Here is a 56,754-nt window from a genome sequence, read left to right as displayed (position 1 = left end):
GCTGCCGCTGGAATGGAAAGCCCTGTGAGCGCACTGATCCGCAGCCTTGGTTTACTCGCTTTGCTGCTGAGTGCGGGCGCCCGGGCCATCGAAGCGCCCGCGCTCGACCCGCAGCAATCCCAGGTCTTCCGCGCCTGGTTTGTGCGCATCGCCCAGGAGCAATTGAGCCAGGGCCCGAGCCCGCGCTGGTATCAACAGGACTGCGCCGGGCTGGTGCGGTTTGCCGCCAATGAAGCGCTGAAAATCCATGACGACAAATGGCTGCGCAGCAATGGCCTGTCCAATCGCTACCTGCCGCCGGAACTGCAGCTGAGCGATGCCCAGCGCCGTCTCGCCCAGCAATGGCAGCAGGGCGGCGGCAAGGTCGGGCCGTATGTCAACGCGATCAAACTGATTCAGTTCAACAGTCATCTGGTCAGTCGCGATGTGTCTCAAGCTCGTCCTGGCGACCTGATGTTTTTCGATCAGGGCGACGATCAGCACCTGATGATCTGGATGGGCCGCTACATCGCCTATCACACCGGCTCCACCACCCCCACCGACAACGGCATGCGTTCGGCAAGCCTGCAGCAACTCATGACATGGAAGGACACGCGATGGATACCCGATGCAGCCAACCCCAACTTCATCGGCGTCTATCGACTGAATTTTCTCTCCCAATGACCGGTGCCCGCATGCTGCGTTTTCTGTCTCTGCTGTTGGTGTTGATACTGCCGTTCTCGGCGGTCAATGCCGAAGACACCGTCGAGCCAAGCGGCTTCACGCCGGTGGCGGGCGAAAGTTTTTTCCTGCTGGCCGACAGCAGTTTCGCCAGCGATGAACAGGCGATGGTGCGCCTCGAGGCGCCGGGTCGTGACTACCGGCGTTATCGCATGGAACCGTACGGTGGCGCCGACATTCGGGTGTATCGCATCGACAAGCCGCTGGATTTCCTCAAGCGCCAAAAGAACCTGCACCGCGTGGTCAGTGACGGCCAGTTCAAGGGTGAAGGGTTGTCCAGCACGCTGGCGTACTTGTGGGACAACTGGTACCGCAAATCCCGTCGGGTGATGCAGCGGGCGTTTTCCTACGAGTCGCGTCAACAGGTCACCGAGGAAGTGCCGGAACTGAAGATGGGCAACGCCATGGTCGCGCCAACGCCCTACGACGCGCAGCCGCAATTTGCACTGATTCCGGGTTTGCCGGTGGTCAGCCAGTTCCGTTATCCGCTGTGGCAAGCCAAGCCGATTCAGCCGCCAGCGGGGGTAAACCTGGCGGGGTCTTCCAGTGAGTTTGTCAGTGTTGCACCGGGCAACGTTTATATCCCGTTGGGCAACCTGAAACCGGGTCTGTATCTGGTGGAAGCGCTGATCGGCAAGTACCGCGCGACCACCATGGTCTTCGTCTCAAACACCGTGGCGGTAAGCAAAATAGCCGGTGACGAATTGCTGGTGTGGGCGGCGCGCAAACACGAAGGCAGCTCGGTGCCCAAGGTCAATGTGTTGTGGACCGATGGCCTCGGCGTGATGAGCAGCGGTGCCACCGATGCCGACGGTTTGCTGCGCCTGAAACACGTCAGCCCCGAGCGCTCGTTCGTGATTGGTGAGGACGAAGAGGGTGGGGTGTTCGTCTCGGAAAACTTCTACTACGACAGTGAAATCTACGACACCAAACTCTATGCCTTCACCGACCGGCCGCTGTACCGGCCGGGGGATTGGGTGTCGCTGAAAATCGTCGGGCGCGAGTTCAAGAATGCTCGGGATTCGGTGCAGCCCACCGCTGCCGACGTCAACGTGACCGTGCTGGATGCGACGGGTACGGCACTGCAGTCTCTCGACCTGAAACTGGATTCCAAGGCTGGCACCCAGGGTCGCTTTCAGTTGCCGGACAACGCCGTGGCCGGTGGCTACGAGTTGCGTTTCAGCTACAAGGATCAGGTCTACAGCAGTGCGTTCCGTGTGGCCGAATACATCAAGCCGCACTTCGAGGTTTCCCTGAACCTGGCCAAGCCGGATTACCGCACCGGCGAGCCGGTCAAGGGCAATCTGCTGCTGTTGTACCCGGACGGCAAACCGGTGGCCAATGCCAAATTGAGCCTGAGCCTGCGCGCCCAGCAACTGTCGATGGTCGACAACGAACTGCAATACCTCGGGCAATTCCCGGTGGAGTTGACCAGCACGGAACTGACCACCGACGCCAAAGGCAACGCGACGCTCGATCTGCCGGCGGCCGAGAAACCGAGCCGCTACATGCTCACTGTTTTCGCCAGTGATGGTGCGGCGTATCGGGTCAAGACCACCAAGGAAATCCTCATCGATCGCGGTGCGGCGAATTTCCGTTTGAGCGCGCCGCAACGGTTCAGCGCGGTGGGCGACAAGGTTGGGTTCAGCTACGCCCGCGAAGGTGAGCAGGCGCAAGCGATTACACCAAGCAGTTACGGTTGGGTCCGCCTGGAAGATCAGAGCACGGGCGAAGGCAAACTGGCGGCAACCGACAAAGGCTTCACGCTGGCCTTCGAGCGTCCCGGCACTTACAACCTGACACTGCGCGATGACCATGGCCGCACGCTCGGCGCGACCGGGCATTCGGTCACGGGTGAAGGTGTCAAAGCGGTCCCCGGCACCGTGGAAATCGTCCTCGACAAACCCGAATACAAGGCCGGCGATGAAGCGCTGGCGCTGATCACATTTCCCGAGCCGATCAGTGATGCGCTGCTGTCGCTGGAGCGCGACAAGGTCGAGGCTACCGCTCTGCTGTCCAAGGGCGGGGACTGGCTGAAGATGGAAAAGCTCAGTGACACCCAATACCGCGCACGCATTCCCGTGCGGGCCGGTTTTGCGCCGAACCTGACGTTCTCGGTGCTCTACACCAAGGGCGGTCAGTACAGCTTCCAGAACGCCGGCATCAATGTGATTACGCCGCAGATCGACGTGGCCATCGCGACGGATAAAGAGACCTATCAGCCGGGCGAAACGGTCTCGGTGGACCTGACCACACTGTTCGCCGGCAAACCGATTCCGGCGCATCTGACCGTCAGCGTGGTCGACGAAATGGTCTACGCGCTGCAACCGGAAGTGGCGCCGACCATCGACCAGTTTTTCTACCATCCTCGACGCAACAACGTGCGCACCAGCGCCAGCCTGTCGTTCATCAGTTACGACGTGGCATTACCGGGCAGCCCCGGTGCGCCGGGTAAAGCCAATCGCAGCGAGCGCGGGGTGAAAGTGCTGGAGCGGCCGCGTCGCGAAGACGTCGACACCGCTGCGTGGCAACCGGAGTTGCTGACCGATGCCAATGGCAAAACCCGTTTCACCTTCAAGATGCCTGACTCGCTGACCCGCTGGCGCATCACGGCGCGGGCCATCGCCGATGACGGACAGGTCGGGCAGAAGAAACAATTCGTGCGCTCGGAAAAACCGCTGTACCTGAAGTGGAGCGGCCCGACCCGATTCCGCAGCGGTGACAAACCGGACCTCGGTGTATTCGCGTTCAGTCAGGCCGAAAAACCGGTCAAGGCCGAACTGGTGACCCGTTACGCGGGCACGGAACAGCGCCTGCCCGTCACGCTCAATAGCGGCATCAATTACATCGCCTTGCCGGCATTCCCGCTGGCCAGCGGTGAGTGGACCGCCGAGTTGCTGCTGGACGGCAAACCCGCGGATGCCTTGGCCGTGCAACTGACGGCGACCGGTGAAGGCTGGCAGGTCACGCAAAGCCAAAACCTGGACGTCGCCACCGGCGATACACCGTTGACCTTGCCGGCCGATGCAACGGACATCCGCCTGCGGCTGGACGACAGCCCGCAAGCGCTGTTCCGCTCGGCGCTGGATGATCTGCTGAGTTATCCCTACGGCGGCGTCGAGCAAACGGCCAGTCGCCTGTTGCCGCTGAGCATCGCTTACCCGACCTTGGCAGCCAATCCTCAGGTCCGCGATCGCTTGCGCCTGATCATGCAGAACAGCCGATTGCGTCTGGTGCAAATGGCCGGTCCGTCGGCCGCGTTCACCTGGTGGGGCATGGACGGCGAGCCGGATGCGTTCCTCACCGCTTACGCGTATTACGCCGACTGGCACGCCAGCCAGGTGTTGGAGCTGAGCCTGCCGCCGGAGCATTGGCAGCGTGTGTTGGAGGTGTACGCGAAACAGGCGAAGAACACGCCGTTGTTGCAGCGTGCGCTGATTCTTTCATTCGCCAAACAGATGCAATTGCCGGTCAATACGCTGCTCAGCGGTTTGATGGAAGATCTGTCGAAAGCGGGTGAGGGCACTGCCGCGAACCTGATGGAGGATGGCGAAGACAGCCTCGTCATGAGCGATCCGGACTCGGCTCTCGGTCTGGCCGCCGCACGCGCGCTGACGGCCTCCTTGGCCAAACAATCCAAGGTCGCTCTGCCAGAGACTTTCAACCGGCAACTGGCCGATGCGCAGCAACGATTGGCGGTCAGTTCCCAACCGTTTGCCGAAGCGCTGAGCCTGTCGCTGCAACCGTTCGATCAGGCTCATGCTCAAGCATTGTTGCAACGCCTGTTGCCGCAGCAATCAACTTTGGAACGTGCGCTGGCGCTTACCTGGCTGCAACGCAGTATCGAACAGGCGTCGCCTACGATCGCACTCGCGCCGGGTGACGGCTGGAAGAAGCAGCATGGCGCTTCCGGTGAAATGTATTGGACGTGGCAGGGGGCTGCGCCGGTGCCAGCCGTGTTGTCACTGACCGGGGTGCAAGAGCGTCCGCTGCGTGCCGCGTTGAGCTTCCAAAGCCAACAAGCGGTGGTCGATCCGATGGCGGTCACCATCACCCGTCGTCTGTCGCGTCTGGTGCCGGGAGATGAAGCATTCACCTTCAAACTGGAAGCGGTCGGCAGCGCGCCGCTGTCCAGCGACAGCCTGTATCTGGACGAAGTGATTGTCACCAGCAAAGCCGCCAAACCGCTGCGCTACGGCATACTCGAAGTGCCGTTGCCACCGGGCGCAGATGTTGAACGTACGACCTGGGGCATCAAGCTCATGGGCAAGGCCGGCACCGAACCGAGCGCGCTGGAAAAGGCGCGTTTCGAGCCGGGGCAAATGGCCTACGCCATTCCGCTCGATGCCTTGAGCGGTGAACTGCGTCTGCGGCATTTGGTGCGCTTCTCGCAAAAAGGCCAGTTCAACCTGCCGCCGGTGCGTTTCACTCAGGTCTATGCGCCGCAACATCAGGCCCGGGAACAGAAACCGGCCCTCGGTCAGGTCACGGTTCACTGACGTGTGGCGGCCTCTGCTCGGGTGGCTGCTGTGTTTGATTCCTGCGCTGGCAATGGCGCAGGACGAACCGCTGCGCGTGGCATTCAAGGGCGAATTGTTGTCGTTGAATCGTTCTCAAGCGATCTCTCGCGAGCCGTTGTCCGCAGATTTGCAGACGCCGCTGGGCAGTGTGTGGAAGTTGTTTGTCTATACCTGGCTGGTGGATACCGGCGCACGAGAACCGGCTTATGAATGTCGTGGGCAGACGAAGGAAGAAGTTTATTGCTGCACGCCGGGCGGCAAGATTGAACGTGATCAGGCGCTGGTGAAATCCTGTGGTTTGTATTTCGATCCGGCGCGGTTGGGCATCAAGGACGCCGATTGGCGGGTGTATTGGCAGGCGCGGCAAGCACCGGAATGGCTACTCGATTTACCTTCGCTGCAACCGGCCACGCGGGTTTCGGTGGCGGCGCTGTTGAAGGTGCTGGCGGTCATGCCGGCACAGGATCAGGCCCGGCGTGTGTTGCTCGATGTGGTACTGAATGCGGCGGATGGCAATGTCGCAGGCGAACTCGGCAGCCGCTTGCGGGTGAAAACCTGGAGCTGGTTGGGGGATCAGGATGCCGCATCACGTCAGGGCGGGTTTGCCGGCTGGACGGCAGACGCAGAGCCGATCTGGGCCGGTGGGCGCGGGACCAGCCAGCGGGTTTTGCGTGACTATGCGCCGGCGTTGGCGTCGGTCATTCCGGTTGAATGGCCGGCCGATGCGGGCCGTTGTGTTGAAGTCGGGCTGTTTTCGCGATACCCGCTGCGGCGCGTGTTGTCGGGCGAAAGCGTGGTAGCCGCTGGCGTCTTGCGGGGCGCTAATCGTGTCGAGTTCATGAACGGTAACGCGCTGGATATTCACAGCGACGGCGAACTTTTTCTGCTGAATGACAAGCTCGTGGCCCGTGTGGATCGCGAAGAATACGTCGCCCGGGTTCTGCAACGTGAAGCCAGCGCCGAACCGGTTGAAGCCGCCAAAGCCCTGGCCGTGGCCATCCGCACATACCTGCTGCAAAACGCCACGCGTCATGGCGATTGCCTGAGTATCGACGACAGCAGCAGCCGTCAGCGCGTTGCACCGCGTCCGGCCAGCGCCGAGTCGCGCAACATCGCCGCGTGGACCAGCGACCTGGTGCTGGCGGGCAGCACCGTCACCTACCATTCCGATCAACCAGGTCCGGACAAACTGTCCTGGCAGCGAGCCGTCGAGCAAGCCAGCGCCGGCCAACGTTACGACGCGATCCTGCTCCACGCTTACCCACGCGCCAGCCTCAGCCGCTGGGACAATCCGGTCGCTTCCTGCGAAGCGCTGCCCGCCGCCCAAGACTGGCTGAAAACGCAGCGCCGCACCTGGCGCCCGCGCCTGGAAAGCGAAACCGGCTACAACGAAGTCAGCAGCTTCGCCGTGTGCCGCCTGGCGTTCGGCCGGCCCTACGTTGACCGCGAACGCCAGCGCATTTATGTGCGCGGCGTGCTGTCGCTGCAAGACCGACTCGACCTGACCCACGAATACCTGCACCTGGCCTTCGAAGCGCATCCCAACGGCCAGGATGAAACCTACATCGAAGGGCTCGCCCGCCACCTCTTGCTGGAATAGTCCATGAAATTCCGTTATCCACAGCTCATGCTGTTTCTTCTGTCCCTGACGGCGTTGCCATGGGCTTCGGCAGCAGACAGCGTCAAACTCGACACGCCCGTCGGCGGCTGGCGCAGTGGTGCCCCTGACGGTGAAGGCGAAAGTTTTCGTCAGACCGTCAACTACCCGGCCTCGTCGGTGAACACCCCGGCGGGTCAGGCCAAGACCGCACGCATCAGCGGCCAGATCAAAGCCACACCCAAATCCACAGAGCCCGGTCGTTTGATCGTCAACGGCGTCAGCATGCCCCTGAAAATCGATCCCGCCGGCCGCTTCGACCGACCATTCTCATTCCCCAACGGCAGCAACAGCGTCGAGGTCCGCAGCCCCGACGGCCAACAACGGCACCGCACGCAGTTCCTCAACAGCAGCGGCGGCGCCACCCCGGCCAAACTCCGCGTATTGCTGGCGTGGGACAGCGACGGCACCGACCTGGATCTGCACCTGATTACCCCCGACGGCGCCCACATCTGGTACGGCGAGCGTGTCGTCGCCAACGGAGCGGCACTCGATGTCGACGTTACCACCGGCTACGGTCCGGAAATCTTCGCCATGCCCGCGCCGATCAAGGGGCAGTATCTGGTGTATGTGAACTACTTCGGAGGCGGGTATCGCAGCGATGAAGAAGGGCAAGCGGATGCGGTGCAACCGCTGACCACGGCGCAGGTGACGGTGATTACCGAGGAAGGCACACCGAGCGAGAAAATGGAGACATTTTTGGTGCCGATGCGGGCGGTGGGCGAACTGACGCTGGTGAAGTCGTTCAGCTATCCGTGAGGTTGAGGTACAACTTGCGCAGCGTTTGCACACGATTACGCCCGTGATGCTTGGCGCCATACAGGGCTTCATCTGCCTGTGAAAGCAGGCTCGAAAGGTCGTAGCCCGATTCGCGAGTGGTGACGACGCCGATACTGACACTGAGCATCCCCGGCTCCAGCATCGACAGCTGAGAAAATGCTTGGCGGATACGTTCGGCCACCAGAACCGCCTCCTGCTCATCGGCCTCCTGGAGCAGGCAGGCAAACTCTTCTCCACCGATACGACCGAACACATCGTGAGTGCGCAGATGACTTGTCAGAATTCGACTGAATGCGATCAGCGCCTGATCCCCCATCGGATGGCCGAAGCTGTCATTCAGACGCTTGAAGTGATCAAGGTCGCACAGCAGTAACGCTGCGGATTTTTCCTGGCGCTTGCAGTGGGCCAACAAGCGTTCGCCGTGGGACATGAAGGCGCGCCGGTTGCCGATCCCGGTCAGCGGATCACAAAACGCGGCAGCCTTGAACTTCAGTTCGGCGCGCTCCTTGACCATGGCCAGCGTCACGTAAGCGATCCCGATGACATACAGCATGGATTCGAACAGCATGAAGGAGAAAAAACGTACGCCATCGCCGATGCCTGACAGAGCCTGATCCAGAGGCAGGCTCTTATCGATCACGCTGCGAACGATATAGAAAGCCGTGTGCAACAGCGTCAGCACCAGCGCCGGCATGTACGCGACTTCAAGCTTTTTCCGGCTGCGCCAGAACTCCGCTGCCGTGAGCACGCCGTAACCGGCCGCCAGCAGTGAATACGCCACGACTCGCACGGGCATCGCGTCATAGAACGCGGGAATGAGGCACAGGATCAGCCAGGTGCCTGCTCCAGCGAAGATTCCTGCCTGCGACGGTGCACGCCCGACAAACACGCGCATGGCAGTCCAGTTCATTGCGGCACTCAGCAACAGGGCCACGTTGCCGAAAACGAGCGGGACAATATCGACCCCACAACCCCGCCAACTGACCAGCACCACACCAACAGCGGCCAGCAGCATCATTGCCCCCAGATAGGCCAAAGGCCGCTCACGGGTTTCACGACACCAGGCATGACAGGTCAACAAACCCATCAGAATGAAAACGAAGACCGAGACTACCAGCAGGGTCGGGATGTGCAGATCCATTGCGAAGGTTCCCGTTGAGCTTGAAAGCGAAATCCGACCGGCAGAGCTTTTTCCGGGTAAAGGTAGCGGTCTTTGAACGGGGTGGATTTAGCCTTGCCCCATTTGGCTTGGCAAGTGTTCTCTGGGCGCGATGATGGGTCAGTAGCATTGTTTCATGCAGACATACATTGTGAATGTTCATGCGCCGTTATCAGGAGTAATTGAAAGGGCCCTCCCACTGATATGGAAATGCCCTGACGTGAATGATCTTTCCTGCAATACCTCTCTCGATTCAGCGTTCAGCGAAATTACCCTACTGATCGTGACCGCAAGACATCGCGCCATGCAGGCGGTCAACACCGAGCTGATTGAACTGCACTGGCAAGTCGGGGCCTACATCAGTCGCAAAATTGAAGCAGCAGAGTGGGGTGATGGAGTCGTCGCCCAGTTGGCTACACACCTGTCCAATACGCAGCCCGGATTACGCGGGTTCACCCGTGCGAATCTTTTTCGCATGCGCAAGTTTTACGAGGCTTATAGGCATGACGCAAAAGTCGCAGCACTGCTGCGACAATTACCCTGGACCCAAAATCTGATCATTCTCAACCAGAGCAAACGCCCGGAAGAACGTGAGTTTTACCTGCGCATGGCAATCCAGGAAAAGTGGTCGAGCCGCGAACTGGAGCGGCAGTTCAAGGCGGCTCTGTTTGAACGTTCAGTGATCAGCCCGGCAAAAGTGTCAGCACCGCTGCGACAAATTCATCCTCAGGCCCTGGACGTGTTCAAGGATGCCTATGTGGTCGAGTTTCTGGCACTGGAACGTGGTCATGCGGAGACAGACCTGCATGGAGGTCTGCTGCACAAACTCAGGGATTTTCTGATCGAGCTGGGCAGAGACTTCTGCTTTGTGGGCTCTCAATATCCGTTGCAGGTAGGCGGGCGTGACTTTGCGCTGGATCTGTTGTTTTTCCACCGTGGGCTGAACTGCCTGGTGGCGATCGAGCTCAAGGTTGGGCGCTTTGAGCCGGAATACCTGGGGAAGATGGACTTCTACCTCGAAGCGTTGGACCGCAATGTCCGCAAGCCGCACGAAAACCCGGCGCTCGGCGTATTGTTGTGCGCGAGCAAAGAGGACGAAATCGTCGAGTACTCCCTGAACCGCTCAATGTCGCCTGCCTTGATCGCGGAGTACCACACTCAATTGCCGGACAAGAAGCTGTTGCAAGCCAAGCTGCAGGAATTTTATGCGCTGAATACTGACGGAGTGGAGTGATTTTTGTCGTTGATCACTTTTCTGAAGGCATTAAAAAGCCGGCTTGTGGCCGGCTTCTCGGGGACTGGCTTGGATCATTTTTGGTAAACCGCGCCAGCCTTCAAAACGTACACCCGGATCTTGCGTCCGGCTGTGGGACCTGGCGAGAAAATCATCTGCCGGGCCGGGGCGATCTGAACCGCGAGGCGGGTCGATGCGCAAATGTGGGGCGGAGCATACGCAAGTTTGGCGAAAATTCCCAGCAGGAAGTGCCATTCAGAGCCGTTCGGCCATTTGGGCTGATGACCGAGGGCTGTGTTCTGTCGGCTTAGAGAAACGGTACCGGTGGCCGGCGTTTGTTCAATGTGGACCACCAGAAAACCCATCCCAATACTCTGATGTTTTGTTCTTCGATTTGTGCCGCCCTGAAGATTTCATCCGGGTATTCGTCACGGTTGTGGCTGCGTAAGCGCAGCGAATTACCCGGCAGTCGGTGCAGGTATTTGATGCGCAGCATGCCGTCATGTTCGATGGCGTAGATTTCACCATCGATGATCTTGGTCAGCCCGCGGTCGATCGCCAGGGTTGAACCGTCTTCGATTCTCTCGGCCATGCTGTTGCCGCTCATGAGGGCACAGATGGCGTCGGCGTGATTGATTTCCAGCGAGTCGAGATGGCTGCGGGGCAGGCGAATCAGGTTTTCGCTATCTTCGACAACGTGGGTTTTGCCGGAGCCAGGCGCCGTTACCACTTCCTTGAAGAAGCGCAGTTCGACATCGACGGGTTCGAGCACCGTGTAGACGCCGCGGATGGCCTGGGCGTCGAAGGTGTTACCTGACTCGTCGAGCAGGCGCAGGTGTTTGGCGTCTTTCGGGCCTTCACCGGTTCTCAGCCATTCGCTGTTGACGGACAGTTTTCTGGCGACTTCTTCCATGTAGTGGGCAGGCACGCCGCGAAAGTACCAGTTATGGACTCGCTGCGGTGCGGTATCCAGGAATTCGGCAAATCCCGTGGTGGTGATGTTCGCTGCCTTGAGCAGCGCTTTAAAGCGAGGGCCGCTAGTGTTCTTTTTCATAAACACGAGTCTACTGGCGGCGGGTGGGGGTTTGAATAAACGACTCGTTCAAAATTCGAGGGAAATTTACGACGGGATGTAAGACGTCTTTGAGGAAATTTAAACAAAAACAAACCTTCTCGATTTGTCGTTACACGAAGTGTTTAAAGTGCTTTTCCAGCACCCACAAAAAACCCCGGATCACCCGGGGTTTTTCTTGCCGCTGGACGCTAATAGCGTCAGCTGCTCTTAGCCTTTGTAGGCTGCAACCGACTTGGTGATCGCGTCGCGGGCGGCATCTGCGCCGGCCCAGCCTTCGATTTTCACCCATTTGCCTTTTTCGAGATCTTTGTAGTTCGCGAAGAAGTGCTCGATCTGCTGGATCAGCAGGGGTGGCAGGTCGGTGTATTCCTTCACGTCGACGTACAGCTGGGACAGCTTGTCGTGTGGAACAGCGATAACTTTGGCATCGCCGCCGCCGTCGTCGGTCATGTTCAGGATGCCGACCGGACGGGCGCGGATCACCGAACCTGGAGCAACCGGGTAAGGGGTTACGACCAGCACGTCGAGGGGGTCACCGTCGTCAGCCAGGGTGTTCGGGATGTAACCGTAGTTGGCCGGGTAGAACATTGGGGTGGCCATGAAACGGTCAACGAACAGGCAATCGCTGTCTTTGTCGATTTCGTACTTGATCGGCGCGTGGTTGGCCGGGATCTCGATCGCGACGTAGATGTCGTTCGGCAGGTCTTTGCCAGCCGGAATCTTGCTGTAGCTCATTGGGCGTTGCCCCCGTTAGTTGACCAAAAACACTTGGCCGGATTGACCAAAAAGTGGCGGCGATTATAGGCATATTCCTACGGCGACGCCACGTACCAGAGGTCGTGTAGACCTTAGTCGTGTGCCTGATAGACCGGATCATGCGAATGAAGTTGCTTCAATCTACCGAGCGGGTCCTGGCGGTAGAAAAGCTTCAACTGCTCATAGACCTGTGGATAAGCCTCATGCAGCAAGTCCGGGGCACTGAAGAAGTATTCGCTGGTCACGGCAAAGAACTCGGCCGGATTTTCCGCGGCGTAAGGATCGATGGCGGTCTCGGCGACCGGATTGCGATCCAGTTGGCGGTCGAGGTCATCGTAGGCCGCCTGCATGATTTCGGCCCAGTCACTGACACGCATGTCGGCGTGCAGCGGTGGCAGACCATTGGCGTCGCCGTTGAGCATGTCGAGTTTGTGCGCCAGTTCGTGGATCACCAGGTTGTAACCTTCCCAACCACCGCTGGCCATTACGCCGGGCCATGCCAGGATCACCGGGCCCTGCTGCCAGGCTTCACCGCTGTGCTCGCCGTCCCATTCGTGCTCGACGCCGCTGGCGTCGCGGTGGCGCTGGGGGCTGAGGAAGTCGTCCGGGTACAGGATGATTTCGTGGAAACCCTGATACCAGTTCAAGTCGCCAAGGTTCAGCAGTGGCCATTGCGCCTGGGCGGCGAGCAGCAGGCGCTGTTCCTGATGCAGTTCCACGCCGGGCAGGGCGGTCAAGTGTTTGTCTTCCAGAAACAGCACGCATGCTTCGCGCAACCATTGGTCTTCGGCGGCGCTGATGCCGTCGAGAAACCTCAGGTGCTGACGCACCCGCTGCCATACGTCATTGGCAATCGGGTGCCTGGCCAGGATGCGCTGGCGACGCCAGGCGCTCAGGGACCACATCGAAAATCAGCGCGGGTGGGCTTTGGATGCGGCGTTGCCGAAGCGGCTGCGCACAATGCCAATGATCATCGGCACCAGCGACAGCAGGATGATGCCGACCACCAGCAGCGAAAGGTTCGACTTGATGAACGGCACGTTGCCGAAGAAGTAACCGAGGGTGACCAGGCCACCGACCCACAGGATGGTGCCAAAGATGCTGAAGGCGAAGAAACGTGGGTACGGCATTTTTGCCACGCCGGCGACGAATGGTGCGAAGGTACGGATGATCGGGAGGAAACGCGCCAACGTCACGGTCTTGCCCCCGTGCTTGTCGTAGAAGTCGTGGGTTTGTTGCAGGTAGTCGCGGCGGAATATTTTCGAGTTCGGGTTGCTGAACAGTTTTTCGCCGGCCGTTCGTCCGATCACATAATTGGTGCTGTCACCCAGAATCGCTGCAAGCATCAGCAGGCCGCCCAGCAGCACCGGGTCCATGCCGCCACCGGCCGCCACGGCGCCAGCGATAAACAGCAAGGAATCGCCAGGCAGGAAGGGCATCACCACCAGGCCGGTTTCACAGAAGATCACCATAAACAGAATGGCGTAGATCCATGTCCCGTAGTTGGTCACGAGCATGTCGAGGTACACGTCGAGATGCAGGATGAGATCGATCGGGTTGAAATCCATGGAAAGCACCTGTGGTAAGCGGGCCGAGGCTATGGCCTGTGCGGATGACTTCGCGAAAGCCTACAGACGGGTGTAGTTTTTCTTACAAGCCGGAAAAGGTCGGCATTATACGGGCCGAACGGTGAAAAGCGCGTCGAGATTGTAGCGGGGCATGTCGATAGGGAGACCGGAAGTCTGGTGACAATTAATAACTCCCGATAAGCATCTGCACGCGACGTACTAAAGATCTGGAGTTGGCTGCCAGGGGAAAATTCCATTGGCTGGATTGTCGGCTGTATGGCAGCCGAACAGGGCGGGCCTCTTTTGCGCAGAGACCCGCCCCGCTGGCACGAACTTACAGTTCGTCGCTGATCGGCAGGATATAGTTCTTGAACTCGGTATCTTCCTTGAATCCGATGGACTCATAGGTTTTCTGTGCAACTTCATTGTCGCTGCTGGTGGAAACACGCATGCGTACGGCATTGGTTTCCTTGGCCATTTTCTTCGCGGTGCGGATCAGGTTGTCGGCCACCAACTGGCGGCGGGCATCTTCTGCAACGTAGATATCGTTGAGGATCCATACGCGTTTAAGCGATAGCGAGGAGAAGCTTGGGTACAACTGACAGAAACCCATCAGTTTGTTGTCATCGGACAAGGCCAGGTAAATCACTGACTCCTTGCGGCGCAGGCGTTTTTCGAGGAATGCCCGAGACGAGTCCGGATAGGGCAGGGAACCATAAAACTCGCGATATCGGACGAACAAGGGGGTCAACAGGTCCAGGTGTTCGAGGGTCGCTTGGATAATCCGCATGATAAGTCTCGTCTGCAAGTGGCTGTCTTACGTCTTTGACGGCGACGGGAAACTCTGGCGGCCGTGAATCGATCCTGCCTCAAACCGGAATGCAAACGCAATGCAGAAACGGTTCACATCTTCGGAGGATTCAGTAGGAAATTGCTTTTCATGTCGGTGCCTGTGTCCGACTCCAGCGTGTGAACCTGTGCTTCGTCCTTCAGGTTAACCCCCGACAACTGCCGTCGGCAGGCTTCCCGCATCAAGTACAGCAAACGGTGTGCCGCCATGCCGTAACTCAGGCCTTCGAGCCGGATATTGGAGATGCAATTGCGCCACGCATCCGTCAGGCCGACCTTCGGGTTGTAAGTGAAATACAGGCCAAGGCTGTCCGGCGAACTGAGCCCGGGGCGCTCTCCGATCAGTATCACGGTCATTTTCGCGCCCAACAGTTCGCCGATTTCGTCGGCGACGGCCACGCGGCCCTGTTCTACCAGGATAACCGGGGCGACAGACCAGCCCTCGGCTGACGTCTGCTCCTCGAGACGTGCCAGAAACGGCAGGCTATGGCGATGGACGGCCAATGCCGACAGACCATCGGCGATCACGATCACAAGATCCACACCGCCAGGATGGGCCGTAGCGTATTCACGCAAGGTCTGCGCCGACGCATCACTGAGTTTTCGCCCCAAATCGGGGCGTTGCAGATAAGTGTTGCGATCAGGTGCCGCACTCTGCAGCAGCAGGCTCTCGCGGCCACGATCGGCCAGTTGCGCGCTGAGCGCCGCATGATCAAACGGCAAGTGCACCGCGTCCCTCGCCTGGGCGTGAGCGTATTGAAAATCCAGTTGAGCGCGGGTGGGGATGCTGGTGCCGGTGCGACCCAGGGCAATCCGGGCGGGCGTCAGCCGGCGCAGTTCCAGCCATGGATTGTGCGGATCGAAGGGTAGTTTATCCATGTCAACGTTCATCCCAATTGCGCCAGGGCCTGGCGGAAGGCCGGTGGCAGATTATTACCGAACAGAACCCTGCCGTCCGGCTGGGTGAAAATGCCTGTTTTCGCCAGCCACTGCTCGAACTCCGGCGCAGGCTTGAGCCCCAGCGTCTGGCGGGCGTAGAGCGCATCGTGGAACGAAGTGGTCTGGTAGTTGAGCATGATGTCGTCGGAGCCTGGGATGCCCATGATGAAGTTGATCCCGGCGACACCCAGCAGAGTCAGCAGGGTGTCCATGTCATCCTGATCGGCCTCGGCGTGGTTGGTGTAACAGATGTCGCAGCCCATCGGCACGCCCAAGAGCTTGCCGCAGAAATGGTCCTCGAGACCGGCGCGGATGATCTGTTTGCCGTTATAGAGGTATTCCGGGCCGATGAAGCCTACGACGGTGTTCACCAGAAACGGATTGAAATGCCGCGCCACCGCATAGGCCCGGGCTTCGCAGGTCTGCTGATCGACCCCGTGATGGGCGTTGGCCGACAGGGCGCTGCCCTGGCCGGTTTCGAAATACATCAGGTTCTGTCCGAGTGTGCCGCGATTGAGGCTCAACCCGGCGTCGTAACCTTCCTTGAGCACGTTCAGGTTGATGCCGAAACTGGCGTTGGCGGCCTCGGTCCCGGCGATCGACTGGAACACCAGGTCCAGTGGCACGCCACGATTCACGGCTTCAATCGACGTGGTGACATGGGTCAGCACGCAGGCCTGAGTCGGAATTTCGTAGCGCTGGATGATCGCGTCGAGCATCTCCAGCATGGCGCAGATTGAGGCGATGCTGTCGGTGGCCGGGTTGATGCCGATCATTGCATCGCCGTTACCGTGCAACAGACCGTCGAGAATGCTCGCGGCGATACCGGCCGGTTCGTCGGTCGGATGGTTGGGTTGCAGGCGAGTGGACAGGCGGCCGCGAAGGCCGAGGGTGCCGCGAAAGTGGGTGACCACGCGGATTTTTTGCGCCACCAGGACCAGGTCCTGTACACGCATGATCTTCGACACGGCGGCAGCCATTTCCGGGGTCAGGCCGGGGGCGAGTGCGCGCAGGCTCTGTTCGTCGGCGGCGTCGCTGAGCAGCCAGTCGCGGAAGTCTCCGACAGTGAGATGACTGACGACCGCGAAGGCCTGTTGGTCATGGGTGTCGATGATGAGTCGGGTGACTTCATCGGTTTCATAGGGAATCAGCGCGTCCTGCAGGAAGTGGCTCAGCGGGATGTCCGCCAGCGTCATCTGCGCGGCGACTCGTTCGCCATCATTGAGCGCCGCGATGCCGGCCAGAAAATCGCCGGAACGTGCCGGGCTGGCCTTGGCCATTACATCCTTGAGGCTGTCGAATCGGTAGGTCTGGGCGCCGACGGAATGGGCATATGTCGCCATGGGGCGGTGTCCTCCGGATCAATTTAAACGCGGTCTGCTTTTCTGTGGGAGCGGGCCTGCTCGCGATTGCCGTCTTGCACCCGCTAAATGTGCCACACCTCCATCGCGAGCAAGCTCATTCCTACAGGGGACCGCGTGCACTTCAATAATGCAGGCGCCGGGCAGCGGGCCCGACGCGGGTGCATCAGATACCTTCGAGCATAGCGTCTGCCGGTGCCTCGGAACGCTGCCTGGCGGTCAGCTGGAAATACAGGTAACCGGCCACCATGAATCCGAGGAAGACCAAACCGATCAAGGTGTTGAACCACGCCATCGCCACCAGGCACACCACCGCCAGGAACAGCGCAATACCCGGCACGATCGGATAACCCGGTGCACGGAAGGTGCGTTCCAGATTCGGTTCGGTTTTACGCAGCTTGAACAGGCTCAGCATACTGATTATGTACATCACGATGGCGCCGAATACCGACATGGTGATCATTGCCGCCGTCAGGGTCATGCCTTGCAGGTTGACCAGTCCATCGCTGTAAATCGCCGCGATACCGATGACGCCGCCGGCCAGGATCGCCCGGTGCGGGGTCTGGAAACGCGAGAGTTTGGCCAGCCCGCGGGGCAGGTAACCGGCGCGAGCCAGGGCAAAGAACTGCCGCGAATACCCGAGAATGATGCCGTGAAAACTCGCCACCAGCCCGAACAAGCCAATCCACACTAGCATGTGCATCCAGGTCGAATCGTTGCCGACCACCGCTTTCATTGCCTGGGGCAGTGGGTCGTTGATGTTGGAAAGCTGACGCCAGTCACCGACGCCGCCCGCCATGATCATTACTCCGATCGCCAGGAACACCAGGGTCAAAATGCCGCTGACGTAGGCTCTGGGAATCGTGCGTTTCGGGTCCTTGGCTTCTTCCGCCGCCATGGCTGCGCCTTCAATGGCGAGAAAGAACCAGATCGCGAAGGGAATGGCGGCGAACATGCCGGGAATCGAGCCCATCGTGAATTCGTTGGCACCTGACCAGCCATTGAGCACGAAATTACTGAAGCTGAAGCCCGGCGCGACTACGCCCATGAACACCAGCAGCTCGGCGACGGCCAGTACGGTGACCACCAATTCAAAGGTGGCCGCGATGCTGACGCCGAGAATGTTGAGGGTCATGAATATGAAGTAGGCGCCCACTGCGGCGAGCTTCGGGTCCAGTTCCGGATATTGCACATTAAGGTAGGCGCCGATGGCCATGGCGATGGCCGGTGGCGCAAAGACAAACTCGATCAACGTGGCGATGCCGGCGATCAATCCACCTTTCTCGCCAAAAGCCCGCCGGCTGTAGGCAAACGGCCCGCCAGCGTGGGGAATCGCGGTAGTCAGCTCGGTGAAGCTGAAGATGAAACAGGTGTACATCGTCGCCACCATTAATGCAGTGACGAGAAAGCCTAATGTGCCTGCGGTGCCCCAGCCGTAACTCCAGCCGAAGTATTCGCCGGAAATCACCAGGCCGACGGCAATGCCCCAGAGATGCAAGGTGCCGAGTGTGGGTTTGAGCTGTGTGGAAGAAGTAGTCATAAGTCCTCTCTTTTTTTTCGATCTTTTGGACTTTCGGGGACGACGGGATGGTGAAAATCCTGAATGACGGGTACGCAAGGCCCGTGCCAGAGCGGCCAGCCTTTGGTGTCGTGTCATTTAGGACGCCATCGCCGGCAAGCCGGCTCCTACAGGTTTACGCGATCTGTAGGAGCTGGCTTGCCAGCGATGGACTCACCTCATTTCAAGAGGGGTTAGAAGAAGCCCAGCGGGTTGATGTCATAGCTCACCAGCAGGTTTTTGGTCTGCTGATAGTGGTCGAGCATCATCTTGTGGGTTTCACGGCCGACGCCGGATTTTTTGTAGCCACCGAACGCGGCGTGCGCCGGGTACAGGTGGTAGCAGTTGGTCCACACGCGACCAGCCTTGATGGCGCGGCCCATGCGGTAGGCGCGGTTGATGTCGCGGGTCCAGAGACCGGCACCCAGGCCGAACTCGGTGTCGTTGGCGATGGCCAGGGCTTCGGCTTCGTCCTTGAAGGTGGTGATGCTCACCACCGGGCCAAAGATTTCTTCCTGGAACACACGCATTTTGTTGGTGCCCTTGAGCAGCGTCGGCTGGATGTAATACCCGCTCGCCAGATTGCCCTCGAGTTTTTCCACCTTGCCGCCGGTCAACAGCTCGGCACCTTCGCCCTTGGCGATTTCCAGGTACGAAAGGATCTTGTCGAATTGCTGCTCGGACGCCTGGGCGCCGACCATGGTGTCGGTGTCCAGCGGGTCGCCACGCTTGATTTGCAGGACCTTCTTCATCACCACTTGCATGAATTCGTCGTAGATCGATTCTTGCACCAGTGCACGGGACGGGCAGGTGCAGACTTCGCCCTGGTTGAAGAACGCCAGCACCAGCCCTTCAGCAGCTTTCTCGATGAAGCTCGGTTCGGCTTTCATGATGTCTTCGAAGAAGATGTTCGGCGATTTGCCACCCAGCTCCACGGTGGACGGAATGATGTTTTCGGCGGCGCATTTCATGATGTGCGAGCCGACCGGGGTCGAGCCGGTGAAGGCAATCTTGGCGATGCGTTTGCTGGTCGCCAGGGCTTCGCCGGCTTCTTTGCCGAAACCTTGCACGATGTTCAGTACGCCGGGTGGCAGCAGGTCGCCGATCAGTTCGATCAGCACGGTGATGCCCAGCGGAGTTTGCTCGGCAGGCTTGAGCACCACGCAGTTACCCGCGGCGAGGGCTGGGGCAAGTTTCCACGCCGCCATCAGGATCGGGAAGTTCCACGGGATGATCTGCCCGACCACGCCCAGTGGTTCATGGATGTGATAGGCCACGGTGTTGCCGTCGATTTCCGCAGCACTGCCTTCCTGGGCACGGATGCAGCCGGCGAAATAGCGGAAATGGTCGGCGGCCAGCGGGATGTCGGCGTTGAGGGTTTCGCGAACGGCTTTGCCGTTGTCCCAGGATTCGGTGATTGCCAGCAGTTCCAGGTTCTGTTCGATGCGGTCGGCGATTTTCAGCAGCACCAGCGAGCGCGCCTGGGCGGACGTGGCGCCCCAGGCATCGGCAGCGGCGTGGGCAGCGTCCAGGGCTTTGTCGATGTCTTCGGCCGTGGAGCGGGGGAATTCGGCAATCGGTTGGCCATTCACTGGCGAGGTGTTGGTGAAGTACTGACCTTTGACAGGCGCGACGAACTCGCCGCCGATGTAGTTACCGTATTTGCTCTTGAACGAAACGATAGCGCCTTCAGTACCGGGGTGAGCGTAACGCATGGTGGTTTCTCCTGGCTTTTGTGCTTATTAGGGAGGCGCGCATGTGCGCTTGATATAAGCGTAGAGCAAGGGGCGGGCCAGCGCTGTGCAGGTCAGGCAAATCAAGGCCTTGCGAGTTTTTTGTCGGACAGGCGGGTGGTGCCTGTGACGCTTTCGGTACAGCCAGGGTGACACTTTGTACCGCTTGTGGCACAGCTTGTGACCACCCGGTCTTGCAGGCATTGCAATGCGGGCCGGGCAGGAGGATGCTCGGCCGCAGGTGTCGCGTGAATAGTCTTTTTTGTGGCAAGGCCCCTCGCCACAAGGAAAATGTTTGCAGTTGCTCTCGTGGAGAATAATAAGAAATGCCCGACAACCATTTGAGTCGCCATGCCCGGCAAGTGCTGACCGTGACCCAGGGCAAAGCCCATTTGCACGGTCCCGGCAGCGATCCGTCCATCGCCCGCTCCTGGCTGCGCTGCCTTGAGGATTATCACCTCGACCCGGCCCTGACCATGGCGCCCACGGTGCTGGAACATGGCCGCGTCCTCGAAAGCCGCGAACGCTTGCAGCAAGTGCTGCACATCGCCGGCAATGAAATGACCAGCCTGCATCAACAGCTCTCCGGTGCCGGCCATGCGGTGCTGTTGACCGATGCCCGCGGTGTCATCCTCAACTGTGTGACGGCCCCGGCCGAACGCAAGATCTTCGAACGCGCCGGGCTCTGGCTCGGTGCCGACTGGAGTGAATCCTGCGAAGGCACCAACGGCATCGGCACCTGCCTGGTGGAACGCCAGTCGCTGACCATTCATCAAGATGAACATTTTCGCGGCCGCCATACGGGCCTGACCTGCTCGGCAAGCCCGGTATTCGATCCCCATGGCGAATTGCTCGCGGTGCTCGACGTGTCGTCGGCGCGGCGAGATGTCTCGCGGCAAAGTCAGTTTCACACCATGGCGCTGGTCAATCTGTCGGCGAAGATGATCGAGAGCTGCTACTTCCTGCGCTGCTTCGACAATCAATGGTTGCTGCGTTTTCATTTGCAGGCCGAGTCCGTCGGTTTGTTCAGCGAAGGGTTGCTGGCGTTCGACGGAGAAGGGCGGATCTGTGCGGTCAACCAGAGCGCGCTGAACCTGCTGGGACACATTCGCGGCGGCTTGCTGGGCAAACCCGTGGAGGCCTTTTTCGACTGTACGCTCGATGAGCTGCTGGGGCGCGCGAGCATCGATGCCAACGCCAGTTGGCCGTTGCGCACCCGTGACGGGCGCAGGCTGTTTGCGGCATTGCGCGGTCAGGCTCGCGGTACTTCGGCGCCCATTGTGCAGCGTTCGGTGGCCGTGCCGCGTGCGCCGCTGGCCGATATCTGCCTGGGCGATGCGGCGTTGCAGGAAAGTTTCCGCAAGGCCCTGCGGGTCTACGAGCGGGACGTGCCGCTGTTGGTCAACGGTGAAACCGGCTCCGGCAAGGAGGCCTTCGCCAAAGCCGTGCACCGGGCGAGTCAACGGGCGGATAACGCCTTCGTCGCGCTCAACTGCGCGGCCATCCCCGAAAGCCTGATCGAAAGTGAGTTGTTCGGTTATCGCGGCGGCAGCTTCACCGGTGCCCGCAAGGAAGGCATGCGCGGCAAGTTGCAGCAGGCCGATGGCGGAACCTTGTTCCTCGACGAAATCGGTGACATGCCCCTGGCCCTGCAGACACGGTTGTTGAGGGTGTTGGAAGATCGTCAGGTGGTGCCGATTGGCGGGGAGCCGGAATCGGTGAACGTGCGGATCATCAGCGCCACTCACCGTGATTTGCTGGAGCGGGTGCAGGACGGTGGTTTCCGTGAGGACTTGTATTACCGCCTCAATGGCTTGGAAATCGCACTGCCGGCACTGCGTGAGCGAACGGATAAATCCCAGTTACTGGACTTTTTGCTGGCCGAGGAAGCGGGTGGGGAAACCGTGCTGATTGATGAGCCGGCGCGTGAGGCCCTGCTGGGATTCGCCTGGCCGGGCAACGTGCGGCAATTGCGTAACGTCCTGCGCACGTTGGCGGCGTTGTGTGAGGGTGGGCGGATCGGGCTGGAGGATTTGCCGGCGATGATTCGTTCGGCGCGGCCGGCGGTGGTGCAGGCTATCGACGAGCCGTCCGAGCATCCGCTGGAGGATGCCGAACGGCTGGCGCTGTTGAATGCACTGGAGCATACGCGGTGGCACATGACGCATACGGCGGAGCAGTTGGGGGTTAGTCGCAATACCCTTTATCGCAAGCTGCGCAAACACGGTATCGCCCGCTAATTGGCACGATGACCTGTAGGAGCCGGCTTGCTGGCGAAGGGCGATCTTGCGATTGCTTCGCCAGCAAGCCGGCTCCTACAGGTTTTGCACTGAGCACAATCGAAACAAGAGTGCGAATTTCCCCTCCCTACGCTAACCTGCGGCCATGTTTTACGAGGTCGACTATGCACATTCATATTCTGGGTATCTGCGGGACTTTCATGGGCTCGATGGCGGTTCTGGCCAAAGAGCTGGGCCATCATGTGACGGGCTCCGACGCCAACGTCTATCCACCGATGAGCACTCAGCTGGAGGCTCAGGGGATCGAGCTGACCCAGGGTTACGACCCGGCGCAACTCGATCCGGCCCCCGATCTGGTGGTGATCGGCAACGCCATGTCCCGGGGCAACCCGGCTGTGGAATACGTGCTGAACAAAGGCCTGCCTTATGTTTCCGGCCCGCAATGGCTGGCCGATCATGTGCTGCAAGGTCGCTGGGTGCTCGCCGTTGCCGGTACACACGGCAAGACCACCACCAGCAGCATGCTCGCCTGGGTGCTGGAGCACGCGGGCATGAGTCCCGGCTTCCTGATCGGCGGCGTGCCGCAGAACTTCTCGGTGTCGGCGCGTCTGGGCGATACGCCGTTCTTCGTCATCGAAGCCGACGAGTACGACAGTGCGTTCTTCGACAAGCGTTCCAAGTTCGTTCACTACCGTCCGCGCACGGCCATCCTGAACAATCTTGAGTTCGATCATGCTGACATCTTCCCTGATCTGCCGGCGATCGAGCGGCAGTTCCATCACCTGGTGCGGACCATCCCGAGCGAAGGCCTGGTGATTCATCCGACCACCGAACCCGCGTTGCAGCGTGTCATCGAAATGGGTTGCTGGACTCCGGTGCAGACCACCGGCGTCGGCGGTCAGTGGCAGGTCAAGTTGCTCAGCGAAGATGGCTCGAAGTTCGAAGTGATGTTCGAAGGCGTCGCCCAGGGTGTGGTCGAGTGGGACATGACCGGCCAGCACAACGTCGCCAACGCACTGGCGACCCTGGCTGCCGCACGCCACGTCGGCGTGGTGCCGTCCATGGGCATCGCCGCGTTGAGCGCTTTCAAAAGCGTGAAGCGCCGGATGGAAAAGGTCGCGGAAGTCCGTGGCATCACCATTTACGACGACTTCGCTCACCATCCGACGGCCATCGCCACTACCCTTGACGGTCTGCGCAAGCGTATCGGCGACGCACCATTGATCGCGATCATCGAGCCGCGCTCCAACTCCATGAAGCTCGGCGCGCACCGTGACGGCTTACCGGAAAGCGTGGTCGATGCCGATCAGGTGATCTGGTATGCGCCGGCCAACCTCGGTTGGGACCTGGCGGGCACTGCGGCGCTGTGCACCGTGCCGTCGATTGTCAGCGATTCGCTGGAAGGCATCATCGAACGCGTGAAGAGCCAGGCTCAGCCGGGCACCCACGTGGTGATCATGAGCAACGGCGGCTTCGGCGGCTTGCACGGCAAACTCGCCGAGGCGTTGAAATGAACAACGGCCCGGACCGCATCACGCTGGCGATGACCGGCGCATCCGGCGCTCAATATGGTTTGCGTCTGCTCGACTGTCTGGTGCGGGAAGATCGCGAAGTGCACTTCCTGATCTCCAAGGCGGCGCAACTGGTGATGGCCACCGAAACCGACGTCACGCTGCCGGCCAAACCGCAGATGATGCAAGCCTTCCTCACCGAGTACACCGGCGCTGCGGCCGGGCAGATTCGTGTGTATGGCAAAGAGGACTGGATGTCGCCGGTGGCTTCGGGCTCCGGCGCTCCGGCGGCGATGGTTGTGGTGCCGTGCTCCACCGGCACCTTGTCCGCCATCGCTACTGGCGCTTGCAACAACCTGATCGAGCGGGCCGCCGACGTGACGCTCAAGGAGCGCCGTCAGTTGATTCTGGTCCCGCGTGAAGCGCCGTATTCGAGCATTCACCTTGAGCACATGCTCAAGTTGTCGAACATGGGCGTGACGATCCTGCCGGCGTCGCCGGGCTTCTATCATCAGCCGCAAACCATCGACGACTTGATCGACTTCGTCGTCGCACGGATTCTCAATCTGCTGAATATTCCCCAGGACATGCTGCCGCGTTGGGGTGAGCATCATCTGACCAGCGATGAATAAGCTGTTGGTGATGGTGCTGGCGTTGCAACTGGCCGGTTGCGCCACGGTGCGAACGCTGGATGCGGCCAAGCCGGGCGCGCCGGTGGTGTACTCAGGGACTCGCCTGGATTTGTACGCCATGAACGGTGGTTGCTGCGCCATGGACCGGTTCGGTGCCGAAGCACCGGGTTATCCCGGCGTTGACCTGCCGGCCAGCGCATTGCTCGATACGCTGTTGTTGCCACTGTCGTTGTTGACGGTGCTCGGTGTCAGCTATCAGGCCACGGGTGGGTTGTAGGGGGAGCGCTTTGTGGCGAGGGGGCTTGCCCCCGTTCGGCTGCGCAGCAGTCGTAATCCCGTGCGACGCAGCACTCCGGAATACGCGAAGAGGGCCGTTTCGCAGCCCAACGGGGGCAAGCCCCCTCGCCACAGATCCGTGGTTTACTTGCCTAACTTACGCAACTCATCCGACTCGACCACCCGCACGCCATCCTGTTCTTCCAGCGCCAGGCGCCACATTGCGCGGGCCAGTTGGCAGGCTTCGATGCCGTGGTATTTGCCGGGAATCAGCCGCGACAAAGGTCCGGCGAGTTTTTCGCCCAGGCGTGGCTCGGTGCGTTCGCCCAGCAATAGCGAAGGACGGCAAATGGTCAGCTGCGGCCAGTCCTGCGCGCGCAGTGCGTGCTCCATCTCGCCTTTGACCTTGTTGTAGAAAATCGAGGATCTGCGATCGGCGCCCAGAGCACTGATCACGATCAGGTGCCGTGCACCCATCTCCCGTGCGCGTTTGGCAAAGGCCACGACCATGTCCAGGTCCACCGCACGGAACGCCTCTTCCGAGCCTGCCTGTTTGATGGTGGTGCCCAGACAGCAATAGGCGATGTCGACACGGCCGTTCAGCTGCGGCAGAAACACCGTCGGGTCGCCGACCGGGTTTTCAAGATGGGGATGCTTGGCCAAAGGCCGGCGTGAAGGCGCCAATACCCGGGCAATCGTGGGTTCGTTAAGCAGGCGATCAAGCAGGTGCTCACCGGTCAACCCGGTGGCACCGGCAAGCAATACGTGCTGAGGCGTCAAGTACATAGTGTTTCTCCCTTGATACTGTTCAGCTTAGTTGCTGTTTGTAGCCTTGCCGTTGATCAAGACACTTTGTAATGCTTTTCGTGCCTGTTGCTTGCGTAACAGCTGCCAGTGCGAGAGGACCGTTTTCGGCGCCCAGATCTGTGGCTCAGAGGCTTCGAAGCCGTCCGCCAATTCACGCTCGGCAACGATGGCCTTGGCCCGTTTGAAGGCCTGTTCGAGGTCATCGGTCTGGTTCAATGCCTGGGCGAACAACGCGTCGCCGAAGTAGGTGAAATTGGCTTCCTCCGAACAGCCGAAGGACACCCGGTCCGCCCGGGAGGCCGTCATGATCAGGGTGCGCTCATCCTTGAGGGCGGGGATGAAACCGCCGGAGTAGCAGGACGAAATCACGATGACCTTGTCGCGGTTTTTCAGCGGGGCGAGGACGGCGGCCATTTCGTCGGCCTGCAGGTCGGCCAGTTCCATGCGTGGCTGGTCGAGTACCAGTTCGTGTTCGCTGGTGCCGTGGCTGGTCAGATAGATGAAGATCAAATCTTCCGGCCCACTGCGCTCGGCCAGGGTCAGGGCGGCGCGGCGCAGGTTTTCCCGGGTGGCCATCGGGCGGTCGCCGAGGTGGTCGCGGTGGTTGACCAGGCGGATCTGGCCGAAAGCGCCAAAACGACTGGCCAGCATGTTGGCCACATAGTCGGACTCGCGCAGGAATACGCTCTGCTTGCCATCACCGCCGAGGGTCAGTGAGTAGAGTTCGACCGTCGGGGTTGAGGCGGGCACGTTGGCCAGCGCTTCTTCGAGCAAGCGCCCCTGTGCCAGCAGGCCGAGCTCCAGCGTATCGGGCAGCAATTTCCCTGTGGAGTCGCGTACGCGCTGGCCGTTGACCCACGTGCCGCTCAGTACCGTCCCGTCCGTCAGCACCAATGTGCCGTGGCCCTGATAACTGTCGTTGTCGAATTGTCCGGTGTAGAAACTGCCGTCCGCCAGGTTCAACCGACCCTGGCCGCTGAAGCGCCAGTCGTTGAAGTGGCCGATGTAATGACTGCCATCGGAGCCGATCAACTCGCCTTTGCCATGGAGCGAGCCTTCCTTGAACTGGCCCAGCCAGACATCGCCGTCCGCGTTTTCGTAACGACCTTTGCCGTGCAGTTGATTGTTCTTGAAGCCGCCGATGTAGATGTCGCCATCGGCACTGTTGAATGTCCCGTTGCCTTCCAGTTGACCGTCGACGAAGTGCCCGGTGAACTGATTGCCGCTGGCGTCGCCGCGCTGGCCTTCGCCGTTGGGTTTGCCGTGGGTGAACTGGCCTTGATAGGAGCTGCCGTCTTCGAGCTCGAGGCGACCCAGTCCCGAATACTGGTCGGCCTTGAATTCGCCGCGATAGCTCATGCCGTTTTCTTTGAGGGTGCCTTCGCCCGAGCGTCGGCCGGCCTTGAAGCCGCCGTTGTAACTGCTGGCGCTGGTGGTCAGGGTGCCTTGGCCTTCGAACAATCCCTGATTGAATTGGCCGCGATAGACCTCGCCGTTACTGCCGTGCCATTCGCCCTGGCCATGCCACTGACCCTTGTCGAACTCGCCGGCGTACCAGCTGCCGTTCGGGTAGTCGATACGGCCCTGGCCTTGCAGCATTCCATTGACCAGATCGCCGCGATAGCGTCCGCCGTCCGGCAGGCGGGCGTCAGGAGGCAATGGCGATTCGCCGTCGCCGCAAGCGGTGAGCAGCAGGGTCAAGGCAAGGAGTGCAAGTGGGCGCATAGCGGGTTCCGGGCAATTAGGCGACCGAGTATGCCGTAGCCATGTGTCCTTATATAGAGTGAGGCGCAGCGAGACGGTGCGAAACAGCGTGAGCTGCTTCGCATCCGGGAAGGCTTACACGAAGCAGAGCGACAACGGCTCGGCGACATAGGCCGGTTTGTCCGAGCCTTCGATTTCCAGGGTGGCGGTGGCTTTGAGCAACCATTGGCCGGGTTTCTTCTCGTTGACTTCGGTCAGTTCGACCTTCAGGCGCACCCGCGAATCGACCTTGACCGGTTGAATGAAGCGCACGCTGTCCAGTCCATAGTTGACGACCATCTTCAGGCCTTCAGGCATGACGAGGATGTCTTCCATCAGTTTCGGGATCAGCGACAGCGAAAGGAAACCGTGGGCGATGGTGCTGCCAAATGGCGTTTGCGCGGCCTTGACCGGATCAACGTGGATGAACTGAAAATCCCCAGTGGCTTCGGCGAACAGGTTGATGCGGTCCTGATCGATGGTGAGCCATTCGGAACGTCCGAGTTCCTTGCCGATATAATCTTTGAGCTCTGCAACTGGAACATAGGGCATTGAGACTCTCCTTGGGTTCATCGGTTTTATAATTTTCAGGTGGGGGGATTTGAACTCCCGAAATACCACTTTAGATCATCATGGCTAATCGCTCTGGTCAACTGACCATGCTTTTGGCGAATGCCGGCCCATAGCGCAGGCGTGCTTATAATGCCCGGGCCAATGCGGGTGACGGTTTTTTCAGGAGATCAATAATGTTGTTACGGGGCCTGACATGGCTGGTGCTGTTTCAATTGCTGGGCACCGCAATCAATCATTTGTTTTTACCGGTGCTGCCGGGGCCGATCGTGGGGCTTCTGCTGTTGCTGGTGTATCTGATTTGCCGTGGCCAGGTCGGTGAGCCGCTGAACCTCGCGGCCGGCAGTCTGTTGCGTTACCTGCCGTTGCTGCTGGTACCGCCGGCTGTGGGCGTGATGGTGTACGCCGCCGATATCGCGGCCGACTTCTGGGCCATCGTCGGCGCACTGGTGCTGTCGTTGTTGTTGTCGATGGCCTTTGCCGGCGTGCTGATGCAGCGCATGGTCAAGCGCCATGCTCATCCCGAGGATGGCCAATGATCTTCGACTGGCACGGCGCCTGGACGGCGGTCATTCATCATCCCCTGTTCGGGATCGGCATCACTCTCGGCGCCTATCAACTGGTGCTGGCGGCATTCGAGAAAACCCGGTGGATCTTTTTGCAGCCGGTGCTGGTCTCCATGTTGTTGGTGATCGGTGTGTTGGTGGGCTGCGGCCTGACCTACGCCGAGTACCGCAAGAGCACCGAGATTCTCAGCATCCTGCTCGGCCCGGCGACGGTGGCCCTGGCGGTGCCGCTTTATCTGAACCTGCGACGGATTCGACAGTTGTTCTGGCCGATTTTTACTACGCTGGTGATAGGTGGCGTGGTGGCCACGGGGATGGGCGTGTTGCTGGGCTGGTGGTTCGGCGCGGAACACATGATCCTGATGACCATGGCGCCGAAGTCGGTGACCTCGCCGATTGCCATGCTGGTGGCCGAGCAAATCGGTGGCGTCGCGGCGCTGGCGGCGGTGTTTGTATTGATCACCGGCGTGATCGGGGCCATCTTCGGTCCGAGTCTGTTGACCCGGCTCGGCGTGCTCAGTCCCGAAGCGCGGGGCATGGCGTTGGGCATGACCGCCCATGCGGTCGGCACAGCGGTGGCGATGCAGGAAAGTGAAGAATGCGGCGCCTTCGCGGCGCTGGCGATGAGTCTGATGGGCGTGGCCACGGCGGTGTTCCTGCCGTTGGCGGTGTCGATGGTGGTGTGAAGGAAATGTCTATGAGTCTGCCGCTTTTCCCGCTGAACACGGTGCTGTTTCCTGGCTGCATCCTCGATTTGCAGATTTTCGAGGCGCGCTATCTGGACATGATCGGCCGCTGCATGAAGCAGGGCGGCGGCTTCGGTGTGGTGTGCATCCTCGATGGCGAAGAAGTGGGCATTGCCCCGCAGGGCTACGCCCTGGTCGGGTGCGAAGCGCTGATCACCGATTTCAAGCAACAGGACAATGGGCTGTTGGGCATTCGGGTTCAGGGTGGGCGACGGTTCCATGTGTTGCGCACCGAGGTTCAACGGGATCAGTTGACCGTCGCCGAAGTCGAGTGGCTGGAGGATGAGCCGGAACAGCCGTTGCAGGACGAAGACGCCGATTTGGTGGCCTTGCTCAAGGCTCTCGCCGAGCACCCGATGGTCGAGGCCTTGAACATGGGCACCGATGCGACCGGCCAGCAATCACTGGCCAATCAACTGGCGTACCTGTTGCCGTTCGCTGAACTGGACAAGATAGATCTGTTGCAACTCGATGATCCGCAGCAGCGACTGGATGCGATTCAAGCGCTGCTGGATGAGTTGCAGGGCGAACTGTTTGCCTGACTGAAGCAAAAAGATCGCAGCCTGCGGCAGCTCCTGATGCAGGAGCCGCCGCAGGCTGCGATCTTTTGCTGTTGTCAGTACGCGTACCGCAACATCGTATGCGGCAAATGCCTCAGCACGAAGAATCCGAACAATGCCACCAAGGCTGGCAGCACCAGCCACCAGACCTTGGGGGGCAGGGCGCTGAGCGATGTATCGCGCTGAATCAGCCACAGGCTCGCGGCGCAGACACACGCCGCCAGCATTGCGCCAGCCAATACATCCGTCGGCCAATGCGCACCGAGGTAGACCCGCGAAAGCGAAATCAGCAGCGCCGGCAGGCAGCTCACCAGTAACCAGGTCAGGCGCATGCGAGGCGGTTGTCCGCGTCCCGCCAGGACGGCGAGGGTGAGGAAGAGCGCGAAAGACCCTGACGCATGGCCGCTGGGCATGCTGTAGCTGGTGAGCGGATCGCTCAATACTTCCGGGCGCACGCGGGCGAAAAAGTGCTTGGTTCCGGTATTCGCCAGTGCCGTGAAGAGCAGCGTGCTGCCGGCGAAAATCGCGTGCCGCCATTGGCGCATGAGAAGCAGCAAACCAGTCAGCAGTACACTGAACAGCAGCATGTTGCGGAATTCGCCGATCAGCGTGAAGACCACCGCCACTTCATCCAGCATCGGTTTGCGATGTTCCTGCACCAGTGTCATCACGCCTTGATCGAGTGCGGACAGGTGCGAATAACCGATAAACAGCCCTGCCAGAATCAGCAGGCTCATTCCGGCAATGAACAGCGTTGCGCGGCGATGCCGGCGCAGGCTGCTGGTCGCGCTCAAACCGACCATCACCGCAATGCTGCCGGCAACAACCCCGGCCTGGAGCCAGAAGCCTTCAGGCAACGGCAAGCGGATTGCCGCGCCCGTGGCCCAGCCCGGCATCAGATAAGCCACCGACCAACCCGCGCCGGCCAACAGGCTGACCGCGAAGAAGCGCGGGAAAGGCATGTCGCACATCCCGGCCACCATTGGCAGCATGGGCCGCAGGGGGCCGATAAAACGCCCGACCAGCAGGCTGGCGATACCGTAGCGCTGGAAATAAGACTCGGCCCCGGCGATCCATTCCGGATGATGGCGCAAGCCCGGCAGGCGCCGGATGTTCTGGTGGAAGTGCCGCCCCAGAAAATAAGAAATGACGTCGCCCAGCACCCCGGCGACGAAACCCAGCAAAAGCGTCTCGCTGAGCGTCAGCGCGCCACTGCCTGCCAGTACCGCCACGGCGAACAGCAACACCGTGCCGGGAACGATCAGTCCGGCAATCGCCAGGCATTCCACAAAGGCCACCAGGAATACCGCTGCTGCCAGCCATTGCGGGTTGGCCGCCAACCATCCGGTCACGCTATCGAGCCATGGGCCCATAAATCCAACTCCATTTTCATTGGTTGCTCTGTACGAGCTGCCGCAGGCTGCGATCTTTTGCCTTTCAAAAATCAAAAGATCGCAGCCTGCGGCAGCTCCTACGGGATTTTATTCACAGCAGGATGTAATCGCGTCCTTCGACTTGCCCCCGTCGCAACGGGTTTCGCGTGCAATACGGCGCATAAGCCGCATCGACGAAGCGGTACATAAGGTGTTCATCGCGCCCATGGGGGATGCCCAATCGTGTGGTCTGGATGATTTGTGCCGGCGCAGGGCCGACGTCTTCCACCAGCAGCACCTCATGGTCAAAACGCTTGGCATCCCACATCGGCACCTTCAAACCCAGCGATTTGCACAACAAGGTTTGCCCGGCGCAGAGCTTTTGTGACGGGCGAGGATGGCCTTGGGCGTCGGGATTGTTCAACAGCATCTGCGCCAGGCTGGCCGGTCCGCTCAGCTCATCGACCCACGGATAGGCGGATTTGATCAAAACCGCATTGCCCGGACCTTGGGCGCTGAAGTTCAGGGAATCGCCGCCCCGGGCGTAATACATATAGATGTGGCCGCCATCCAGAAACAAAGCCTTACGCTTTTCTGTATAGCCGAGTGACGCATGGCTGCCTTTTTCGGCGCAGTAGTACGCTTCAGTCTCGATGATACGAGCGCTGAGCCACAGGTCGCCGATTCGGTGGCGGATGACCTTTCCCAGCAGATCCCGGGCGAGAACCTGGGCATCGCGGTCGAAAAATGCGTCCGGAAGGCCCGTGGGCAAGCTCGCGGCGGACACACTTACAGTCAGGTTGGACATGATATTCGGCGTTTATCAGGGCTGAATGAGTCGTGATGATAACAATTTGCGGCTTAATCCCGGCTGAACGTCGACAAATCGCGCTCCATTTCGACCATCCGCCCGTCACCGCTGTTAGTCGGAAGGCGCGACAGCTATAATCTGCCGCTTTACTCTTTACCACGACCTTAGCAAAGACCTCGCCCAGACCATGACTGAGTCCGTTCTTGACTACATGACCCGCTTGGGTCGCGCTGCCCGCGAAGCCTCCCGCGTGATCGGCCGTGCCAGCACCGCGCAGAAAAACCGCGCCCTGCAGGCTGCCGCCAACGCGCTGGACGCTGCTCGCGCCGAGCTGACCGCTGCCAATGAGCAGGATCTGGCGGCTGGTCGCGCCAATGGTCTGGAGCCAGCCTTGCTGGAACGCTTGGCGCTGACCCCTGCGCGGATCGACGGCATGATCGTCGGCCTGCGCCAGGTCGCGGCACTGCCGGACCCGGTCGGGGCGATTCGTGACATGAGCTTCCGTCCGTCGGGCATCCAGGTCGGCAAAATGCGTGTTCCGCTGGGCGTGATCGGGATCATCTACGAATCCCGGCCGAACGTGACCATCGATGCCGCCAGCCTGTGTCTGAAATCCGGCAATGCGACCATCCTGCGCGGCGGTTCCGAGGCGATTCACTCCAATCGTGCCATCGCCGCGTGCATTCAGCGTGGTCTGGCCGAAGCGGATTTGCCAGCTGCCGTGGTGCAAGTGGTCGAAACCACGGATCGTGCCGCCGTTGGCGCGCTGATCACCATGCCTGAATACGTCGACGTCATCGTGCCTCGCGGTGGTCGTGGCTTGATCGAGCGTGTCAGCCGCGATGCCCGCGTACCTGTGATCAAGCATCTGGACGGTATCTGCCACGTTTATGTGAGCGAGCACGCCGACCTGGCGAAAGCCCAGCGCATTGCGTTCAACGCCAAGACTTACCGTTATGGCATCTGCGGTGCCATGGAAACGCTGCTGGTCGATCAAACGGTTGCCAAGGATTTTCTGCCGGCGATGGCGGCCCAGTTCCGCGAAAAAGGCGTCGAACTGCGCGGCTGTGAGCGCACTCGGGCGATCATCGAAGCCGTACCGGCCAGTGAAGATGACTGGAACACCGAGTACCTGGCGGCGATTTTGTCGATCCGCGTGGTCGATGGGCTGGATCAGGCCATCGAGCACATCAACCATTACGGCTCGCACCACACCGATTCGATTGTCAGCGAACACCAGGGCGACACCCGGCGTTTCGTGGCTGAAGTCGACTCGTCGTCGGTGATGATCAACACCCCGACCTGCTTCGCCGATGGCTTTGAATACGGATTGGGTGCCGAGATCGGCATTTCTACTGATAAGCTGCACGCCCGCGGCCCGGTGGGTCTCGAAGGATTGACCTGCGAGAAGTACATCGTGGTCGGCGACGGACAGTTGCGCGGACAGGAGCCGGTCTGACTTGGGCGATCACGACCCGTCAGCCCCGTTGACCGCCAGCGAGCCAGCACCTCGGCGCATTGGCGTGCTGGGCGGAACGTTCGACCCGGTGCACATCGGCCATTTGCGCGGTGCACTGGAAGTCGCCGAAACCCTGGCGCTCGATGAGCTGCGTCTGACACCCAGTGCCAGGCCACCTCATCGGGGTACGCCGCAGGTATCGGCCGAAGACCGTCTGGCGATGGTCGAGTGCGCGGTGGCCGGTGTGGCACCGTTGGTGGTGGATGCCCGCGAATTGCAGCGGGACAAACCGTCCTACACCATTGATACCCTGGAACTGATGCGCGCCGAGCTGGCCGCGCAGGACCAGGTTTTTCTGCTTTTGGGCTGGGACGCATTTTGCGGCCTGCCCACTTGGCACCGCTGGGAAGAGTTGCTCCAGCATTGCCATATCCTGGTGTTGCAACGCCCGGATGCCGACAGCGAACCGCCGGATGCCTTGCGCAACCTGCTGGCAGCGCGCTCGGTGAGCGACCCGCTGGCCCTCAAAGGGCCGAGCGGACAGATTGCATTCGTCTGGCAGACACCGCTCGCGGTATCCGCCACCCAGATCCGTCAACTGCTGGCCAGCGGTAAGTCGGTACGTTTCCTGGTGCCCGACGCGGTCCTGGCCTACATCGATGCGCACGGACTCTACCGTGCGTCGAACTGAATAGGAGTGCCTCAAGGCACGTGGCAACAACGTGTATTGAAGCGCCCGAACAAACGAGCAAAACGAGTTTTATATGACGAACAACGACGTAAACAAAGTTAAGCGCAAAGGCACGTTCAAGAGTGCTCCGCTGCCTGAGAAGGTCCTTGCCGCCGAGCCGCCTAAAGGCGACGAACTGGTCAAGATCGCCGTCGCGGCCCTGGAAGACGTCAAGGCCCAGGACGTGTTGGTCATCGATGTCCGCGACAAGCAGAGCATCACCGACTTCATGATCATCGCCACCGGTACCTCCAACCGCCAGATCGGCGCGATGCTGGACAAGGTCCGCGAAGCGGTCAAAGCCCTGGGCATCAAGCCGCTGGGTGAAGAAGGCAAGGGCGACAGCGACTGGGTGTTGCTGGACATGGATGACGTGATCGTCCACATGATGACCTCCAACGCCCGTCAGTTCTACGACCTGGAGCGCCTGTGGAAAGGTGCCGAGCAGAGCCGTGCCGCTGATGGCAAACACCACAGCCCTGAAGTCGGTCACGAGCATTTCACCAAGCTCAACAAAGACCAGGAATAAGGAACGGCTGTGCGACTGCGACTGATCGCCGTCGGCTCCCGCATGCCCAAGTGGGTGGAAGAAGGCTGGCATGAATATGCCAAGCGTCTTCCGTCCGAGCTGGCGCTGGAACTGGTGGAAATACCGCTCAACACCCGTGGCAAGAACGCCGACGTGGCGCGCTTCATCCGTCAGGAAGGCGAAGCCATGCTGGCCAAGGTCGGGCCGAACGAGCGTGTCGTCACTCTCGAAGTCCACGGCAAGCCCTGGAGCACCGAGCAACTGGCGGTCGAGCTCGATCGCTGGCGGCTGGACTCGCGCACCGTGAACTTCATGGTCGGCGGCCCCGAAGGGCTGGCGCCGGAAGTCTGTGCCCGGGCCGATCAGCGCTGGTCGTTGTCGCCGCTGACATTGCCGCACCCGCTGGTGCGGATTCTGATCGGCGAACAGTTGTACCGTGCCTGGACCGTGCTGTCCGGTCACCCTTACCACAAGTAGTTCTGCCCTCATGTCTCAACCGATCCGCATCAAGGACCACGAAAAAGACGCCCGTCTGGTGCGTGGTCGCGTCGTGTTCGGGGCAATTGCGGTGGTGGTGCTGATCTGCGTGCTGATCGCGCGTTTGTATTTCCTGCAAGTGATTCAGTACGAGTACCACTCGACGCTGTCGGAAAACAACCGCGTCCATGTGCAGCCGATTCCGCCGACTCGCGGTTTGATCTTCGACCGTAATGGCGTGGTGATTGCCGACAACCGGCCCAGCTTCAGCCTGAGCATGACCCGCGAACGTTCCGGCGATTGGCAGAAAGTGCTCGACGTGATCGTCGAAGTGCTGGAGCTGACGCCCGATGATCGGGCGATTTTCGAGAAGCGTATGCGTCAGGGGCGTCGACCATTCGAGCCGGTGCCTATCCTGTTTGAGCTGAGCGAAGAGCAGATCGCCCGGATCGCCGTGAACCAGTTCCGCCTGCCTGGGGTGGAAGTGGTTGCGCAACTGGTGCGTCACTATCCGCAGGGTGCGCACTTCGCGCACTCGGTCGGTTACATGGGGCGGATCAACGAGAAAGAGCTCAAGACCCTCGATCCGGTCAATTACAGCGGCACCCACCACATCGGCAAAACCGGCATCGAGCGCTTCTACGAGCCTGAACTGCACGGGCAGGTGGGCTACGAAGAAGTGGAGACCAACGCTCGCGGCCGCGTATTGCGCGTGCTCAAGCGTACCGATCCGATTCCCGGCAAGGACATTGTCCTGAGCCTGGACATCAAATTGCAGGAAGCCGCCGAAGCGGCGCTGGGCGGTCGTCGTGGTGCGGTGGTTGCGCTGGACCCGAAAACCGGCGAAGTGCTGGCGATGGTCAGCCAGCCGAGTTTCGACCCGAACCTGTTTGTCACCGGCATCAGTTTCAAGGCCTATTCCGAACTGCGTGATTCCATCGACCGGCCGCTCTTCAACCGCGTATTGCGCGGCTTGTACCCGCCGGGTTCGACGATCAAACCAGCGGTGGCGATTGCCGGCCTGGACGCAGGCGTGGTGACGGCGTCGTCCCGGGTGTTCGACCCGGGTTACTACATGCTGCCCAACTACGATCACAAATACCGTAACTGGAACCGCACCGGTGACGGCTTCGTCGACCTCGATACGGCGATCATGCGTTCCAACGACACCTACTTCTATGACCTGGCCCACAAACTGGGGATCGATCGGCTGTCGGCGTACATGACCAAATTCGGCATCGGCCAGAAAGTCTCGCTGGACATGTTCGAAGAGTCGCCGGGACTGATGCCGTCCCGCGAATGGAAGCGTGCGACCCGTCGACAGGCGTGGTTCCCGGGTGAAACGCTGATTCTCGGGATCGGCCAGGGCTATATGCAGTCGACCCCGTTGCAACTGGCCCAGGCCACCGCCCTGGTCGCCAACAAAGGCGTCTGGAACCGTCCGCACCTGGCCAAGACCATCGAAGGCGTGAAACCGGTGGATGAGAATCCGGTGCCGGACATCATCCTGCGCGACCCGTCGGACTGGAACAAGGTCAACCATGGCATGCAGCAGGTGATGCACGGTGCCCGCGGTACGGCGCGCAAGGCCGCGATCGGCGCGCAATACCGGATTGCCGGCAAGTCAGGTACGGCCCAGGTGGTCGCGATCAAGCAGGGCGAGAAGTACGACCGCTCCAAGGTTCAGGAGCGTCATCGCGACCACGCCTTGTTCGTTGGGTTCGCGCCCGCCGATGACCCGAAAATCGTGGTCTCGGTAATGGTCGAGAACGGTGAGTCCGGTTCCGGGGTCGCAGCGCCAGTGGTACGGCAAATCATGGACGCCTGGCTCCTGGACCAGAACGGCCGGTTGAAGCCTGAATACGCCAGCCCTATCAGCCCTGAGGCAACAGCCCGTGAAGAATAATTTCGATCGCATGCTCTCGAGCGAGGATGTGATGCGTCGTCGTGCGACGCTGTTGCAGCGCCTGCACATCGATGGCCCATTGCTGATCCTGCTGCTGACGCTCGCGGCGGGCAGCCTGTTTGTACTGTATTCGGCCAGCGGCAAAAGCTGGGACTTGCTGGCCAAACAGGCCACGTCGTTCGGCATCGGCCTGGTGTCGATGATCGTCATCGCCCAGTTCGAACCACGCTTCATGGCCCGCTGGGTTCCGGTGGGTTATGTGCTCGGCGTTCTGTTGCTGGTAGTGGTCGACATCATGGGCCACAACGCCATGGGCGCCACGCGCTGGATCAATATTCCCGGGGTGATCCGTTTCCAGCCTTCGGAGTTCATGAAGATCCTGATGCCGGCGACCATCGCCTGGTACCTGTCCAAACGCACCTTGCCGCCGCAACTCAAACATGTGGGGGTGAGCCTGTTTCTGATCGGCCTGCCATTCATCCTGATCGTGCGTCAGCCCGACCTCGGCACTTCATTGCTGATTCTGGCGGGGGGCGCCTTCGTGCTGTTCATGGGCGGCCTGCGCTGGCGCTGGATCCTCAGCGTGCTCGCGGCCGCCGTGCCGGTGTCCGTGGCCATGTGGTATTTCGTGATGCACGATTACCAGAAGCAGCGCGTCCTGACGTTCCTCGACCCGGAAAGTGACCCGTTAGGCACGGGGTGGAACATCATCCAGTCCAAAGCCGCCATCGGTTCCGGCGGTGTGTTCGGCAAGGGCTGGCTGCTCGGCACCCAGTCGCACCTGGACTTCCTGCCCGAAAGCCACACCGACTTTATCATCGCCGTGTTGGGTGAAGAGTTCGGTCTGGTGGGCATCTGTGCGCTGCTGCTGATCTACCTGCTGCTGATCGGCCGTGGCCTGGTGATTACCGCCCAGGCCCAGACATTGTTCGGCAAATTGCTCGCGGGCGCTTTGACCATGACGTTTTTTGTTTATGTTTTCGTCAACATCGGTATGGTCAGTGGCCTGTTGCCGGTGGTGGGGGTGCCGTTGCCGTTCATTAGCTACGGAGGAACTTCGCTGGTGACGCTGCTGTCAGCGTTTGGGGTTTTGATGTCGATCCATACCCATCGCAAGTGGATCGCGCAGGTTTGAATAAGGTGAAGATTTCAATGCAAGTAATGCGTGGCTGGGCGACTCGATACGCGCCATGGGTCGGCCTGGTGAGCATCCTTGGCACAATGCAGACAGCATTGGCCGGCGATTACGAAGGTTCACCCCAGGTGGCCGAATTCGTCGGTGAAATGACCCGCGATTACGGGTTCGCCGGTGAACAACTGATGGGTGTGTTCCGTGAAGCCGAGCGCAAACAGTCGATTCTGGATGCCATTTCCAAACCTGCGGAGCGGGTCAAGCAGTGGCATGAATATCGCCCGATGTTCATTACCGACGCGCGCATTGCCCGCGGTGTGGACTTCTGGCGTCAGCACGAAGCGGTGCTGGCGCGCGCCGAGCAGGAATACGGCGTGCCGGCTCAGGTCATCGTCTCGATCATCGGCGTTGAGACCTTTTTCGGGCGCAATACCGGTAATTACCGCGTCATTGATGCCTTGTCGACCCTGGGTTTCGACTATCCTCCCCGTGCCGAATTTTTCCGCAAGGAACTGCGTGAGTTCTTGCTGCTGGCCCGTGAAGAGCAAATCGATCCGTTGACACTTAAAGGCTCTTACGCCGGTGCGATGGGGTTACCGCAATTCATGCCGAGCAGTTTCCGCGCTTATGCGGTGGATTTCGACGGCGATGGCCACATCAATATCTGGAACAATCCGGACGATGCCATTGGCAGCGTTGCCAGTTACTTCAAGCGTCACGGCTGGGTCGCCGGCGAACCGGTGGTCAGCCGCGCCGATGCACGCGGCGATCAGGTGGACGAAGGTCTGACCACGGGCATCGAGCCTGTGAAAACCGTCGGGGAGTTGCGAGTCCTGGGGTGGTCAAGTCATGATGCGCTGCGCGATGATATGCCGGTTACGGCTTTCCGGCTGGAAGGCGACAATGGCCCGGAATACTGGATGGGCCTGAAGAATTTCTACGCGATCACGCGTTATAACCGCAGCGTGATGTACGCCATGGCCGTACATCAACTGTCTGAACAACTGGTTCAAGCACGGGGCGTCAAGTAATGCGGGCATTGCCTATGAATAAACCCCTGAGGCTGATGGCATTCGCCGCACTGGGGTTGCTGGTCGCCAGTTGTTCGACCAGTCGTCCGCCGGCCCAGAAGGCTCCCGCTGCCGTGCGTACGACGCCGGGGCTGGACATCAACCGTGCCCACAAGGATGGGGCACCATGGTGGGATGTCGATGTGTCGCGCATCCCGGACGCCACACCGACCTTGCACACCGGCCCCTACAAGGCCAACCCGTACACCGTGCTGGGCAAGACCTACTTTCCGCTGCAAGAGTCCAAGACCTACGTACAGTCGGGTACGGCGTCCTGGTACGGCACCAAGTTCCACGGTCAGAACACCGCCAATGGCGAGGTGTATGACCTGTACGGCATGAGTGCCGCGCACAAGACACTGCCGCTGCCGAGTTATGTTCGGGTGACCAACCTGGACAACAACAAGAGCGTGATCCTGCGCGTCAACGACCGCGGGCCGTTCTACTCGGACCGGATCATCGATTTGTCCTACGCGGCCGCCAAGAAACTCGGTTACGCCGAAACCGGCACCGCGCGGGTCAAGGTCGAAGGCATCGATCCGCAGCAATGGTGGGCGGCCAAGGGCCGTCCGGCGCCGCTGATGCTCAACGAACCGAAAGTCGCGCAGAATAGCGCGCCAGTGATTACGGCCTCGGCCGGCACTGTCGAGCAATGGACTCCGCCGCCGCAGCAACACGCCGCCGCGGTGGTGCCTGTGCCGCTTGACGCAAAAAAAAACGCTTCTGCAGCAGCCTCTGGCCAGTATCTGCAGGTGGGCGCGTTCGCCAACCCGGACGCTGCAGAACTCCTGAGATCGAAGCTCAGCGGGATGGTGAGCGCTCCGGTGTTCATCAGCTCGGTCGTGCGCAACCAGCAGACCCTGCATCGGGTTCGCCTGGGGCCGATCGGCTCGCCGGGTGAAATCCAGCAGGTGCAGAACAGTGTGCGCCTGGCCAACCTCGGTTCGCCAAGTGTTGTGACTGAGTAATACGTTGGACTTGATTGACGGTTCGTCTGCGGTTTTGGGGGGCGGACCAGGTTGTTGACTCGTTGAAGAACAAAAGCCCGGCAAGGGTGACTGGAGTGAGCAACTGAACACGCGATAACCCGTTAGAAGGTTATTTGATTAGTTTTGCCCTAGGGCAGTTTCCATTAGCGATTTCGAGAGACGGATGAACATCACCACCTTTGCCAAACGCCTGTTCCTGTTAGTCCCGCTGCTCCTCTCACCCGCCGCCTTCGCGGTCGAGATGATGCCGTCGCCACCTCAACTGGCCGCCAAAGCCTTCGTGCTGATGGACGCCAGCAGCGGCAACGTGCTGGTCGAGAACAACGGTGACCAGCGTCTGCCGCCAGCCAGCCTGACCAAACTGATGACTGCGTACATCGCGACCCTCGAAATCCGTCGTGGCCAGATCGGTGAAAACGATCCGGTGACCGTCAGCGAAAACGCCTGGCGTACAGGCGGTTCGCGGATGTTCATCAAGGTCGGTTCGCAAGTCACCGTCAGCGACCTGTTGCACGGCATCATCATCCAGTCGGGCAACGACGCCAGTGTTGCGCTCTCCGAGCACATCGCCGGAAGCGAAGACGCGTTCGCCGACATGATGAACAAAACCGCTGGCGACCTGGGTCTGACCAATAGCCACTTCATGAACCCGACCGGTCTGCCAAACCCTGAGCACTACTCGTCGGCTCACGACATGGCCACGCTGGCTCGCGCGATCATTCACGAAGATCCGGCTCACTACGCGATCTACTCGCAGAAAGAGTTCTTCTGGAACGGTATCAAGCAACCGAACCGCAACCTGCTGCTGTGGCGTGACAAGACCGTCGACGGTCTGAAAACCGGTCACACCGACGAAGCGGGCTATTGCCTGGTGTCCTCGGCGGTACGTGATGGCATGCGCCTGATCGCCGTGGTATTCGGTACCAACAGTGACACCGCTCGTGCGGCCGAAACCCAGAAGTTGCTGACCTACGGTTTCCGCTTCTTCGAAACCCAGACCTTCTATCAGAAGGGTGCCGAACTGGCTCAGGCGCCGGTCTGGAAAGGCTCGACCAACCAGGTCAAGGCCGGCCTGGCGCAAGACCTGACCATGACCCTGCCAAAAGGCCAGCTGAAGAAGCTCGCTGCGAGCATGACCATGAACCCGCAACTGATTGCGCCAATCGCCAAGGGCGACGTGATCGGTAAAGTCGAAGTGAAACTGGACGACAAAGTGGTGCACAGCGCCGACCTGATCGCCCTGGACGCTGTCGAGGAGGGTGGTATCTTCCGCCGCATGTGGGATAGCATCCGTCTATTCTTCTACGGCTTGTTCAACTGATAGTGTGCACCTGCAAGGCCCTGCGCTGATCCGGCGCGGGGTTTTGCCGTCGCCACGGCTTACGCTTACGAGGCCGTTACGCCATGACCGATACTGAAGTAAAGGCGCCAAAAATCGAATTCCCTGCCAATGATTACCCGGTTAAGGTGATCAGCGACACCGGCGTGGGTAACAAGGACAGAATCATCGACATCGTCAGCAAGTACGCCAAGATCAATGATGAGCGTATTGACGAGCGCCAGAGCAGCAACGGCAAATACACCACGATTCAGTTGCACATCGTCGCGACCGACCAGGACCAGCTGTACAACATCAACAGCGAACTACGGGCCACCGGTTTCGTGCACATGGTGTTGTGATGTCTGGCACGCTGGGCTTTCGTGAACTCGGCCAGATGGCTTACGAGCCGGTCTGGCACGCCATGCAACGCTTCACCAACGAACGTGGCAGCGATGCCCCCGACGAAATCTGGCTGGTCGAGCACCCGCCTGTGTTTACCCAGGGTCAGGCCGGCAAGGCTGAGCATCTGTTGGTTCCCGGCGATATTCCGGTGGTGCAGGTTGATCGTGGTGGCCAGGTGACTTACCACGGCCCCGGCCAGTTGGTGGCTTATCTGCTGTTGGATGTACGCAAGCTCGGCTTTGGCGTGCGCGATCTGGTCAGCCGGATGGAGCAATGCCTGATCGAGCTGCTGGCCAGTTACGGTGTCACCGCCGCGGCCAAGCCTGACGCGCCGGGTGTCTATGTCAATGGGGCGAAAATCGCTTCCCTGGGTCTACGGATCCGCCACGGTTGTTCCTTTCATGGCCTGGCCCTGAACGTGGACATGAACCTGGAACCGTTTCGACGGATTAATCCCTGCGGCTACGCCGGGCTGGCGATGACCCAGCTGAGCGATCACGCAGGATCGATTGAATTTGCCGAGGTAAGTGCCCGGCTGCGTGCGCAGCTCGTCAAACACCTCGACTATGCTGAGCAGACGACCCTGACGGGCGGAATCGACTGATATGACTACTGATGCAGTGCAAACCATGATCCCGACGCTCGATGTCACCGAGCGCCCGGCCCCGCGTCCCAAGGTTGAAGCCGGCGTCAAGCTGCGCGGCGCCGAGAAGGTTGCACGCATCCCGGTAAAGATCATTCCTACCACCGAACTGCCGAAGAAGCCTGACTGGATTCGCGTACGCATTCCGATTTCGCCGGAAGTCGACCGTATCAAAGCACTGCTGCGCAAACACAAGTTGCACAGTGTCTGCGAAGAGGCTTCCTGCCCGAACCTGGGCGAATGCTTCTCCGGCGGCACCGCGACCTTCATGATCATGGGTGACATCTGCACCCGTCGCTGCCCGTTCTGTGACGTTGGCCACGGCCGTCCGAAGCCACTGGACGTCAACGAGCCGGAAAGCCTGGCCATCGCCATTGCCGACCTGAAACTGAAATACGTGGTGATCACCTCGGTAGACCGCGACGACCTGCGTGACGGCGGTGCCCAGCACTTCGCCGACTGCATCCGCGAAATCCGCAAATTGTCGCCAAACGTGCAGCTCGAGACCCTGGTCCCGGACTACCGTGGCCGCATGGACATCGCCCTGGAAATCACCGCTGCCGAGCCGCCGGATGTGTTCAACCACAACCTGGAAACCGTACCGCGCCTGTACAAGGCTGCGCGTCCGGGTTCGGACTACCAGTGGTCGCTGACCCTGCTGCAACGCTTCAAGCAGATGATGCCGCACATTCCGACCAAGTCCGGCCTGATGCTGGGTCTGGGCGAAACCGACGAAGAAGTCATCGAAGTCATGAAGCGCATGCGCGAGCACGACATCGACATGCTGACCCTGGGCCAGTATCTGCAACCGTCCCGCAGCCACTTGCCGGTGCAGCGTTTCGTGCACCCGGACACCTTTGCCTGGTTCGCCGAAGAAGGCTACAAGATGGGCTTCAAGAACGTCGCTTCCGGCCCGTTGGTACGTTCTTCGTACCACGCCGACGAGCAGGCGAAGCTGGTCAAGGCTGAGCTGATGTCGTCCTGATCGACTGTGAAACATAAACGCCCGCAAGGTTTCCAAACCTTGCGGGCGTTTTTTTGCCTTGCCTACGGCGATAGCCGCTTTTTCCTGCAACCTGCGGTGCGACTCAGCCTCTTCTGTTTGTCCCCGTTCCTGACTACTGTGTGCTGAAGATTACACAGGGAGATTCACGGATGACCGTACGACCGACCCATACCCTTTGTCCTCACGTTCCCGTACCGGCGTTGCCGTCGGAAGGTACGATTGGCGTGATTGCGCCCGCCGGTCCCGCGGCGCTGGACACCGATAAAGCCGTGCAATGGATGCGCGCCCGGGGTTACTCGCTGAAAGTGTTTCCCGGTGTCTACGAGAAAGACGGCTACCTGGCTGGTAGCGATGATGTACGACTCAATGACTTGCATGGCGCATTCGCCGACGATGACGTCAATGCGATCATCTGCCTGCGCGGTGGTTATGGCACGCCGCGGCTGCTTGATCGCGTCGATTTCCGGTTGTTGCGTGACAACGCCAAACCGTTCATTGGCTACAGCGACATCACCGCGCTGCATCTGGCGATCAGCCGCTACGCGGGTTTCGTGACGTTTCATGGGCCATTGCTTAATGCGGATCTGTTGGGCAACAAGCAAAAGCCCACCGAGTCCTCCTTCTTCAACATGCTCAGAGGGCAGGTGAAGGCGGGCAGTGTGCTGACGCACCCGGTGGCCTGCCCATTGAGCACAATCGAGCCAGGCATTGCCCATGGGCGCTTGCTGGGCGGAAACCTGTCGATGATTGCCGCGACCATGGGCACGCCCTACGAGATCGATGCCGAGGGCGTCATCCTGTTCATCGAAGACATCAACGAGCCGCTGTATCGCATCGACCGGTTACTGACCCATTTGCGACTGGCGGGCACGTTACACAAGTTGCGCGGTGTTTTGGTCGGGGATATCGCTGGTGTTGATGTGCCGGCGTTGGAGCGGTTGCTCAAGCAGACCTTCGCGCCGTTGCGGATACCAGTACTGTCCGGCTGGCGCAGCGGGCATTGCGACCCGAACGTGACGTTGCCGATGGGGGCGTTGGTTCGGTTGGATGCGGGGAAGCAGGAGTTGGTGTTGGAGCAGGAAGTGGTGATCAGGTAAGAACTTGAGACCGTAAAAAGATCGCAGCCTTCGGCAGCTCCTACGGGGATTTTAACGCTCGTAGGAGCTGCCGAAGGCTGCGATCTTTTGCTTTTAGCGGTTGCGTAACCCTTCGAGCAACTTGTGCGTCGGGTATCCATCCGCTGGCCAGCCAAACGACTGCTGGGCGCTGCGGATGGCCTTGCGCGTGTTGGCGCCAATGATGCCGTCGGCGGTGCCCGCGTCGTAGTTCTGGGCACTCAACAGGTTTTGCAGCTCGATCCGTTCGGTGCGGCTCAGTGGCAAGTCATCTTTAGGCCATGTACCGCTGATCAAGCCTGCACCATTGAACCGTTCGGACAACAGGCTCACCCCCAGGGCATAGGACGACGAGTTGTTGTACTTGAGAATCGCACGGAAGTTGTCGAGCACCAGGAAGGCCGGGCCGCGATAGCCGGCCGGCAGCAACAGGGCCGCGGACAATTGCTCTGTGCCGGCCGGGACCTGAGCGCCATTGGGCATCATGACGCCCAGTTGGCGCCATTCGGCGACAGTCTTGCGAATCGTGCCATCGGCCAGCACGTAGTTGAAACCGTTCGGCAGTTGGACTTCAAAGCCCCATGGCTGGCCTCTCTGCCAGCCGGAGCTTTGCAGGTAATGCGCGGTCGAGGCCAAGGCATCAGCCGAACTGCCCCAGATATCGCGGCGACCATCGCCATCGAAATCCACGGCGTGGGTGTTGTAGGTGGTCGGGATAAATTGGGTCTGGCCCATCGCACCGGCCCAGGAGCCCAGCATCTTCTCGGGTTCGATGTCGCCTTGCTGCAGGATTTGCAGGGCGGCGATCAATTGCGCATGGGCGAAGCCAGGGCGACGGCCTTCATAGGCCAGGGTTGCCAGTGAGTTGATCACCGATTTGTTGCCCTGGAACTGGCCGAAGTTGCTCTCCATGCCCCATACCGCCACCAGTGCCTGGCGATCGACGCCATAGCGCTGCTCGATGCTTTGCAGGACGTCGGCGTATTGGTTGACCAGCGCCTGACCTTTGCGCACACGCAAGGGCGACAGGGCACCGTCGAGGTATTCCCACACCGGTTTTGCGAATTCCGGTTGGCTGCGATCGGCACGGATCACACTGGGGTCGATGCTGACATTGGCGAAAGCGCGATCAAACAGATCAGCGCGGATACCCGCGGCCAGGGCATCCTTGCGGAAACCCGCCTGCCATTCGGCGAAGGTCTGGGTCGGCTGGATGTCGATGTTCTCACCGGTCGGAACCACTGGCGGAACAACCGCCGGGGCCGTGGCAACGGGCGACGTCTGGAGGGGTTGAGCGTCGGCGGCGGTCGGTTTTTCCGCGCAGGCGACAAGCAAAACAAGGCTGGAGGCAGCAATCAATTGGCGCAGGTGCCAGCGATGGGGAAGACAAAAGGGCATGCACAGGTCCAGGGAAAACGATTCAGGTACAGACCTTAACATGTAGAGGGGGTGTTCTGCTTTAAGCAGCCAGAAAGTAAGAAGCCTCCCAGCTATTAGACTGGAAGGCTTCGCGGCGGTAGCTGCCTTTGCCCTTGCCGGCGCGTTCCTGACGGCTGCGGAACAGTGGCTGGGCGACGATGGATTTGGCCTTGTTGGGGCCATGCGTTGATGGCTTTTTGCTCATGATGATTTCTCGCAAGTGAGTGGTTTTTGCGGGGCAAATCATCGGCTGAAGCAGAGGTTCTGTCTATAGGGGCGATGGATGTGGATTTTGTAGGAAATAAGATCAAAAGATCGCAGCCTTCGGCAGCTCCTACGCAGGATCGCGTGTCAATCTGTAGGAGCTGCAGAAGGCCGCGATCCCTTGATCTTACTCGGCAGGCAACGCCAATTTTTGCCCAGCCATCAACAACGTCAAACGGCTCAAGCTCATCCATGGCGAACCGGCGGCCTGACCTTTGATCTGTGCGTCAATGCGTTGCGCTTCCAGCAACAACTGCGCCCAGCGTTGCGCCGAGTAGCGTTGCAGGGCTTTGCTCATCAGTGGTTTGCGCTTGTCCCAGACAGGTGGCTTGGCCTGGCTGAAGGCTTTGTCCAGCGGCGTGCCCTGACTGTATTGCAGCGAAATGTTGGCCAGCTGGCGCAGTTCGCGGGCCAGGGCCCAGAGAATCACCGGTGGCTCGACACCCTCACCGCGCAACCCTTCAAGCATGCGCAAGGCATGGGCCGCTTCGCCATTTAGGATCGCATCGGTCAGGCCAAACACGTCGAAGCGCGCACTGTCGGCCACGGCGGCCTGCACGGTTTCAACGGTGATCTGGCCACCTTCGGCCATCAGCTTGAGTTTCTCGATTTCCTGGGCAGCGGCCAGCAGGTTGCCTTCTACCCGCGCAGCAATCAGCTCAACGGCATCCTGGTTCGCAGAAAGCCCGGCCTGGGACAGGCGCTGACGGATCCAACTCGGTAGCTGGCTGACATCCACCGGCCAGATCTGCACGAACTGGGTTTGCTGGCCTTCGACCAGTGCCTTGCCCCACTTGGTTTTCTGCGCGCTGCCATCGAGCTTCGGCAAGCTGATCAGCAACAGGGTGTCTTCTGCCGGTCGCGAGCAGTACTCGATAAGTGCTGCTGCACCTTTGTCACCGGGCTTGCCGGAAGGCAGACGCAGTTCCAGCAAACGCTTTTCGGCGAACAGCGACATGCTGGCACCGGCTTGCAGCAACGTACCCCAGTCGAAACTGGCATCGGCGGCAAACACCTGGCGCTCATCAAAGCCTTGTTGGCGAGCGGCCGAGCGAATGGCGTCGGCGGCCTCCTGACACAGCAACGGGTCATCGCCGCTGATGATGTAGACCGGCGCGAGGGCACCTTGCAGGTGTTTGGCGAGTTGGGCGGGGGCGAGTTTCATAATAGAGGGCGAACGGGGCGCCTGAGCGCCCCGTAAGTCTTACTGCTGCGGCAGTTCGATGGGCGACTGACGCGGCGTTTGCGCTTCAGCCTTTTGCGCCGCTTCCAGTGCAGCGGCTTCTGCCTTGGCCTTGGCTTCGGCAGTCTGCTCCAATTGGTCCAGCTGGGCTGGTGTCAATTGTTGCAGGCGCAACATCATGCGCTGAACCAGCTCACGACGGGTTTCCGTTTTGGCGGTTACGGCTTCCTGGTCGGAGCCCGCCAGGTTGTTACCGTCGTGGAGGAAGATTTTTTGCACTTCAAGCTTGTCGCTGATCAACGGCAGGTTGCCCTGGCCACGGATGTCGTATTTCAACACCGTGGTGATCTGGTACTCGCCCGTACGGCCAGCCCCGGCGTAGCTGAGGATGCGCTGGCTTTCCTGCTCATCGGTCAACACCAGTTTGTAGGGGGCGCCGGTGTAGACCTTGACGCCGCTGTTTGTCAGCACCTGACGCAGTTGCGTCACGGTCTCGCCGTAGGCGTTACGGGCGCTCAGGTCGAGTTCCTTGATTGCCAGTTCGTTGGTGCCGGTGCCGCGCAGCTGGAAACCGCAGGCGCTCAACAGGACCGCGAGGCCCATCACCAGCAAATTGCGTTTGATCATCTTGTTGCTCCCCTTGAAACCATGTGGGCCGATCGAGCGGCCCGAAAGGTTTTACTCGGCGCCAGGCGTACCTGGCGCCTGCTCCAATTAGCTGGCGACGATATTGACCAGTTTCCCGGGCACTACGATCACTTTACGAATGGTCAGGCCGTCGACAAAACGCAGTACGTTTTCGTTGGCGCGAGCGGCCGCTTCGACCTCTTCGCGGCTGGCGCTGGCCGGCATTTCGATGTGACCACGCAGTTTGCCGTTGACCTGGATCACCAGCTGCAAGCTGTCTTGCACCAGAGCGGTTTCGTCCACCACCGGCCAGCTCGCGTCGATCACCGGCTCGGCGTGACCCAGCTGATGCCACAGCTCATGGCTGATGTGCGGGGTGATCGGAGCCAGCAGCAGCGTGACGGCTTCCAGACCTTCGTGAACCAGCGCTCGATCCTGATCGGTGCCTTGCGCGGCTTTTTCCAGCACGTTCATCAGCGTCATCACCTGAGCGATGGCGGTGTTGAATTTGTGGTTCTGGCCGACGTCGTGGCTGGCTTGCTTGATGGCCAGGTGGATCGAGCGGCGAACGGCTTTCTGCTCGTCGTTCAGGCCGGCAACGTCCAGTTTGCCCGGCAGGCCCTGAGTGACGTGTGCTTGAGCCAGACGCCAGACGCGCTTGAGGAAACGGTGCGAACCCTCTACGCCGGAGTCGGACCATTCCGCGCTCATGTCAGGCGGCGAGGCGAACATCATGAACAGACGGCAGGTGTCTGCGCCGAACTGATCGATCATCGACTGTGGGTCGACGCCGTTGTTCTTCGACTTGGCCATCTTCTCGGTGCCGCCGATTTCCACCGGCAAGCCATCGGCGATCAGCTTGGCGCTGATGACCTTGGCCTTGCTGTCGCGCTCAAGTTCGACGTCCGCCGGGTTGAACCAGGTGAAGGCGCCGTTGGCTTCGCGACGATAATAAGTCTCGGCGATCACCATGCCTTGGGTCAGCAGGTTCTTGAACGGCTCGTTGGAGCTCACCAGGCCTTCGTCGCGCATCAGCTTGTGGAAGAAGCGCGCGTAGAGCAGGTGCAGGATCGCGTGTTCGATACCGCCGATGTACTGATCCACCGGCAACCAGTGGTCGGCCGCCGATTTTTCTACCAGGCCGCCTTCGAAGTGCGGGGAGGCGTAGCGGGCGTAGTACCACGAGGACTCGACGAAAGTGTCCATGGTGTCGGTTTCACGCTTGGCAGGCTGGCCGCATTTCGGGCAGCTGCACTCGTAGAACTCGGGCATGCGCGCCAGCGGTGAACCGGCGCCATCGGGTACGACGTCTTCCGGCAGCACGACAGGCAGTTGATCTTCCGGTACCGGTACGTCACCGCAGGTTTGGCAGTGGATGATCGGGATCGGGCAGCCCCAGTAGCGCTGGCGGCTGATGCCCCAGTCGCGCAGACGGAATTGGGTGCGCGAGGCGCCCAGTTCTTTCTTGATCAGCGCGACTTCAATGGCGTCGAACGCGCCGGCGAAGTCCAGGCCGTCGAACTCGCCGGAATTGATCAGCGTGCCGTGCTCGCCGTAGGCGTCTTGCCATGGCGTCGGGTTGGTGTCACCGGAACTGGTGCGCACCACCGATTTGACCGGCAGGTTGTACTTGTGGGCGAATTCGAAATCGCGCTCGTCGTGAGCCGGTACAGCCATGACCGCGCCGTCGCCGTAGTGGATCAATACGTAGTTGGCGACCCACACCGGCAACTTTTCACCGGTCAGCGGGTGTTCGACGAACAGGCCGGTCGGCAGGCCTTTTTTCTCCTGGGTAGCGACGTCGGCTTCAGCCACGCTGCCGCTCTTGCATTCAGCGATGAACGCTTGCAGCTCAGGATTGTTCTGCGCAGCCAGGGTGGCCAGGTGGTGCTCGGCGGCCACGGCAACGTAGGTTGCGCCCATCAGGGTGTCCGGACGGGTGGTGAAGACTTTGAGCGCGCCGGTTTCGCCGATGGAATCGACGTTGTACGGGAACTGCACTTCCATGCCGCGGGACTTGCCGATCCAGTTGCGCTGCATGGTCTTGACCTGTTCAGGCCAGCCAGTCAGTTCGTCGAGGCTCTCCAGCAGCTCATCCGCGTACGCGGTGATCTTGAAGTAGTACATCGGGATTTCGCGCTTTTCGATCAGCGCGCCGGAACGCCAGCCGCGACCGTCGATCACCTGTTCGTTGGCCAGAACGGTCTGGTCGACCGGGTCCCAGTTCACGGTGCCGCTTTTTTTGTAGATCACGCCTTTTTCGAACAGGCGGGTGAACAGCCATTGTTCCCAGCGATAGTAATCAGGCTTGCAGGTGGTCACTTCGCGCGACCAGTCCACCGCCAGGCCCAGGCTGCGCAGCTGGGACTTCATGTAGGCGATGTTTTCGTAGGTCCACTTGGCGGGCGCTACGTTGTTCTTCATCGCGGCGTTTTCCGCCGGCATGCCGAACGCGTCCCAACCCATCGGTTGCAGAACGTTTTTGCCTTGCATGCGCTGGTAGCGGGAGATCACGTCGCCGATGGTGTAGTTGCGCACGTGCCCCATGTGTAGCTTGCCGCTGGGGTAAGGGAACATCGACAGGCAGTAGTAGGTCTCCTTGCCTGGCTGTTCACTGACTTCAAAGGACTTTTGCTCGTCCCAGAATGACTGGGCGGCGGCTTCGATTTCACGGGGCTGATATTGTTCGTGCATGGCTACTTTTGAACTGAATAGGGGTGGCCTAATCCTCTTCAATGCAACGTTGGACGGTGAACACGCCTTATTGGCGTTTTCGATGCCCAGCCGAGCTGGAAGTGGAGTTACAGGAAGCGCCGTAGCATACATGACCGCGCTCTACCGAGGGAAACCCTGATTGCTGTCGCGCGGCTCGCAAAAACCGCCGCGAGGGCCGTTGGTCGCGGCGCTCAGCCGGTTTGTTCATGGAAGCTAAGCTCTAACTGGGGAGTAGGTCTTATCTTCCAATGAGGTGAGGGATGGTTGAGTCACAGCAAAAAGCTACGAAACCGGAGCTGTACGAAAGACTGATCGATCGTCTGGGCCTGGCCCTGGAAGCGGCGAAAACCGCAGGTCGGCTGCGCGACGAACGCCCACTTGAACTGGAACTGCGTGGCCTGAGCCCCGCAGAGTTTGCTTTGGTCAAGGCGTATCTGGATCGCAGTGAACGTGAGACACACGGATGCTTGTCAGCAGCGGTAAAGCAACTCGACGCACCACGTTCGGCCAAAATCATCTGGCTCAAGGACAAGGTACCTGGCAGAGACGCGGTAAAGGTCCGGTCTTTGCAGTACAAGTAGACACAGAGCCATGCTCCAGCACTTTTTGAAGCATAGTCCTTCCGTATTTATTGTCGCATTGCGCTAACCCACTTAGGCTTCGGGCATCTCAAGGAGATGCTCGATGCCTTTTCGTTATTTCGTGAAACAACTTCTCTTGCCGCCCGGCCTTCTGATGCTGCTGCTTTTGCTTGGCTGGTGGTTACGCCGCTCAAGGCCGAGGCTGGCCAGTGCGTGCTTTGCGCTGGGGCTGGGTGGTTTCTGGCTGATGAGCCTGCCGGTGGTGGTGGAATGGAGTGCCGACCTTCTTGAGCGCGAGCCGCCGCTGGCCCGCGAGGAATGGAGCACGCTGGGGCAGCGCGCCGACGCCATCGTGGTGCTGGGCTCGGGCCGCGAACACGGTGACGTGGCCTGGGGCGCTGATCAGCCAACAGGTATTGGCCTGGAACGTCAACGTTATGCGGCGCGGCTGGCCAAGGCTTCGGGCTTGCCGGTGCTGGCCAGTGGCGGGTTGCATTACGGCATACCACCGACTGAAGCGCAGATGATGGCGGAGTCCTTGCGCGACGATTTTGGCGTGACGGTGCGCTGGCAGGAGGGCAAGAGCCGTACCACCTGGGAAAACGCACAATTCACGGCGCAATTATTGTTGCCGCAAGGCGTCAAGCGTGTGGTGATCGTCACTCACGCTGCGCACATGCCGCGTGCCGTCTGGAGTTTCCGCAAGGCTGGATTCGACGTGGTGGCCGCCCCGATGGGGTTCTTAGGCGGAGACAACGCCCGACCGCTGGGCGGCTGGCTGCCGGAGTCGAAATCGATCTGGCAGAGTGGGCAATTGATGAATGAGGCGGTGGGGCAGGTCGGGTATTCGTTGTTCTACCGCTGATTAATTGTGGCGAGGGAGCTTGCTCCCGCTGGACTGCGCAGCAGTCCCATGCTTTTTGAAAGGAGAGGGCCGCTTCGCGCCCCAGCGGAAGCAAGCTCCCTCGCCACAGAGGCTCCCCAGATCACATGGGCTCGCCAGTTTCAGACAGTCTTGGCCATCCGGCTCGCCACCAACGCCCAGCCAAACAGCAGCATGCAGACGATGAGCAACGGCCATGAACGCCATTGCAGATAAGGCGTCAGGTTGTGCATCGGCACCACTTCGCCGTACAGGATGCCGCGTTCGAACTGCGGAATCTGCTCAGTGATCTGGCCGAACGGGTTGATCAGGCCGGTCACGCCGTTGTTGGTGGCGCGAATCATCCAGCGGCCCGCCTCAAGGGCGCGCATCTGCGCCATCTGCAAGTGTTGCAGCGGGCCGATGGACGTGCCGAACCAGGTGTCATTGCTGATGGTCAGCAGCAGGTCGCTGCGAGCGGCGAGGCTGGCGGCGAATTCCGGGTAGACCACTTCGTAGCAGATGAACGGCGCAATCTGATAGCCCTTGGCTTGCAGCAGCGGCTGGTCGGCCGGACCGCGGGCAAAGTCCGACATCGGCAGGTCAAAGAAGGCGATCAGCCCGCGCAAAACGTCTTGCAGCGGCACATATTCGCCAAACGGCACCAATTTCTGTTTGAGGTAAGTGCCGTCGCCTTCACCGGTCACGGTGATGCCATTGTAGAAGCGCTTCTCTTGATGAACGATCTGCCGGATCGGCACGCCGGTAATCAGTGCCGAATTCCGCTCGGCAGCGAATTTACCCATCACGTCCAGATAGCCCTGGGCAGATTCCTTGAGCACCGGCACCGCGGTTTCCGGCCAGATCAGCAGGTCGACGCGCTTGGAGCTCAAGCTCATGTCACGGTACAGCGCGAGCTGTGCATTGAGCTGCGCCGGGTCCCATTTCATGCTCTGTTCTATGTTGCCCTGGATTGCCGCGACACTCAGTGGTGCGCCTGAAGGGCTGGTCCAGGCGTGATGCTTGAGCGCCATGCCGGCTACCCATGGGCCGACCAACAAGACGATTCCCACGGCGATGAAGCCTTTGCGTCCCGTGCGAGCCAGGCGCAAGCCGTTGTAGATCAGTGCGGCGGTCAAGGCCAGGGTGAAGGAAATCAGCCACATTCCGCCAACTGGTGCGAGCCCGGACAGCGGGCCGTCGAGCTGGCTGTAGCCAGAGTAGAGCCATGGGAAACCGGTCAGGAACCAGCCGCGGAACGCTTCCTGGGCGACCCACAGCGCTGCGAAAGCCAGCGCGTCGGCCAGCGGCGCCTCGTTGCGGCGCAGCCAGCGTGCCCAGAGCCAGGCGGGCAGGGCGAAAAACCAGGCAATCGCCGCCGTGAAAATCAGCATCAGGAAGCCGGCCAGCAGCACCGAAGCGCCGCCGAAATGGTGAATGCTGTAGTAGATCCAGCTGGTACCGGCACCGAACAGGCCGAAGCCGAAGCACCAGCCACGCCCCAGCGCCTGGCGCGGGCTCAGTTCACGTAAGCCGGCATAGAACAGGCCGACGGCGAGCAGTGCCAACGGCCAGATATCGAACGGCGCCAGTGCCAGGGTGGTGATTGCACCGGCCGCCACGGCCAGCAGGTTACCGGGCCAGCCGGGGCGGGTTGTCCAGCGCATTTCAATCCTTAGCGAGCAATGGGCGTCAGGCGAAGCAAGTGAATCCGACGACTGTCGGCGTTCAGGATGCGGAAGCGGTAGGGGCCGATCTCGGTGATTTCGTTGCGCTTGGGCAAGTGCCCGAACGCGCTCATCACCAGGCCGCCGACGGTGTCGAATTCGTCGTCGGAGAATTCGCTGTCGAAGAACTCGTTGAAGTTCTCGATCGGCGTCAAGGCCTTGATCAGGAAGTCACCGCTGGGCAGCGGCTTGATGTAGCTGTCTTCTTCGACGTCGTGTTCATCTTCGATGTCGCCGACGATCTGTTCCAGCACGTCTTCAATCGTTACCAGGCCAGCCACGCCACCGTATTCGTCGATGACGATGGCCATGTGGTTGTGGTTGGCGCGGAACTCACGCAGCAACACGTTCAGGCGCTTGGACTCCGGCACGAACGTGGCGGGGCGCAGCAGATCCTTGATGTTGAAGCTGTCGCCGTTCTCCTTGAGGATCAACGGCAGCAAGTCCTTGGCCAGCAACACGCCCATCACGTCATCGTGGCTTTCGCCGATGACCGGGTAGCGGGAGTGGGCCGAGTCGACCACGGCGGGCAGGAACTCGCGAGGTGTCTGGGTCGCCTTGATGCTGACCATCTGCGAGCGCGGGACCATGATGTCCCGGACTTGCAGGTCAGCCACCTGAATGGCGCCTTCGACGATGGCCAGCGCTTCGCTGTCCAGCAACTTGTTCTGGTGTGCATCGCGCAGCAGCTCAAGCAGCTCCTGGCGGTTTTTCGGCTCGTGGGCAAAAGCCTGGGTGAGCTTACCCAACCATGACTTCTGCCCGTTGCTCGATCGATCTTCGCTCATAGCGATTACTCTGAATCCTTTGTTGTTTCGGTAGGGAATGCGTCGGTTTCGTCGTCCGCGTACGGATCGGGAAAGCCCAGTTCTGCAAGCAACGTTCGTTCCAGTGCTTCCATTTCTTCGGCTTCCTCATCCTCTATATGGTCGTAACCAAGCAGATGCAAGCAGCCGTGAATCACCAGATGGGCCCAATGGGCGTTGAGTGCCTTGCCTTGCTCGGCCGCTTCGCGTTCAACCACGGCGACGCAGATCACCAGGTCGCCCAGCAGCGGGATGTCGAGAAACTCGTCTGGCACATCGGCCGGGAACGACAAGACGTTAGTGGCGTAGTCTTTTTGCCGCCAGGTGTGGTTCAGCTCGCGACCTTCGGCCTCGTCGACCAGACGAATGGTCATTTCCGAGTCGGCGGTGCGCTGGCGCAGGGCCAGTTCGCACCATTGACGGAACTCAGCCTCGCTGGGGGCGGACGCTTCGGTGGCGATTTGCAGGTCAAGCTCAAGCATCGCGGCGGCTATCCTTGGCGGCTGCATCATCGGCCGCTTTGGTTTCGAAGCGCTCATAGGCTTCGACAATGCGCTGTACCAGCGGATGGCGCACGACGTCCTTGGGCTGGAAGTGGGTAAAGGTGATACCCGGTACATCCTTGAGCACTTCGATCACATGGTGCAGGCCGGACTTGGTGCCGCGTGGCAGGTCGACCTGGGTGATGTCGCCGGTGATGACCGCGGTAGAGCCGAAACCGATCCGGGTCAGGAACATCTTCATTTGTTCGACCGTGGTGTTCTGGCTTTCGTCGAGAATAATGAAGCTGTTGTTCAATGTACGGCCACGCATGTAGGCCAGCGGCGCGACTTCGATGACCTGGCGTTCGATCAGCTTGGCGACGTATTCGAAGCCCAGCATTTCGTAAAGCGCGTCATAGAGCGGGCGCAGGTACGGGTCGATTTTTTGCGACAGGTCGCCGGGCAGGAAGCCGAGTTTTTCACCCGCTTCGACCGCCGGACGCACCAGCAGGATGCGGCGAATCTGCTCGCGTTCCAGCGCATCCACCGCGCAGGCAACCGCCAGGTAGGTCTTGCCGGTACCGGCCGGGCCGATGCCGAAATTGATATCGTTACCGAGGATTTCCTTCACGTACCGCACTTGATTCAAGCCGCGGGGGCGAATCATGCCTTTTTTGGTGCGCAGGGCAACGGAGGCTTCGGCGGGCGAGTGGTTGTCCAGCGCTTCGACGGCAGATTCCTGCAGGAACAGGTGAACCATGTCCGGCGACAGCTCGGTACCCTTGGTTTCCCGATACAGGCGGCGCAGGAGGTTTTCCGCGGAGGTGGTGTGTTTGGGCTCGCCGATCAGTTCGAATTGGTTTCCGCGGTTGCGGATCTCGATGGTCAGGCGCTGTTCGATCAAGCGCAGGTGCTCGTCGAATTGCCCGCACAGATTGGCGAAGCGGCGAGCTTCAAAGGGCTCGAGGATGAAACGATGTGGTTCGATGGGTGCGTTCAAGGTCGTATTTAGCCGCCCTGGGGCAATAGTGATGAATGAAGGATAGCGCCAGTGGGCTGGGTGCGAAAGCTTAAATAATTAAGCATCGCACACTGCACTGTAGGAGCCGGCTTGCTGGCGATGGGGGCCCCGCGGTGTATCAGATACACCGGGTTATCGTTCATCGCCAGCAAGCCGGCTCCTACAGGGTTACTGGATCAAAGAGCCCCGCAACGAGTGCGGCTGCGCGGCATCGATATGCACATCGGCGAACTGGCCGATCAAGGTTGGATTATCGCAGCGGAAGTTGACGATACGGTTATTCTCGGTCCGGCCTTGCAACTCGCCGGGGTCCTTTTTCGAATAGTCGGTGACCAAAATACGCTGGATCGAGCCCACCATTTGTCGGCTGATCTCGAAACCTTGCTGGTTCAAGCGATGTTGCAGTGCGTTGAGGCGTTCTTTTTTCAGCTCTTCCGGCGTCTCGTCGGCGAGGTCAGCAGCGGGTGTGCCCGGACGCTGGCTGTAGACGAACGAGTAGGAAAAGTCGAAACCGACGTCCTGAATCAGCTTCATGGTTTGTTCG

Annotated in this window: 53 protein-coding genes (2 of these 53 running past the window's edge); 28 read left to right on the top strand and 25 right to left on the bottom strand. The window is 60.3% G+C overall.

Annotation, left to right across the window (positions count from 1 at the left end; genetic code table 11):
* The 5 genes in view from QYH43_RS16490 to QYH43_RS16470 are tightly spaced (at most 3 nt apart) and all read left to right on the top strand, a layout consistent with a single transcriptional unit that may run on beyond the window.
* Nucleotides 1-28 carry the end of a DUF2138 domain-containing protein gene (locus QYH43_RS16490; RefSeq protein WP_301157451.1) on the top strand. It extends 1,670 nt beyond the left edge of the window, so the window shows 28 of its 1,698 coding nt (coding positions 1,671-1,698); its start codon lies beyond the left edge, outside the window; the stop codon is at nt 26-28.
* On the top strand, nt 13-663 hold the full coding sequence (locus QYH43_RS16485; protein ID WP_095057306.1) for a DUF1175 domain-containing protein: 651 nt from the start codon (nt 13-15) through the stop codon (nt 661-663). Before QYH43_RS16490 ends, QYH43_RS16485 begins: the two co-directional genes overlap by 16 nt.
* The gene (locus tag QYH43_RS16480; RefSeq protein ID WP_301157450.1) at nt 660-5,219 is read left to right on the top strand and encodes an alpha-2-macroglobulin; all 4,560 of its coding nucleotides are present in this window, start codon (nt 660-662) and stop codon (nt 5,217-5,219) included. Before QYH43_RS16485 ends, QYH43_RS16480 begins: the two co-directional genes overlap by 4 nt.
* Before the next feature lies 1 nt (nt 5,220).
* On the top strand, nt 5,221-6,840 hold the full coding sequence (locus QYH43_RS16475; protein WP_301157448.1) for a DUF2300 domain-containing protein: 1,620 nt from the start codon (nt 5,221-5,223) through the stop codon (nt 6,838-6,840).
* 3 nt (nt 6,841-6,843) lie between these two features.
* A complete protein-coding gene (locus QYH43_RS16470) occupies nt 6,844-7,656 on the top strand; it encodes a DUF2135 domain-containing protein (RefSeq protein WP_301157447.1) in 813 nt (270 codons plus the stop codon).
* Here the strand turns inward: QYH43_RS16470 and QYH43_RS16465 are convergent.
* Nucleotides 7,643-8,818, bottom strand: coding sequence for a diguanylate cyclase (locus tag QYH43_RS16465; protein ID WP_301157445.1), 1,176 nt, complete (start codon nt 8,816-8,818; stop codon nt 7,643-7,645). The two genes, QYH43_RS16470 and QYH43_RS16465, sit on opposite strands and share 14 nt — an antisense overlap.
* 322 nt (nt 8,819-9,140) lie before the next feature.
* On the opposite strand from QYH43_RS16465, the gene QYH43_RS16460 reads away from it, so the two are divergent.
* Complete coding sequence (locus QYH43_RS16460; protein WP_301157505.1) at nt 9,141-10,070, top strand: YhcG family protein; 930 nt, start codon at nt 9,141-9,143, stop codon at nt 10,068-10,070.
* A 307-nt stretch (nt 10,071-10,377) separates the two neighbouring features.
* Here QYH43_RS16460 and QYH43_RS16455 read toward each other — a convergent pair whose 3' ends face one another.
* The 9 genes from QYH43_RS16455 to QYH43_RS16415 all read right to left on the bottom strand — a co-directional run bounded on the left by QYH43_RS16455 (nt 10,378) and on the right by QYH43_RS16415 (nt 19,891).
* Complete coding sequence (locus QYH43_RS16455; protein ID WP_095057279.1) at nt 10,378-11,124, bottom strand: helix-turn-helix transcriptional regulator; 747 nt, start codon at nt 11,122-11,124, stop codon at nt 10,378-10,380.
* A 228-nt stretch (nt 11,125-11,352) separates the two neighbouring features.
* Nucleotides 11,353-11,880 (bottom strand): inorganic diphosphatase, encoded by a 528-nt coding sequence (gene ppa, locus QYH43_RS16450; RefSeq protein WP_008052339.1) that lies wholly within the window; start codon nt 11,878-11,880, stop codon nt 11,353-11,355.
* Nucleotides 11,881-11,993: 113 nt separating this feature from the next.
* Nucleotides 11,994-12,806 (bottom strand): zinc-dependent peptidase, encoded by an 813-nt coding sequence (locus tag QYH43_RS16445; protein ID WP_301157443.1) that lies wholly within the window; start codon nt 12,804-12,806, stop codon nt 11,994-11,996.
* A 6-nt stretch (nt 12,807-12,812) separates the two neighbouring features.
* Nucleotides 12,813-13,469, bottom strand: a complete 657-nt coding sequence (locus QYH43_RS16440; protein ID WP_095057277.1) for a DedA family protein — start codon at nt 13,467-13,469, stop codon at nt 12,813-12,815.
* Between the two features lie 334 nt (nt 13,470-13,803).
* Nucleotides 13,804-14,259 (bottom strand): N-acetyltransferase, encoded by a 456-nt coding sequence (locus QYH43_RS16435; RefSeq protein WP_095057276.1) that lies wholly within the window; start codon nt 14,257-14,259, stop codon nt 13,804-13,806.
* Nucleotides 14,260-14,372: 113 nt separating this feature from the next.
* A complete protein-coding gene (eutC, locus tag QYH43_RS16430; protein ID WP_095057331.1) occupies nt 14,373-15,197 on the bottom strand; it encodes an ethanolamine ammonia-lyase subunit EutC in 825 nt (274 codons plus the stop codon).
* Nucleotides 15,198-15,205: 8 nt separating this feature from the next.
* Nucleotides 15,206-16,600, bottom strand: a complete 1,395-nt coding sequence (locus tag QYH43_RS16425) for an ethanolamine ammonia-lyase subunit EutB (protein WP_095057275.1) — start codon at nt 16,598-16,600, stop codon at nt 15,206-15,208.
* Between the two features lie 184 nt (nt 16,601-16,784).
* Nucleotides 16,785-18,158, bottom strand: a complete 1,374-nt coding sequence (gene eat / locus QYH43_RS16420) for an ethanolamine permease (protein WP_095057274.1) — start codon at nt 18,156-18,158, stop codon at nt 16,785-16,787.
* A 212-nt stretch (nt 18,159-18,370) separates the two neighbouring features.
* A complete protein-coding gene (locus QYH43_RS16415) occupies nt 18,371-19,891 on the bottom strand; it encodes an aldehyde dehydrogenase family protein (protein WP_095057273.1) in 1,521 nt (506 codons plus the stop codon).
* Between the two features lie 344 nt (nt 19,892-20,235).
* On the opposite strand from QYH43_RS16415, the gene QYH43_RS16410 reads away from it, so the two are divergent.
* The 4 genes from QYH43_RS16410 to QYH43_RS16395 all read left to right on the top strand — a co-directional run bounded on the left by QYH43_RS16410 (nt 20,236) and on the right by QYH43_RS16395 (nt 24,569).
* Complete coding sequence (locus QYH43_RS16410) at nt 20,236-22,149, top strand: sigma-54-dependent Fis family transcriptional regulator (RefSeq protein WP_301157441.1); 1,914 nt, start codon at nt 20,236-20,238, stop codon at nt 22,147-22,149.
* Between the two features lie 164 nt (nt 22,150-22,313).
* Nucleotides 22,314-23,663 carry a UDP-N-acetylmuramate:L-alanyl-gamma-D-glutamyl-meso-diaminopimelate ligase gene (gene mpl / locus QYH43_RS16405; protein WP_095057271.1) on the top strand — a complete coding sequence of 450 codons (1,350 nt, stop codon included), beginning with the start codon at nt 22,314-22,316 and terminating at the stop codon, nt 23,661-23,663.
* The gene (gene ubiX, locus QYH43_RS16400) at nt 23,660-24,292 is read left to right on the top strand and encodes a flavin prenyltransferase UbiX (RefSeq protein ID WP_095057270.1); all 633 of its coding nucleotides are present in this window, start codon (nt 23,660-23,662) and stop codon (nt 24,290-24,292) included. Before mpl ends, ubiX begins: the two co-directional genes overlap by 4 nt.
* Nucleotides 24,285-24,569, top strand: a complete 285-nt coding sequence (locus tag QYH43_RS16395) for a YceK/YidQ family lipoprotein (RefSeq protein WP_095057269.1) — start codon at nt 24,285-24,287, stop codon at nt 24,567-24,569. The genes ubiX and QYH43_RS16395 overlap by 8 nt, the downstream gene beginning before the upstream one ends.
* 143 nt (nt 24,570-24,712) lie before the next feature.
* Here QYH43_RS16395 and QYH43_RS16390 read toward each other — a convergent pair whose 3' ends face one another.
* The 3 genes from QYH43_RS16390 to QYH43_RS16380 all read right to left on the bottom strand — a co-directional run bounded on the left by QYH43_RS16390 (nt 24,713) and on the right by QYH43_RS16380 (nt 27,670).
* Entirely contained in the window at nt 24,713-25,354 is a 642-nt protein-coding gene (locus QYH43_RS16390) for an oxidoreductase (protein ID WP_095057268.1), read from the bottom strand.
* Nucleotides 25,355-25,381: 27 nt separating this feature from the next.
* Complete coding sequence (locus tag QYH43_RS16385) at nt 25,382-27,100, bottom strand: C13 family peptidase (RefSeq protein ID WP_301157440.1); 1,719 nt, start codon at nt 27,098-27,100, stop codon at nt 25,382-25,384.
* A gap of 114 nt (nt 27,101-27,214) precedes the next feature.
* The gene (locus QYH43_RS16380) at nt 27,215-27,670 is read right to left on the bottom strand and encodes a MaoC family dehydratase (RefSeq protein ID WP_095057266.1); all 456 of its coding nucleotides are present in this window, start codon (nt 27,668-27,670) and stop codon (nt 27,215-27,217) included.
* 194 nt (nt 27,671-27,864) lie between these two features.
* Here QYH43_RS16380 and QYH43_RS16375 point away from each other — a divergent pair, with 194 nt between their 5' ends.
* From QYH43_RS16375 to QYH43_RS16365, 3 genes are read left to right on the top strand one after another with little or no spacing between them, the layout of a single operon-like run.
* Nucleotides 27,865-28,227: a CidA/LrgA family protein gene (locus QYH43_RS16375; RefSeq protein WP_095057265.1), complete on the top strand. Its 363-nt coding sequence runs from the start codon at nt 27,865-27,867 to the stop codon at nt 28,225-28,227.
* Nucleotides 28,224-28,940, top strand: a complete 717-nt coding sequence (locus QYH43_RS16370) for an LrgB family protein (protein WP_301157439.1) — start codon at nt 28,224-28,226, stop codon at nt 28,938-28,940. Before QYH43_RS16375 ends, QYH43_RS16370 begins: the two co-directional genes overlap by 4 nt.
* A gap of 11 nt (nt 28,941-28,951) precedes the next feature.
* Nucleotides 28,952-29,542 (top strand): LON peptidase substrate-binding domain-containing protein, encoded by a 591-nt coding sequence (locus tag QYH43_RS16365; protein WP_095057263.1) that lies wholly within the window; start codon nt 28,952-28,954, stop codon nt 29,540-29,542.
* 74 nt (nt 29,543-29,616) lie between these two features.
* On the opposite strand, the gene QYH43_RS16360 is transcribed toward QYH43_RS16365, so the two are convergent.
* Nucleotides 29,617-30,933, bottom strand: coding sequence for a bifunctional DedA family/phosphatase PAP2 family protein (locus tag QYH43_RS16360; protein ID WP_095057262.1), 1,317 nt, complete (start codon nt 30,931-30,933; stop codon nt 29,617-29,619).
* A 112-nt stretch (nt 30,934-31,045) separates the two neighbouring features.
* Nucleotides 31,046-31,741 carry a DNA-3-methyladenine glycosylase gene (locus QYH43_RS16355; RefSeq protein ID WP_095057261.1) on the bottom strand — a complete coding sequence of 232 codons (696 nt, stop codon included), beginning with the start codon at nt 31,739-31,741 and terminating at the stop codon, nt 31,046-31,048.
* Nucleotides 31,742-31,931: 190 nt separating this feature from the next.
* Between QYH43_RS16355 and QYH43_RS16350 the strand changes: the two genes are divergently transcribed.
* From QYH43_RS16350 to QYH43_RS16290, 13 genes are all read left to right on the top strand, one after another.
* The gene (locus QYH43_RS16350; protein ID WP_301157437.1) at nt 31,932-33,203 is read left to right on the top strand and encodes a glutamate-5-semialdehyde dehydrogenase; all 1,272 of its coding nucleotides are present in this window, start codon (nt 31,932-31,934) and stop codon (nt 33,201-33,203) included.
* A gap of 1 nt (nt 33,204) precedes the next feature.
* The gene (nadD, locus tag QYH43_RS16345) at nt 33,205-33,894 is read left to right on the top strand and encodes a nicotinate-nucleotide adenylyltransferase (protein WP_095057259.1); all 690 of its coding nucleotides are present in this window, start codon (nt 33,205-33,207) and stop codon (nt 33,892-33,894) included.
* 73 nt (nt 33,895-33,967) lie between these two features.
* Nucleotides 33,968-34,462 carry a ribosome silencing factor gene (gene rsfS, locus QYH43_RS16340; RefSeq protein ID WP_095057258.1) on the top strand — a complete coding sequence of 165 codons (495 nt, stop codon included), beginning with the start codon at nt 33,968-33,970 and terminating at the stop codon, nt 34,460-34,462.
* 9 nt (nt 34,463-34,471) lie between these two features.
* Entirely contained in the window at nt 34,472-34,939 is a 468-nt protein-coding gene (gene rlmH / locus QYH43_RS16335) for a 23S rRNA (pseudouridine(1915)-N(3))-methyltransferase RlmH (RefSeq protein ID WP_007937439.1), read from the top strand.
* Nucleotides 34,940-34,949: 10 nt separating this feature from the next.
* The gene (mrdA, locus tag QYH43_RS16330) at nt 34,950-36,845 is read left to right on the top strand and encodes a penicillin-binding protein 2 (RefSeq protein WP_301157435.1); all 1,896 of its coding nucleotides are present in this window, start codon (nt 34,950-34,952) and stop codon (nt 36,843-36,845) included.
* A gap of 31 nt (nt 36,846-36,876) precedes the next feature.
* A complete protein-coding gene (rodA, locus tag QYH43_RS16325) occupies nt 36,877-37,980 on the top strand; it encodes a rod shape-determining protein RodA (protein ID WP_177408788.1) in 1,104 nt (367 codons plus the stop codon).
* Between the two features lie 17 nt (nt 37,981-37,997).
* Nucleotides 37,998-39,008 (top strand): lytic murein transglycosylase B, encoded by a 1,011-nt coding sequence (gene mltB, locus QYH43_RS16320; protein WP_301157434.1) that lies wholly within the window; start codon nt 37,998-38,000, stop codon nt 39,006-39,008.
* Nucleotides 39,008-40,015, top strand: coding sequence for a septal ring lytic transglycosylase RlpA family protein (locus QYH43_RS16315; RefSeq protein ID WP_095057254.1), 1,008 nt, complete (start codon nt 39,008-39,010; stop codon nt 40,013-40,015). The genes mltB and QYH43_RS16315 overlap by 1 nt, the downstream gene beginning before the upstream one ends.
* Before the next feature lie 184 nt (nt 40,016-40,199).
* The gene (locus QYH43_RS16310) at nt 40,200-41,357 is read left to right on the top strand and encodes a D-alanyl-D-alanine carboxypeptidase family protein (RefSeq protein WP_095057253.1); all 1,158 of its coding nucleotides are present in this window, start codon (nt 40,200-40,202) and stop codon (nt 41,355-41,357) included.
* Between the two features lie 83 nt (nt 41,358-41,440).
* The gene (locus tag QYH43_RS16305) at nt 41,441-41,716 is read left to right on the top strand and encodes a DUF493 domain-containing protein (protein WP_056728855.1); all 276 of its coding nucleotides are present in this window, start codon (nt 41,441-41,443) and stop codon (nt 41,714-41,716) included.
* The gene (lipB, locus tag QYH43_RS16300) at nt 41,716-42,363 is read left to right on the top strand and encodes a lipoyl(octanoyl) transferase LipB (RefSeq protein ID WP_095057252.1); all 648 of its coding nucleotides are present in this window, start codon (nt 41,716-41,718) and stop codon (nt 42,361-42,363) included. Before QYH43_RS16305 ends, lipB begins: the two co-directional genes overlap by 1 nt.
* A 25-nt stretch (nt 42,364-42,388) precedes the next feature.
* The gene (gene lipA / locus QYH43_RS16295; RefSeq protein ID WP_177408787.1) at nt 42,389-43,387 is read left to right on the top strand and encodes a lipoyl synthase; all 999 of its coding nucleotides are present in this window, start codon (nt 42,389-42,391) and stop codon (nt 43,385-43,387) included.
* Between the two features lie 170 nt (nt 43,388-43,557).
* On the top strand, nt 43,558-44,505 hold the full coding sequence (locus QYH43_RS16290; RefSeq protein ID WP_301157432.1) for an LD-carboxypeptidase: 948 nt from the start codon (nt 43,558-43,560) through the stop codon (nt 44,503-44,505).
* Between the two features lie 93 nt (nt 44,506-44,598).
* Here the strand turns inward: QYH43_RS16290 and QYH43_RS16285 are convergent, their stop codons facing one another.
* From QYH43_RS16285 to leuS, 5 genes are all read right to left on the bottom strand, one after another.
* Nucleotides 44,599-45,921 carry a lytic murein transglycosylase gene (locus QYH43_RS16285; RefSeq protein ID WP_301157430.1) on the bottom strand — a complete coding sequence of 441 codons (1,323 nt, stop codon included), beginning with the start codon at nt 45,919-45,921 and terminating at the stop codon, nt 44,599-44,601.
* A gap of 61 nt (nt 45,922-45,982) precedes the next feature.
* Nucleotides 45,983-46,147: an alternative ribosome rescue factor ArfA gene (arfA, locus tag QYH43_RS16280; protein ID WP_095057248.1), complete on the bottom strand. Its 165-nt coding sequence runs from the start codon at nt 46,145-46,147 to the stop codon at nt 45,983-45,985.
* A gap of 186 nt (nt 46,148-46,333) precedes the next feature.
* Entirely contained in the window at nt 46,334-47,371 is a 1,038-nt protein-coding gene (gene holA / locus QYH43_RS16275) for a DNA polymerase III subunit delta (protein WP_095057247.1), read from the bottom strand.
* A 39-nt stretch (nt 47,372-47,410) separates the two neighbouring features.
* Nucleotides 47,411-48,016 carry an LPS assembly lipoprotein LptE gene (lptE, locus tag QYH43_RS16270; protein ID WP_095057246.1) on the bottom strand — a complete coding sequence of 202 codons (606 nt, stop codon included), beginning with the start codon at nt 48,014-48,016 and terminating at the stop codon, nt 47,411-47,413.
* Nucleotides 48,017-48,103: 87 nt separating this feature from the next.
* Nucleotides 48,104-50,710, bottom strand: coding sequence for a leucine--tRNA ligase (leuS, locus tag QYH43_RS16265; RefSeq protein ID WP_301157429.1), 2,607 nt, complete (start codon nt 50,708-50,710; stop codon nt 48,104-48,106).
* Between the two features lie 281 nt (nt 50,711-50,991).
* On the opposite strand from leuS, the gene QYH43_RS16260 reads away from it, so the two are divergent.
* Both QYH43_RS16260 and QYH43_RS16255 read left to right on the top strand, forming a co-directional pair.
* The gene (locus tag QYH43_RS16260; protein ID WP_301157428.1) at nt 50,992-51,312 is read left to right on the top strand and encodes a hypothetical protein; all 321 of its coding nucleotides are present in this window, start codon (nt 50,992-50,994) and stop codon (nt 51,310-51,312) included.
* A gap of 103 nt (nt 51,313-51,415) precedes the next feature.
* Nucleotides 51,416-52,177, top strand: coding sequence for a YdcF family protein (locus QYH43_RS16255; RefSeq protein WP_301157427.1), 762 nt, complete (start codon nt 51,416-51,418; stop codon nt 52,175-52,177).
* Nucleotides 52,178-52,317: 140 nt separating this feature from the next.
* On the opposite strand, the gene lnt is transcribed toward QYH43_RS16255, so the two are convergent.
* The 5 genes from lnt to miaB form a co-directional block, all read right to left on the bottom strand.
* Nucleotides 52,318-53,841, bottom strand: a complete 1,524-nt coding sequence (gene lnt / locus QYH43_RS16250; protein WP_301157426.1) for an apolipoprotein N-acyltransferase — start codon at nt 53,839-53,841, stop codon at nt 52,318-52,320.
* Nucleotides 53,842-53,849: 8 nt separating this feature from the next.
* A complete protein-coding gene (locus tag QYH43_RS16245; RefSeq protein WP_027924283.1) occupies nt 53,850-54,689 on the bottom strand; it encodes an HlyC/CorC family transporter in 840 nt (279 codons plus the stop codon).
* A 5-nt stretch (nt 54,690-54,694) separates the two neighbouring features.
* Nucleotides 54,695-55,189 carry an rRNA maturation RNase YbeY gene (gene ybeY / locus QYH43_RS16240; protein ID WP_301157424.1) on the bottom strand — a complete coding sequence of 165 codons (495 nt, stop codon included), beginning with the start codon at nt 55,187-55,189 and terminating at the stop codon, nt 54,695-54,697.
* Nucleotides 55,182-56,189, bottom strand: coding sequence for a PhoH family protein (locus QYH43_RS16235; RefSeq protein WP_095057240.1), 1,008 nt, complete (start codon nt 56,187-56,189; stop codon nt 55,182-55,184). Before QYH43_RS16235 ends, ybeY begins: the two co-directional genes overlap by 8 nt.
* A gap of 189 nt (nt 56,190-56,378) precedes the next feature.
* A protein-coding gene (miaB, locus tag QYH43_RS16230; protein WP_095057239.1) for a tRNA (N6-isopentenyl adenosine(37)-C2)-methylthiotransferase MiaB crosses the window boundary here: on the bottom strand, nt 56,379-56,754 show its end. The gene runs 953 nt beyond the window's last position; the window shows 376 of its 1,329 coding nt (coding positions 954-1,329); its start codon lies off the right edge, out of view; it ends in the stop codon at nt 56,379-56,381.

The organism is Pseudomonas sp. C32, from assembly GCF_030417915.1.
Classification (GTDB): domain Bacteria; phylum Pseudomonadota; class Gammaproteobacteria; order Pseudomonadales; family Pseudomonadaceae; genus Aquipseudomonas.
Note: the sequence above shows the minus strand (reverse complement) of the source record. Positions and strands in the feature narration are given on the sequence as shown.

Coding starts and splice junctions, on each gene's coding strand:
- QYH43_RS16350 (WP_301157437.1), top strand. CDS start 31,932: ATGACTGAGTCCGTTCTTGACTACATGACCCGCTTGGGTCGCGCTGCC.
- QYH43_RS16445 (WP_301157443.1), bottom strand. CDS start 12,806: ATGTGGTCCCTGAGCGCCTGGCGTCGCCAGCGCATCCTGGCCAGGCAC.
- ppa (WP_008052339.1), bottom strand. CDS start 11,880: ATGAGCTACAGCAAGATTCCGGCTGGCAAAGACCTGCCGAACGACATC.
- QYH43_RS16255 (WP_301157427.1), top strand. CDS start 51,416: ATGCCTTTTCGTTATTTCGTGAAACAACTTCTCTTGCCGCCCGGCCTT.
- QYH43_RS16410 (WP_301157441.1), top strand. CDS start 20,236: ATGCCCGACAACCATTTGAGTCGCCATGCCCGGCAAGTGCTGACCGTG.
- QYH43_RS16460 (WP_301157505.1), top strand. CDS start 9,141: ATGCAGGCGGTCAACACCGAGCTGATTGAACTGCACTGGCAAGTCGGG.
- QYH43_RS16440 (WP_095057277.1), bottom strand. CDS start 13,469: ATGGATTTCAACCCGATCGATCTCATCCTGCATCTCGACGTGTACCTC.
- lipB (WP_095057252.1), top strand. CDS start 41,716: ATGTCTGGCACGCTGGGCTTTCGTGAACTCGGCCAGATGGCTTACGAG.
- QYH43_RS16245 (WP_027924283.1), bottom strand. CDS start 54,689: ATGAGCGAAGATCGATCGAGCAACGGGCAGAAGTCATGGTTGGGTAAG.
- QYH43_RS16470 (WP_301157447.1), top strand. CDS start 6,844: ATGAAATTCCGTTATCCACAGCTCATGCTGTTTCTTCTGTCCCTGACG.
- QYH43_RS16455 (WP_095057279.1), bottom strand. CDS start 11,124: ATGAAAAAGAACACTAGCGGCCCTCGCTTTAAAGCGCTGCTCAAGGCA.
- mltB (WP_301157434.1), top strand. CDS start 37,998: ATGCAAGTAATGCGTGGCTGGGCGACTCGATACGCGCCATGGGTCGGC.
- eat (WP_095057274.1), bottom strand. CDS start 18,158: ATGACTACTTCTTCCACACAGCTCAAACCCACACTCGGCACCTTGCAT.
- QYH43_RS16285 (WP_301157430.1), bottom strand. CDS start 45,921: ATGCCCTTTTGTCTTCCCCATCGCTGGCACCTGCGCCAATTGATTGCT.
- QYH43_RS16415 (WP_095057273.1), bottom strand. CDS start 19,891: ATGCGTTACGCTCACCCCGGTACTGAAGGCGCTATCGTTTCGTTCAAG.
- QYH43_RS16375 (WP_095057265.1), top strand. CDS start 27,865: ATGTTGTTACGGGGCCTGACATGGCTGGTGCTGTTTCAATTGCTGGGC.
- QYH43_RS16395 (WP_095057269.1), top strand. CDS start 24,285: ATGAATAAGCTGTTGGTGATGGTGCTGGCGTTGCAACTGGCCGGTTGC.
- QYH43_RS16370 (WP_301157439.1), top strand. CDS start 28,224: ATGATCTTCGACTGGCACGGCGCCTGGACGGCGGTCATTCATCATCCC.
- QYH43_RS16290 (WP_301157432.1), top strand. CDS start 43,558: ATGACCGTACGACCGACCCATACCCTTTGTCCTCACGTTCCCGTACCG.
- holA (WP_095057247.1), bottom strand. CDS start 47,371: ATGAAACTCGCCCCCGCCCAACTCGCCAAACACCTGCAAGGTGCCCTC.
- leuS (WP_301157429.1), bottom strand. CDS start 50,710: ATGCACGAACAATATCAGCCCCGTGAAATCGAAGCCGCCGCCCAGTCA.
- lipA (WP_177408787.1), top strand. CDS start 42,389: ATGATCCCGACGCTCGATGTCACCGAGCGCCCGGCCCCGCGTCCCAAG.
- QYH43_RS16360 (WP_095057262.1), bottom strand. CDS start 30,933: ATGGGCCCATGGCTCGATAGCGTGACCGGATGGTTGGCGGCCAACCCG.
- QYH43_RS16435 (WP_095057276.1), bottom strand. CDS start 14,259: ATGCGGATTATCCAAGCGACCCTCGAACACCTGGACCTGTTGACCCCC.
- QYH43_RS16365 (WP_095057263.1), top strand. CDS start 28,952: ATGAGTCTGCCGCTTTTCCCGCTGAACACGGTGCTGTTTCCTGGCTGC.
- QYH43_RS16260 (WP_301157428.1), top strand. CDS start 50,992: ATGGTTGAGTCACAGCAAAAAGCTACGAAACCGGAGCTGTACGAAAGA.
- lptE (WP_095057246.1), bottom strand. CDS start 48,016: ATGATCAAACGCAATTTGCTGGTGATGGGCCTCGCGGTCCTGTTGAGC.
- QYH43_RS16315 (WP_095057254.1), top strand. CDS start 39,008: ATGCGGGCATTGCCTATGAATAAACCCCTGAGGCTGATGGCATTCGCC.
- mrdA (WP_301157435.1), top strand. CDS start 34,950: ATGTCTCAACCGATCCGCATCAAGGACCACGAAAAAGACGCCCGTCTG.
- arfA (WP_095057248.1), bottom strand. CDS start 46,147: ATGAGCAAAAAGCCATCAACGCATGGCCCCAACAAGGCCAAATCCATC.
- rsfS (WP_095057258.1), top strand. CDS start 33,968: ATGACGAACAACGACGTAAACAAAGTTAAGCGCAAAGGCACGTTCAAG.
- QYH43_RS16310 (WP_095057253.1), top strand. CDS start 40,200: ATGAACATCACCACCTTTGCCAAACGCCTGTTCCTGTTAGTCCCGCTG.
- QYH43_RS16425 (WP_095057275.1), bottom strand. CDS start 16,600: ATGGCGACATATGCCCATTCCGTCGGCGCCCAGACCTACCGATTCGAC.
- QYH43_RS16355 (WP_095057261.1), bottom strand. CDS start 31,741: ATGTCCAACCTGACTGTAAGTGTGTCCGCCGCGAGCTTGCCCACGGGC.
- ubiX (WP_095057270.1), top strand. CDS start 23,660: ATGAACAACGGCCCGGACCGCATCACGCTGGCGATGACCGGCGCATCC.
- mpl (WP_095057271.1), top strand. CDS start 22,314: ATGCACATTCATATTCTGGGTATCTGCGGGACTTTCATGGGCTCGATG.
- QYH43_RS16390 (WP_095057268.1), bottom strand. CDS start 25,354: ATGTACTTGACGCCTCAGCACGTATTGCTTGCCGGTGCCACCGGGTTG.
- QYH43_RS16485 (WP_095057306.1), top strand. CDS start 13: ATGGAAAGCCCTGTGAGCGCACTGATCCGCAGCCTTGGTTTACTCGCT.
- QYH43_RS16305 (WP_056728855.1), top strand. CDS start 41,441: ATGACCGATACTGAAGTAAAGGCGCCAAAAATCGAATTCCCTGCCAAT.
- ybeY (WP_301157424.1), bottom strand. CDS start 55,189: ATGCTTGAGCTTGACCTGCAAATCGCCACCGAAGCGTCCGCCCCCAGC.
- QYH43_RS16385 (WP_301157440.1), bottom strand. CDS start 27,100: ATGCGCCCACTTGCACTCCTTGCCTTGACCCTGCTGCTCACCGCTTGC.
- QYH43_RS16380 (WP_095057266.1), bottom strand. CDS start 27,670: ATGCCCTATGTTCCAGTTGCAGAGCTCAAAGATTATATCGGCAAGGAA.
- QYH43_RS16465 (WP_301157445.1), bottom strand. CDS start 8,818: ATGGATCTGCACATCCCGACCCTGCTGGTAGTCTCGGTCTTCGTTTTC.
- eutC (WP_095057331.1), bottom strand. CDS start 15,197: ATGGATAAACTACCCTTCGATCCGCACAATCCATGGCTGGAACTGCGC.
- lnt (WP_301157426.1), bottom strand. CDS start 53,841: ATGCGCTGGACAACCCGCCCCGGCTGGCCCGGTAACCTGCTGGCCGTG.
- QYH43_RS16480 (WP_301157450.1), top strand. CDS start 660: ATGACCGGTGCCCGCATGCTGCGTTTTCTGTCTCTGCTGTTGGTGTTG.
- rodA (WP_177408788.1), top strand. CDS start 36,877: ATGCGTCGTCGTGCGACGCTGTTGCAGCGCCTGCACATCGATGGCCCA.